Annotated in this window: 50 protein-coding genes, 1 tRNA gene and 1 pseudogene (1 of these 52 running past the window's edge); 28 read left to right on the top strand and 24 right to left on the bottom strand. The window is 64.8% G+C overall.

Annotated elements, in window-relative coordinates; genetic code table 11:
- From IB257_RS25325 to IB257_RS25350, 6 genes are all read right to left on the bottom strand, one after another.
- On the bottom strand, window positions 1-2,821 hold a 2,821-nt coding region (locus IB257_RS25325), incomplete at its 3' end, for a retention module-containing protein (protein ID WP_192493006.1).
- Between the two features lie 84 nt (window positions 2,822-2,905).
- Window positions 2,906-3,562, bottom strand: coding sequence for a response regulator transcription factor (locus IB257_RS25330; protein ID WP_054458286.1), 657 nt, complete (start codon window positions 3,560-3,562; stop codon window positions 2,906-2,908).
- Between the two features lie 19 nt (window positions 3,563-3,581).
- Window positions 3,582-5,003, bottom strand: coding sequence for an HlyD family type I secretion periplasmic adaptor subunit (locus tag IB257_RS25335; protein WP_054458285.1), 1,422 nt, complete (start codon window positions 5,001-5,003; stop codon window positions 3,582-3,584).
- A 7-nt stretch (window positions 5,004-5,010) separates the two neighbouring features.
- Window positions 5,011-7,176, bottom strand: coding sequence for a type I secretion system permease/ATPase (locus IB257_RS25340; RefSeq protein WP_370540126.1), 2,166 nt, complete (start codon window positions 7,174-7,176; stop codon window positions 5,011-5,013).
- Window positions 7,160-7,372: a hypothetical protein gene (locus IB257_RS25345; RefSeq protein ID WP_042792889.1), complete on the bottom strand. Its 213-nt coding sequence runs from the start codon at window positions 7,370-7,372 to the stop codon at window positions 7,160-7,162. Before IB257_RS25345 ends, IB257_RS25340 begins: the two co-directional genes overlap by 17 nt.
- 24 nt (window positions 7,373-7,396) lie before the next feature.
- Window positions 7,397-8,890: a TolC family outer membrane protein gene (locus IB257_RS25350; RefSeq protein ID WP_054458283.1), complete on the bottom strand. Its 1,494-nt coding sequence runs from the start codon at window positions 8,888-8,890 to the stop codon at window positions 7,397-7,399.
- A 527-nt stretch (window positions 8,891-9,417) separates the two neighbouring features.
- Here IB257_RS25350 and leuC point away from each other — a divergent pair.
- The 11 genes and pseudogenes from leuC to IB257_RS25405 all read left to right on the top strand — a co-directional run bounded on the left by leuC (window position 9,418) and on the right by IB257_RS25405 (window position 21,567).
- Window positions 9,418-10,821: a 3-isopropylmalate dehydratase large subunit gene (gene leuC / locus IB257_RS25355; RefSeq protein WP_054458282.1), complete on the top strand. Its 1,404-nt coding sequence runs from the start codon at window positions 9,418-9,420 to the stop codon at window positions 10,819-10,821.
- A 25-nt stretch (window positions 10,822-10,846) separates the two neighbouring features.
- Window positions 10,847-11,497, top strand: coding sequence for a 3-isopropylmalate dehydratase small subunit (gene leuD / locus IB257_RS25360; RefSeq protein WP_054458281.1), 651 nt, complete (start codon window positions 10,847-10,849; stop codon window positions 11,495-11,497).
- A gap of 35 nt (window positions 11,498-11,532) precedes the next feature.
- Window positions 11,533-12,609, top strand: a complete 1,077-nt coding sequence (leuB, locus tag IB257_RS25365) for a 3-isopropylmalate dehydrogenase (RefSeq protein WP_042792892.1) — start codon at window positions 11,533-11,535, stop codon at window positions 12,607-12,609.
- A gap of 248 nt (window positions 12,610-12,857) precedes the next feature.
- Window positions 12,858-13,988 carry an aspartate-semialdehyde dehydrogenase gene (gene asd, locus IB257_RS25370; protein ID WP_125471394.1) on the top strand — a complete coding sequence of 377 codons (1,131 nt, stop codon included), beginning with the start codon at window positions 12,858-12,860 and terminating at the stop codon, window positions 13,986-13,988.
- 257 nt (window positions 13,989-14,245) lie between these two features.
- Window positions 14,246-16,129: a FimV family protein gene (locus IB257_RS25375; protein ID WP_192493008.1), complete on the top strand. Its 1,884-nt coding sequence runs from the start codon at window positions 14,246-14,248 to the stop codon at window positions 16,127-16,129.
- A gap of 3 nt (window positions 16,130-16,132) precedes the next feature.
- The gene (gene truA, locus IB257_RS25380; RefSeq protein WP_119451610.1) at window positions 16,133-16,942 is read left to right on the top strand and encodes a tRNA pseudouridine(38-40) synthase TruA; all 810 of its coding nucleotides are present in this window, start codon (window positions 16,133-16,135) and stop codon (window positions 16,940-16,942) included.
- A gap of 52 nt (window positions 16,943-16,994) precedes the next feature.
- Window positions 16,995-18,206, top strand: a complete 1,212-nt coding sequence (locus IB257_RS25385) for a TRAP transporter substrate-binding protein (RefSeq protein WP_192493009.1) — start codon at window positions 16,995-16,997, stop codon at window positions 18,204-18,206.
- A 63-nt stretch (window positions 18,207-18,269) separates the two neighbouring features.
- Window positions 18,270-18,938, top strand: a pseudogene (locus IB257_RS25390) (phosphoribosylanthranilate isomerase); the annotation flags it as partial.
- A gap of 222 nt (window positions 18,939-19,160) precedes the next feature.
- Window positions 19,161-19,237 (top strand) — tRNA-Val (locus IB257_RS25395).
- 395 nt (window positions 19,238-19,632) lie between these two features.
- Window positions 19,633-21,213 (top strand): sensor domain-containing diguanylate cyclase, encoded by a 1,581-nt coding sequence (locus tag IB257_RS25400; protein ID WP_217472169.1) that lies wholly within the window; start codon window positions 19,633-19,635, stop codon window positions 21,211-21,213.
- A 159-nt stretch (window positions 21,214-21,372) separates the two neighbouring features.
- The gene (locus IB257_RS25405) at window positions 21,373-21,567 is read left to right on the top strand and encodes a hypothetical protein (protein ID WP_054458275.1); all 195 of its coding nucleotides are present in this window, start codon (window positions 21,373-21,375) and stop codon (window positions 21,565-21,567) included.
- A gap of 90 nt (window positions 21,568-21,657) precedes the next feature.
- Here the strand turns inward: IB257_RS25405 and IB257_RS25410 are convergent, their stop codons facing one another.
- Window positions 21,658-22,296, bottom strand: coding sequence for a LysE family translocator (locus tag IB257_RS25410; protein WP_125471399.1), 639 nt, complete (start codon window positions 22,294-22,296; stop codon window positions 21,658-21,660).
- Window positions 22,297-22,407: 111 nt separating this feature from the next.
- Window positions 22,408-23,904, bottom strand: a complete 1,497-nt coding sequence (locus IB257_RS25415; RefSeq protein ID WP_175182145.1) for a methyl-accepting chemotaxis protein — start codon at window positions 23,902-23,904, stop codon at window positions 22,408-22,410.
- Window positions 23,905-24,112: 208 nt separating this feature from the next.
- On the opposite strand from IB257_RS25415, the gene IB257_RS25420 reads away from it, so the two are divergent.
- Window positions 24,113-24,505 carry a YbaN family protein gene (locus IB257_RS25420; RefSeq protein ID WP_175161104.1) on the top strand — a complete coding sequence of 131 codons (393 nt, stop codon included), beginning with the start codon at window positions 24,113-24,115 and terminating at the stop codon, window positions 24,503-24,505.
- 9 nt (window positions 24,506-24,514) lie between these two features.
- Here IB257_RS25420 and IB257_RS25425 read toward each other — a convergent pair whose 3' ends face one another.
- Genes IB257_RS25425 through IB257_RS25440 form a run of 4 tightly spaced genes read right to left on the bottom strand, consistent with a single transcriptional unit; the run spans window position 24,515 to window position 29,259 of the window.
- Window positions 24,515-26,296, bottom strand: coding sequence for an IlvD/Edd family dehydratase (locus IB257_RS25425; RefSeq protein WP_175214316.1), 1,782 nt, complete (start codon window positions 26,294-26,296; stop codon window positions 24,515-24,517).
- Between the two features lie 58 nt (window positions 26,297-26,354).
- Window positions 26,355-27,371, bottom strand: coding sequence for a TRAP transporter substrate-binding protein (locus IB257_RS25430; protein WP_054458271.1), 1,017 nt, complete (start codon window positions 27,369-27,371; stop codon window positions 26,355-26,357).
- A 22-nt stretch (window positions 27,372-27,393) separates the two neighbouring features.
- Window positions 27,394-28,674, bottom strand: coding sequence for a TRAP transporter large permease (locus IB257_RS25435; protein WP_054458270.1), 1,281 nt, complete (start codon window positions 28,672-28,674; stop codon window positions 27,394-27,396).
- Between the two features lie 42 nt (window positions 28,675-28,716).
- Window positions 28,717-29,259, bottom strand: a complete 543-nt coding sequence (locus tag IB257_RS25440) for a TRAP transporter small permease (RefSeq protein ID WP_054458269.1) — start codon at window positions 29,257-29,259, stop codon at window positions 28,717-28,719.
- Window positions 29,260-29,391: 132 nt separating this feature from the next.
- Here IB257_RS25440 and IB257_RS25445 point away from each other — a divergent pair, with 132 nt between their 5' ends.
- Window positions 29,392-30,417, top strand: coding sequence for a LacI family DNA-binding transcriptional regulator (locus IB257_RS25445; protein WP_125471405.1), 1,026 nt, complete (start codon window positions 29,392-29,394; stop codon window positions 30,415-30,417).
- A 10-nt stretch (window positions 30,418-30,427) separates the two neighbouring features.
- On the opposite strand, the gene IB257_RS25450 is transcribed toward IB257_RS25445, so the two are convergent.
- From IB257_RS25450 to IB257_RS25485, 8 genes are all read right to left on the bottom strand, one after another.
- Window positions 30,428-31,315, bottom strand: a complete 888-nt coding sequence (locus IB257_RS25450) for a DMT family transporter (RefSeq protein WP_119451615.1) — start codon at window positions 31,313-31,315, stop codon at window positions 30,428-30,430.
- Between the two features lie 14 nt (window positions 31,316-31,329).
- Window positions 31,330-32,394 (bottom strand): histone deacetylase family protein, encoded by a 1,065-nt coding sequence (locus IB257_RS25455; RefSeq protein WP_175214315.1) that lies wholly within the window; start codon window positions 32,392-32,394, stop codon window positions 31,330-31,332.
- A 17-nt stretch (window positions 32,395-32,411) separates the two neighbouring features.
- Entirely contained in the window at window positions 32,412-32,702 is a 291-nt protein-coding gene (locus IB257_RS25460) for a cupin domain-containing protein (protein WP_054458265.1), read from the bottom strand.
- 39 nt (window positions 32,703-32,741) lie between these two features.
- On the bottom strand, window positions 32,742-34,373 hold the full coding sequence (locus tag IB257_RS25465) for an ABC transporter ATP-binding protein (protein ID WP_192493011.1): 1,632 nt from the start codon (window positions 34,371-34,373) through the stop codon (window positions 32,742-32,744).
- Window positions 34,374-34,382: 9 nt separating this feature from the next.
- On the bottom strand, window positions 34,383-35,222 hold the full coding sequence (locus tag IB257_RS25470; protein WP_059380519.1) for an ABC transporter permease: 840 nt from the start codon (window positions 35,220-35,222) through the stop codon (window positions 34,383-34,385).
- Window positions 35,219-36,226, bottom strand: coding sequence for an ABC transporter permease (locus IB257_RS25475; RefSeq protein WP_054458263.1), 1,008 nt, complete (start codon window positions 36,224-36,226; stop codon window positions 35,219-35,221). Before IB257_RS25475 ends, IB257_RS25470 begins: the two co-directional genes overlap by 4 nt.
- 102 nt (window positions 36,227-36,328) lie before the next feature.
- A complete protein-coding gene (locus IB257_RS25480) occupies window positions 36,329-37,903 on the bottom strand; it encodes an ABC transporter substrate-binding protein (protein ID WP_054458262.1) in 1,575 nt (524 codons plus the stop codon).
- Window positions 37,904-38,043: 140 nt separating this feature from the next.
- Window positions 38,044-38,775, bottom strand: a complete 732-nt coding sequence (locus tag IB257_RS25485; protein ID WP_054458261.1) for a FadR/GntR family transcriptional regulator — start codon at window positions 38,773-38,775, stop codon at window positions 38,044-38,046.
- Window positions 38,776-39,066: 291 nt separating this feature from the next.
- Between IB257_RS25485 and IB257_RS25490 the strand changes: the two genes are divergently transcribed.
- Window positions 39,067-40,560, top strand: coding sequence for a glycosyltransferase family 39 protein (locus IB257_RS25490; protein ID WP_370540127.1), 1,494 nt, complete (start codon window positions 39,067-39,069; stop codon window positions 40,558-40,560).
- A gap of 7 nt (window positions 40,561-40,567) precedes the next feature.
- On the opposite strand, the gene IB257_RS25495 is transcribed toward IB257_RS25490, so the two are convergent.
- Complete coding sequence (locus tag IB257_RS25495; RefSeq protein ID WP_054458311.1) at window positions 40,568-40,834, bottom strand: hypothetical protein; 267 nt, start codon at window positions 40,832-40,834, stop codon at window positions 40,568-40,570.
- Between the two features lie 167 nt (window positions 40,835-41,001).
- Between IB257_RS25495 and hemN the strand changes: the two genes are divergently transcribed.
- Window positions 41,002-42,432, top strand: coding sequence for an oxygen-independent coproporphyrinogen III oxidase (gene hemN, locus IB257_RS25500; RefSeq protein ID WP_192327058.1), 1,431 nt, complete (start codon window positions 41,002-41,004; stop codon window positions 42,430-42,432).
- 30 nt (window positions 42,433-42,462) lie between these two features.
- Here the strand turns inward: hemN and IB257_RS25505 are convergent, their stop codons facing one another.
- Window positions 42,463-43,203, bottom strand: a complete 741-nt coding sequence (locus tag IB257_RS25505; RefSeq protein WP_054458258.1) for a response regulator transcription factor — start codon at window positions 43,201-43,203, stop codon at window positions 42,463-42,465.
- 589 nt (window positions 43,204-43,792) lie between these two features.
- Here IB257_RS25505 and thrS point away from each other — a divergent pair.
- From thrS to ptsP, 6 genes are all read left to right on the top strand, one after another.
- Window positions 43,793-45,745 carry a threonine--tRNA ligase gene (gene thrS, locus IB257_RS25510; protein ID WP_054458257.1) on the top strand — a complete coding sequence of 651 codons (1,953 nt, stop codon included), beginning with the start codon at window positions 43,793-43,795 and terminating at the stop codon, window positions 45,743-45,745.
- A gap of 20 nt (window positions 45,746-45,765) precedes the next feature.
- Window positions 45,766-46,317, top strand: coding sequence for a translation initiation factor IF-3 (gene infC / locus IB257_RS25515; protein ID WP_080551054.1), 552 nt, complete (start codon window positions 45,766-45,768; stop codon window positions 46,315-46,317).
- Between the two features lie 154 nt (window positions 46,318-46,471).
- On the top strand, window positions 46,472-47,443 hold the full coding sequence (gene gshB, locus IB257_RS25520; protein ID WP_192493012.1) for a glutathione synthase: 972 nt from the start codon (window positions 46,472-46,474) through the stop codon (window positions 47,441-47,443).
- Between the two features lie 18 nt (window positions 47,444-47,461).
- Entirely contained in the window at window positions 47,462-47,863 is a 402-nt protein-coding gene (locus IB257_RS25525) for a PTS sugar transporter subunit IIA (RefSeq protein ID WP_054458255.1), read from the top strand.
- Window positions 47,864-47,972: 109 nt separating this feature from the next.
- Complete coding sequence (locus tag IB257_RS25530) at window positions 47,973-48,242, top strand: HPr family phosphocarrier protein (protein WP_013392913.1); 270 nt, start codon at window positions 47,973-47,975, stop codon at window positions 48,240-48,242.
- A 106-nt stretch (window positions 48,243-48,348) separates the two neighbouring features.
- On the top strand, window positions 48,349-50,058 hold the full coding sequence (gene ptsP, locus IB257_RS25535; RefSeq protein ID WP_054458308.1) for a phosphoenolpyruvate--protein phosphotransferase: 1,710 nt from the start codon (window positions 48,349-48,351) through the stop codon (window positions 50,056-50,058).
- A gap of 101 nt (window positions 50,059-50,159) precedes the next feature.
- Here ptsP and amt read toward each other — a convergent pair whose 3' ends face one another.
- Window positions 50,160-51,398 carry an ammonium transporter gene (amt, locus tag IB257_RS25540; RefSeq protein WP_013392915.1) on the bottom strand — a complete coding sequence of 413 codons (1,239 nt, stop codon included), beginning with the start codon at window positions 51,396-51,398 and terminating at the stop codon, window positions 50,160-50,162.
- 28 nt (window positions 51,399-51,426) lie between these two features.
- Window positions 51,427-51,765 (bottom strand): P-II family nitrogen regulator, encoded by a 339-nt coding sequence (locus tag IB257_RS25545; protein WP_054458254.1) that lies wholly within the window; start codon window positions 51,763-51,765, stop codon window positions 51,427-51,429.
- 540 nt (window positions 51,766-52,305) lie between these two features.
- Between IB257_RS25545 and IB257_RS25550 the strand changes: the two genes are divergently transcribed.
- From IB257_RS25550 to pheT, 7 genes are all read left to right on the top strand, one after another.
- Entirely contained in the window at window positions 52,306-52,707 is a 402-nt protein-coding gene (locus IB257_RS25550) for a DUF5339 family protein (RefSeq protein ID WP_175182140.1), read from the top strand.
- A gap of 182 nt (window positions 52,708-52,889) precedes the next feature.
- Window positions 52,890-53,141 (top strand): accessory factor UbiK family protein, encoded by a 252-nt coding sequence (locus tag IB257_RS25555; RefSeq protein WP_054458252.1) that lies wholly within the window; start codon window positions 52,890-52,892, stop codon window positions 53,139-53,141.
- A 185-nt stretch (window positions 53,142-53,326) separates the two neighbouring features.
- Window positions 53,327-54,856: a YifB family Mg chelatase-like AAA ATPase gene (locus IB257_RS25560; RefSeq protein ID WP_192493013.1), complete on the top strand. Its 1,530-nt coding sequence runs from the start codon at window positions 53,327-53,329 to the stop codon at window positions 54,854-54,856.
- A 329-nt stretch (window positions 54,857-55,185) separates the two neighbouring features.
- Window positions 55,186-55,383: a 50S ribosomal protein L35 gene (gene rpmI / locus IB257_RS25565; protein ID WP_008159912.1), complete on the top strand. Its 198-nt coding sequence runs from the start codon at window positions 55,186-55,188 to the stop codon at window positions 55,381-55,383.
- 17 nt (window positions 55,384-55,400) lie between these two features.
- On the top strand, window positions 55,401-55,760 hold the full coding sequence (gene rplT / locus IB257_RS25570; protein ID WP_006218741.1) for a 50S ribosomal protein L20: 360 nt from the start codon (window positions 55,401-55,403) through the stop codon (window positions 55,758-55,760).
- A 75-nt stretch (window positions 55,761-55,835) separates the two neighbouring features.
- The gene (gene pheS, locus IB257_RS25575) at window positions 55,836-56,858 is read left to right on the top strand and encodes a phenylalanine--tRNA ligase subunit alpha (protein WP_054458250.1); all 1,023 of its coding nucleotides are present in this window, start codon (window positions 55,836-55,838) and stop codon (window positions 56,856-56,858) included.
- Window positions 56,859-56,871: 13 nt separating this feature from the next.
- Window positions 56,872-57,671 carry the 5' portion of a phenylalanine--tRNA ligase subunit beta gene (pheT, locus tag IB257_RS25580; protein WP_192493014.1) on the top strand. It continues 1,618 nt past the right edge of the window, so only the first 800 of its 2,418 coding nucleotides appear in the window; it begins with the start codon at window positions 56,872-56,874; its stop codon lies beyond the right edge, outside the window.

Genomic DNA, 57,671 nt, shown 5'->3' on the forward strand with positions numbered 1-57,671 from the left:
TGAGCTGCTGTCCATCGAGCAGCGCGTTCACGCGCGGATCGTTGTTGTTCAGCTCGTAGGTGTAGGTGCCGTCGGCCTTGAGGACGATCTTGCCGTACTCGCCGTTGACGGCGGTGTTGACGTTGCCGGTGACGTTCTGGCCGGCGGGGACCGTGCCCTTGGCTACGCCGACGACGTTGGTGACGTCCGCGCCGAGGGTGTCGGCACCGGTGCCGCTGATGACGTTGCCGGAGGCGGTCAGTGCGGTGTCTTCCGTGACGGAAGCGGTGTCGGGCTTGGCTTCGGGCGCCGTGTCGGTGATCTGGATGACCAGGTCATTGCTGCGGGTCTCGCCGGCAAAGTCCGTAACGGAAACCTGGAAGAGGTCGCGGACCGAATCGTCGCCATTGGAGTGATCGGCGGCTCCGCCAGTTTCCTGGTAGGAGTAGGTGATCTTGCCAGTGGCGGCGTCGTAATTGGTGACGGTCAGCACCCCCTTGTCGGTGGCGATGACTACCGGGTTGGCGGCGCTGGCGTTGCTGACGTCCTTGCCGCCCACCGTGACCTTGTCGACGCCGGCCTCGGCGGAGACGGTCACGGAACCGGTGACCGTGGCGCCAGACGCTTCGGCCACATTGTTATGACCCGCCGTCACATCGCCGTCGCTGTCTTCAGGCGTGATCACCGGAGGAGCGTCGGTCTGGCCGGTGACCGTAATGGTCAGGGTGGCAGTGCTGGTCGCGCCTTGCGCGTCGGACACGGTGTACGTGATCGACGTCGTTGCGGTCTGGCCGTCATTCAAATACTGGAATGCCGTGCCGGGGTTGAACGTGTACGTGCCGTCGGCGTTGAGCGTGAACGTGCCGCCATTCGAACCGACGACAGGCTTGCCGACGTCGGCGTCGGCGCCATTGACTTGCGAAACACGGATGGTATCGCCGTCCGGATCGCGGTCGTTGCCCAGCACGCCTTCGGTAACGTGGTCAACGACCAGGGGCTTGTCTTCACCGGTGGTGCCTTCGTCATTGGTGGCGACCGGGACGGGGTTGCCCACGGTCCAGACGAAGGTCTGGGAGACGGTTGCGCCCGACTTGTCGGTGGCGGTGACGGTGATGAGGTACTCGCCCTTGACGCCCGTGTTGGTGTGATCGGACGCCCAGTTGGCGAACTGGCCGGTGAAGGTGCCGGTGGTGGGGTCGAACTTCAGGCCGCCGGGGATGTGGTCGACCGAGTAGACCAGGGAGTCGCCGTCGTCGAGGTCGCTGAAGAAGCCGGACAGGTTGTAGTTGACGACATCGCCGTCCATGTTGTCCTGGTTCTGCAGGGCAACTGCGGTCGGCGCGTCGTTGGTGCCGGTGATTTCGACCGTCAGCGTGGCGGAGCTGGTGCCGCCTTGGCCGTCCGTGACGGTATAGGTGATCGAGCTGGTCGCCGTCTGGCCCGCGGCCAGGTGCTGGAAGGCATTGCCGGGATTGAACGAGTACGAGCCGTCGGGATTCAGGGTGAACGTGCCGCCGTTGGAGCCGGCCGTCGGCGTGCCCACGTTGCCAGTGGCGCCGTTGACTTGCGACACGGTCAGGGTGTCGCCGTCCGGGTCCACGTCGTTGGACAGGACGCCGTTCTGGGCGCTGACGTTGAGCGTGGTGTCTTCGTCGGTGGTGCCGTTATCATCGGCCGCCGTCGGCGCAGGGTTGGTGACGTCCCAGTTGAAGTCCTGGGAAGTCGTGGCGCCGGACGGGTCGGTGGCGGTCACCGTCACCGTGTAGACGCCATTGTTGCCGCCTTGCGAGGCGGAATGGTCGATGGTGCCGGTGATGATGCCGGTGTTCGGGTCGATGGTCAGGCCTGGCGGCAGGCCGGTGGCGGTAAAGGTGAGCTTGTCGCTGGTGTCCGGGTCCGAGAAATGGCTGGAGACGTTGTAGCTCACGCCGGTCTGGGCGTCGATGCCCGAGGTGTCGGCGATGGAGGTGGACACCGGGCCGTCGTTGGTGCCGGTGATCGTCACGACGACGTTCGCCGTGGAGGTGGCGCCGCTGGGATCCGTGATGGTGTACGAAACGGTACTGGTGGCCGTTTCGCCCACGGCCAGGTGGCCGTATTCGTTACCCGGGTTGAAGACGTAGCTGCCGTCGGGCAGGACCGTGAAGGTGCCGCCGTTGCTGCCGTTGACCGTGATGCCGGCCGGGGTCATGGGGCGGCCGCTGACCGAGACGATCGCCAGCGGGTCGCCATCGGGATCCGAGTCGTTCAGCAGCAGGTTGCCGCGCACCAGGCTGTTCTGTTCGCCGCTGCCGGTATCGTTCAGCGCGTTGGGCGGGGTGTTGACGGTGGCCGGAGTGGCTTCATCGTCGCCGCCGGCGCCGGTGCCGGACAGGCGGGGCAGGATCTCCTGGCCACGGCTGGGGTTCGGGTAGGCCAGGTCGAGCGGGGTGGTGGTTTCCAGGATGCGGGCCAGGCGCACGAAGCTGCTGCCGCCGGCATCGCCGCCGCCGGCCACGACGGCAGCGGTGGGATCCAGTTCATCGAACGGGTCGCGGCCGTCGCGCAGGGCGGCCAGCAAGCGGTCGGAGTCGGTGCCGGAGGGCGGAGCCACAGCCGCTTCGGACGGGTCGGCCAAGGGGCCGGTCATGTCGCCGGTCACGGCAACCTCGCGGCCTTCGCCGATGACGATCGGCATGCCGTTCTCGACCTGAAGCGAAACCGTGGCGCCCGAGGCAGTGACCACGTCGCTGCCTGCGGGGACCTTGCTGCCTTGATGCAGTTCAGTCAGGGAACCGTCGCTATTGCGTATCCACGCGCGACCGGAGATTTCGTTGACGACTGCGGGAGAGGTGTTGGCCATGTTGGTTCCGTTTCAGGGAGTTATCCAAGATGGCCAGATACTAGATTGCGCCGCCGGCGCGGGATATTGTCCTCAAGGACAGTATCAGGAAGTAATTTTGATTTTGGCGTCGGCGGGGGCAGATATGCCGTGGACGAGCAGGGCGAGCTGCAGGCGGTCGGTTACGCCCAGCTTTTCGAAAACGGCTGACAGGTGGGCCTTGACCGTGCGTTCGGTGATGCCCAGGGCTTCGGCGATCTGCGCATTGGCCTGGCCGCTGGAGGCATAGCGGGCCACGGTGATTTCACGCTCGGTCAGCACGCCGCCATCCCAGGCGTGCTCGTCCTGGGCGCGCTCGGCGACCAGCTTGAGCAGCCGCGACACCAGCGAACGGCCCATCCAGATGCCGCCGGAGGCGACGACTTCCAGCGCCTGCGACAGCGAGGCGGCCGAGGCATAGCCGTGGCAATAGCCATGTGCGCCGGCGCCCAGCACCCGGGTGCCTTGCTCGTCGTTAGGACTGGGGCTGGCGACCACCACGTGCAGGTCCGCCAGGGTCGCGGCCCAGATGGGATCCTGCCAGGACGGCAGCCGGGGCAGGTCCGCATCCAATACCGCCAGAGTGCGGCCCTGTTCGCGCCAGCGTTGCAGGTCGGCCAGGCCGCGCCCGCGGGCCGCCAGCCAGCGGGCCGGATTCAGGCCGCGCCAATGCTGCCACAACAGGTCGTCGTGCGTAATCAACAGGACAGGAACGGGTTTCATAAGGCCTTGCAGCCCTCCTTTAACGTTCGGTAAAGGCATTCGCCTTGGCGCGCAGTATGGGCTTGAGCAGGTACTGCAGCACCGTGCGCTTGCCAGTCAGGATATGAACCTCCGCCACCATCCCGGGGATGATGGGCAACAGTTTGTCGCCTACCGTGCTGCGATCCGTGCGGACCCGCACCACATAGTAGGAATTGCCTTTCTCGTCGGTCACGGTGTCCGCGCCGATCTGTTCCACCTTGCCTTCGAGGCCGCCGTAAATGGCGAAGTCGTAGGCCGTGAATTTCACTTCTGCCTTCTGGTCGGCATGCAGGAAGCCGATGTCGCGCGGCTGGATGCGGACCTCGAGCAGCAGCGTGTCGTCCTTGGGCACGATCTCGATGATGTCCTTGCCGGGCTGGACCACGCCACCGACCGTGTTGTTGAACAGCGTCTTGACCGTGCCGCGCACCGGGGCGCGGACCTCGGCCAGCTTCACGCGGTCGGCCAGCGCCAGCTTGCCTTGGCGCAGGGTCGCCAGCTTGGTGTTGGTTTCCGACAGCTCGTTGCGGGCCTGGTTGCGGATGTTCAGCTCAGCTTCCTGAAGCTTGCTTTCGGCTTCCTTGATGGAGGCCTGGAAGCGGTCGATCTGGGCTTCGGCGCCTTTTTGTTCGCCGCAGTAGCGGGCCACGTCGCGTTGCAGGCGCAACAGGTCGACTTCGGACACGGCACCGCTCTTGAGCAGGGGACGGGTCACCTGCAGCTCGCGCGAGGTCAGGCCGCAGCTGGCCGCGGCCTGGTCGCGCTTGGCGATCGTTTCGCGCAGATCTTCCTGGCGTTGCTTGAGTTGTTCGCGCGCGACGTTGACCGTGGCGTTCAATTCAGTGGTGCGCGCTTGCCAGGCATTGCGCTCCATTTCCACCAGCCCGGGCGCCTGCGTCAGCACTTCCTCGGGAGCCACGAAGGGTTCGCCCGTGGCCAGGGCCTGCAGGCGGGCGGCCTTGGCGAGCAGGGAAAGGTATTCGGCGTTGTTCTCGCCCAGCGACGAGGCGAACCGGGTGGAGTCGATCTTCAGCAGGATCTCGCCCGCCTCGACTTCCTGGCCCGGGCGCACCAGGATTTCTTCGACGATGCCGCCGTCCAGACTCTGGATGATCTGGACCTGGCGCGAGGGCACGACCTTGCCTTCGCCGCGGACGACTTCGTCAATGCTGCCGGTGCCGGCCCACAGCAGCAGGCCGCCGGTGGCCAGCAGGCTGACCCACAACAGGATGCGCGAACCGCGCGCCTGCGATTCATGGATGACCCATTCGGCGTTGCCGACGTAGTCGGAGCGTTGCTGGGGCTTGCCTTTTTCGGCGCCGTCCAGCAAGCGGTCGAAGAAGAACACGAAGACGCCGCGCAGCATGCGCCACAGGCTTCCAAACAGGCCGTGCCGGGTTTCGCCAGGATTGTTCAGCATGGTTTCCTCAGCTTCCGCGTCCGACGCGTCCTTGACGCAGTGCCTCGACCACTTGCTCCTTGGGACCGTCAGCCACGATATGGCCGTTGTCGATCACGATCAGGCGGTCGACCAGGTCCAGCAGGGCGGTGCGGTGCGTGACCAGCAGGATCGTCTTCGTGGCGCTGGCTTCACCCAGCCGCTTGCGCAGCTGCGCTTCACTCTGGTGATCCATGTTGCTGCTGGGTTCGTCCAGCAGCAGGATGGGCGGATCGTTGATCAGGGCGCGGGCCACTGCCACCGACTGGCGCTGGCCGCCGGAGAGGGACTCGCCGCGTTCGCCGATGACCATGTCGAAGCCGTCGGGGTGCAGGTTGGCGAAATCGGTGACGCCCGCCATGTTGGCGGCTGCCAGGATGCTGGCGTCGTCAGCGTAGGGCGCGCCCATCGCCAGGTTGTGCTTCAGGCTGCCATAGAACAGCAGCGGGTCCTGCGGCACGTGGCCGATAGCGCGGCGCACGTCGGCCGGATCGATCTGCCGCACGTCCACGCCGTCCAGCAGGACTGCGCCCTCGGTGGGCTGGTACAGCGCGAGGGCCAGCTTCTCCAGCGTGGTCTTGCCGGAGCCGATGCGGCCAATGATGCCGACCTTTTCGCCCGGCTTCAGCTTGAAGGACACTTTCTTCAGCACCGGCTGCTTACTGCCGGGATAGCTGAAGGTCACGTCGCGGAATTCAATGCCGCCATGGAAGACGGGACGATGCAGGAATTCGGCTTCTGCCGGACGTTCGATCGGCAGCTTCATATAGTTGTCGATCGAGCCCAGCGAGGTGCGAGCGTTCTGGTACTGCATGAGCAACCCGGCGACCTGGCCGAGCGGGGCCAGGCAGCGCCCGGCGATCATGGAGGCGGCGATGATGCCGCCCATGGAAATGGCGGATTCCTGGGCCTGGTAGACGCCGATGATGACGACGGAGATCGACACCAGTTGCTGGACGGCCTGCACGAAGCCGACCGTCGAGGACGAAATCAGCTTCAGTTTGCCGCCGGTCAGGGCGATGTACTCGGTGGCGCGTTCCCAGTTGCGCTGGATGGATCCCTGCGCGTTGAGCGTCTTGACGGACTCCAGGCCGGTCAGGGCCTCGACCAGGGTCGCGTTGCGCTGCGACGACGCTTGGTAGGAGGCCATGGTGAGGGATTCCATGCGGGCTTGCGCGGCCAGCGATACCAGCAGGATCAACACGATCGCGACCAGCGGCGGCAGCACCATCCAGGGCGAAATCCAGACCAGCGCCAGCAGGAACAGCAGAATGAAGGGCAGGTCCACCAGGGTGGTAATGGTGGCTGACGCGATGAAATCGCGAATGGATTCGAACGAACGCAGGTTGGCGGCGAAGGATCCCACCGATACCGGCCGGCCCTCCATGCGCAGGTCCAGCACGCGTTCCATGATCTGCGCGGACAGGCGCACGTCGACCCGTTTGCTGGCGCTGTCCACGACGTGGGAGCGGGCGGTGCTCAGGATCATGTTGAAGATCACGACCAACGTGATGCCGATGGCCAGCACCCAGAGCGTTTCGACGGCGTTGTTCGGCACGACGCGGTCATACACGTTCATGGTGAACAGCGGCATCGCCATTGCGAAGACGTTGATCAGCAGGGCGGCGATCAGCGCGTCGCGGTACAGGCGCCGGTTTTCCATGATGGCGGCCCAGAACCAATGGCGCTCGCGCACCTTGGCGACTTCGGGCGCGCGCGCGTCGAAGCGGAACTGCGGGCGCACGAAGCACACCAGCCCGGTGTATTGCGCCGACAGTTCCGCGGCGCTCATTTCCATCGAGCTGCCGCCCAATTCGGGGTGGCTGACGACGTAGTTTTCGCCGTCTTTCTTCAGCAGCAGGCAGGCGCGTTCGCCGTTGAGCAGCAGGATCGCGGGCAGCAGGTCCTGCGAAATGCTGTCCAGCGTGCGCTTGACCACGCGGGCGGAGAGCTGCGCGCGCGCGGCGGCGCGCGGCAGCAATGCCGGCGTCAGTTTGTGTTCTTCCAGCGGCAGGCCGGCCGACAGCGCCTGGGCCGTCGCCGTCACGCCATGGAGCCGGGTGATTTCAACCAGGCAATCGAGCAGCGGGTCGTCATGCGCCGCGCGCGCGTCCGCGCGCCACTCCCGGGCCGCCATTTCAGATAACTTGTCCATCTTCGTCATCCAGCAGGTCGAGGTGTTCGGAGAGGCGCGCGCGCTGTTGCTTGCGCTGGGTCAGCTTTTGTTGAGCCTGGATAGGCAGGTCGGTCATACGCAAGGTGCCATTGGCTATCAGCGCGTCGATCAGGTCTTCCAGGACGCGGACGAAGTCCGCATCCAGTTGTGAGAAGTCGTTGCCCTGTTTCTGCATATGGTCTCCTTGCGCTTGCGTCACCTAGGGTTTGGCCTTGGGCGAGTTTACCGGGATGAACGTGGGCGGCAGATTGCCCTCGTTGTATTGCACGCGCACGGGCGCCAGGCGGGCCGAGTCGGGGATCGTCGAATTGCAGAGCTTGATGACTTCGTCGGAGACTTCCAGCTTGCCGTTTTCCTCGGGCATTTCGTTGCGCGCGGGCTGCAGCGACAGCGCCGGCAGCAGTGCGTGCGACAGCGCCAGCCAGCGGTATTGCGCGATCTGCAGGTCATACAGCGCGTTGGTCAGGGCCCGGCGCGATTCGAACAATTCGTTTTCGGTGTCCAGCAAGTCCAGCAGCGAACGCTGGCCGATCTGGAATTGTTGGCGGTAGGCTTCGCGCACCTTGGTGGTGGCCACTTCGTGGTCGCGCAGGAAGGGCAGCTTCTGGTTCAGGCTGGCGACGTTGTTCCAAGCCACGGCCAGGTCCTGTTGCACATTGCGGCAGGTGTAGTCGCGGATGTCGCGCGCAGCATAGGACTGCGCGGAGGTCTGGCGCACGCGGGCGGAGTCGGAGCCACCGCGATACAGGTTGTAGCTCATGACAACCTGGACGCTGGAGTTCTGGATGTCGCGGTTTTGCGGCGTGGGATCGTTCTGGTCGCGGCCGGTGGCGGCCACGAATTCGAACTTCGGCGAGAAGGCGCCCTTGGACGAGGCGACGCCCGCCTGCGCGGCCTGCAGCCCGGCCTGCTTGGACAGGAAGCTGGGGTTGCGGCGCAGCGACTCGTTGAAGTCGGCGGGCTTGACCGGCAGCTTGCCGCTGATATCGGGCGTAGGCTGCATCGCTTCAGGGGGCAGGGCGCCGGTGACGCGCTGGAAACGCTGCTGCACGTCCAGCAGGTTGGCGGTCTCGGTCATCAGATTGGTCTGGGCCAGCGCCAGGCGCCCGCCGGCCTGTTCCAGGTCGACGCGGCGGCCCACGCCCGATTCGGCGCGCTCGTTGATCTGCTTGAGCGTTTCTTCGTGCAGGGTGTAGTTCTGGCGGGCCAGCAGTTCCATGTCGCGGTAGCGCTGCAGGTCGATATAGGCCTGCACTGCGCTGAACGCGGTGTTGTCGCTGGTGGCCAACAGGTCATAGAAGCGCGCCAGCTTGTCGAAGCCGGCTTGCTTGACGTCGTTGCTCGTACGGAAGCCGTCGAAAATCAGCTGACGCAATTCCACGCTGTAGCCGGGACGGCTCCAGCTTTGCGACCCGACTCCGGGCACGTTGTTGCGGTACTCGCGACCCACATAGCCTTGCGCATTGATCTGCGGGAAGAACGCGCCGCGAGCAACGGCCTGGCCTTCCAGCGAAGCCTGGAAATCATGGTACTTGGCCTGGATTTCCGGGTTGCTGAGCAGGGTCTGCTCAACGACCTGGTTCAGTGTGACCCCAGCTGCCCCGGAGGCGGGAGCTGCTGACTGTGCAAATGCCGCAGGAACGAATGCCAGGGCAAGGACCGAAGTCGTGCTTTTGAGCAAAAACGAAGCCATAGTGATTATTCGCGAGTCGAGTTAGGAATTAATGGCCGCCATATTGTGTGGAAATGTCAGATTTGACGAGTCAATATTTGTTAATTCTTGACGAAGTTTTCCGGTCGGCAGTTTGAGTTTCTTCGCGCATCATCTCTTAATTAGCTTGAATTTGCACTAATTTCGCCATATCCCGGATTTTTGATCCGGTTTAATGCAGGATAAATGCGGTTTATTGCGCTTTATTTCGTCGTTTGGGTGAATCCAGCGCACAACGATTATATCGGTTTGATAATTTTGTATCTGTTTTAAATACCCGAATTTGTATCTGTAACTGTTTGATTGCAGTTCGATTGAAGTATGGAAATAGGACGAAGTGACCCTCGCCATGTCCTAGCATGGTAGTGTTAGTACTGGTATATAAGGTGTAGTTGTACTAGGTTGAGACCCTGTGCATAATTCGCTCATGCCGCAGTGGCTGGCGCCCGGGGATCACTGTTTGAACCGCGCGCGGCACGAGCCGGATTGTCTATTTGCAGAGCGCATCCATGGCCCAAACTCTTTACGACAAACTCTGGGACGCCCACGTCGTCCACCAGGAATCAGACGGCACCTGTCTGCTCTATATCGACCGCCACCTGGTGCACGAAGTCACCAGCCCCCAGGCGTTCGAAGGCCTGGCGATGGCCGGCCGCAAGCCGTGGCGCACGGGCGCCAACCTGGCGGTGGCGGACCACAACGTGCCGACGCTGAACCGCGCCCAGGGCATCGACGATCCGATTTCGCGCCTGCAGGTGGACACGCTGGACGCCAACTGCGAAAAGTACGGCATTACCGAATTCCGCATGAATGACCTGCGCCAGGGCATCGTGCACGTGATCGGCCCGGAGCAGGGCGCGACCCTGCCCGGCATGACCGTGGTCTGCGGCGACTCGCACACCAGCACGCACGGCGCGCTGGGCGCGCTGGCCTTCGGCATCGGCACCTCCGAAGTGGAGCACGTGCTGGCGACCCAGACGCTGCTCATGAAGAAAGCCAAGAGCATGCTGATCAAGGTCGACGGCGAATTGCCCTTCGGCTGTACGGCCAAGGATGTGGTCCTGCACATCATCGGCATCATTGGCACGGCCGGCGGCACGGGCTACGCCATCGAGTTCGCCGGCAGCACGATCCGCTCGCTGTCCGTGGAAGGCCGCATGACCGTCTGCAACATGGCCATCGAAGCCGGCGCCCGTTCGGGCATGGTGGCGGTGGACGACAAGACCGTCGAGTACTTCCGCGGCCGTCCCTTCGCGCCCACGGGCGTGCTTTGGGATCAGGCGGTGGGCTACTGGCGTACCCTGCATACCGATGAGGGCGCCAAGTTCGACGCCGTGGTGGAAGTCAACGCCCGCGACATCAAGCCGCAGGTCACCTGGGGCACGTCCCCGGAAATGGTGCTGCCGGTGGATTCCCGCGTGCCGGACCCAGATCGCGAAAAAGACGACGTGCGCCGCAGCGGCATGGAACGGGCCTTGCAGTACATGGGCCTGAAGCCCAACACGCCGCTTACCGATATCCGTGTGGATCGCGTGTTCATCGGTTCTTGCACGAATTCGCGCATCGAAGACCTGCGCGCGGCTGCGGCGGTCGCGCGCGGCAAGCATGTGGCCTCCAATGTGCGCCAGGCCATGGTGGTGCCGGGCTCGGGCCTGGTCAAGCAGCAGGCCGAGCGCGAAGGCCTGGACAAGATCTTCATCGAGGCGGGCTTTGAGTGGCGCGAGCCGGGCTGCTCCATGTGCCTGGCCATGAACGCCGACCGCCTGGAACCGGGCGAACGCTGCGCCTCCACCTCGAACCGCAACTTCGAGGGCCGGCAAGGACAGGGCGGGCGCACCCATCTGGTCAGCCCGGCCATGGCCGCCGCCGCCGCCGTCGCCGGCCATTTTGTCGACGTCCGCACTTTCCGTTAAGCGTCACGCACCGAGTACCGACATCATGCAAGCATTTACCACTCACGAAGGCCTGGTGGCTCCGCTCGACCGCGAAAACGTCGATACGGACCTCATCATTCCCAAGCAGTTCCTCAAATCCATCCAGCGCACCGGCTTCGGTCCGAACCTGTTCGATGAACTGCGCTACCTGGACCATGGCGAACCCGGCATGGACAACAGCAAGCGTCCGCTGAATCCGGATTTCGTGCTGAACCAGCCGCGTTACCAGGGCGCTTCGGTGCTGCTGGCGCGCAAGAACTTCGGCTGCGGCTCCAGCCGCGAGCATGCGCCCTGGGCGCTGACGCAGTTCGGTTTCCGCGCCATCATCGCGCCGTCCTATGCCGACATTTTCTTCAACAACAGCTTCAAGAACGGCCTCTTGCCCATCGTTCTGTCGGAACTGGAAGTCGCGCGCCTGTTCGACGAAGTGAAGGCTTTCCCCGGCTACAAGCTGCGCGTCGACCTCGACCGCCAGGTCGTGGTGGCGGCGGATGGGCGCGAGATGGGTTTCGACATCGAACCGTTCCGCAAATACTGTCTGCTCAACGGCTTTGACGATATCGGGCTGACCCTGCGCCAGTCGGACAAGATTCGCGCCTTCGAGGCCGAGCGTCTGGCCCGCCATCCGTGGCTGGAAAGCCGTCCCATCGCCTGACGCCACCATTCTTCTGATTACAGGATCGTTTTCGTATGACTCACAACATCGCAGTCCTGCCGGGTGACGGCATCGGCCCGGAAATCGTCGAACAGGCCGTGCGCGTCCTGAAGGCGCTGGACGTGTCCTTCGATATCAAGCAAGCGCCCGTGGGCGGCGCCGCCTTCGATGCGTTCGAACATCCGCTGCCGCCGGCCACGTTGAATCTGGCCAAGGAATCGGACGCCGTGCTGTTCGGCGCCGTGGGCGACTGGAAGTACGACAGCCTGCCGCGCGAGTTCCGCCCCGAGCAGGCCATTCTGGGCCTGCGCAAGGCGCTGGGCCTGTTTGCCAACCTGCGTCCTGCCATCCTGTATCCGGAACTGGCCAGCGCCTCGTCGCTGAAGCCCGAGATCGTGTCCGGCCTGGACATCCTGATCATCCGCGAGCTGACTGGCGACATCTATTTCGGCACGCCGCGCGGCGTACGTTCTTCACCCGACGGCGCCTTCGCCGGCGAACGCGAAGGCTACGACACCATGCGCTATGCGGAATCAGAAGTGCGCCGCATTGCGCGCATCGGTTTCGAATCGGCCCGCAAGCGCAACAAGAAGCTGTGCAGCGTGGACAAGGCCAACGTGCTGGAGACCTCGCAGTTCTGGCGCGACATCGTCATCGAAGTCGCGCGGGAGTATCCCGACGTGGAGCTGTCGCACATGTATGTCGACAACGCCGCGATGCAGCTGGTGCGCAACCCGCGCCAGTTCGACGTGATCGTGACCGGCAACCTGTTCGGCGACATCCTGTCCGACGAAGCCGCCATGCTGACCGGTTCGATCGGCATGCTGCCTTCTGCTTCGCTGAACGCAGGCGGCCAAGGCTTGTATGAACCCAGCCATGGCTCCGCGCCCGATATCGCCGGCCAAGGCATCGCCAATCCGCTGGCGACCATCCTGTCCGCGGCCATGCTGCTGCGCTATTCGCTGAATCTGGCGCCGCAGGCCGACCGCATCGAGGCCGCCGTGCGCCGCGTGCTGGCCGACGGCCTGCGCACCGCCGACATCTTCGAACCGGGCACGACCAAGGTCGGCACGGCGCAGATGGGCGACGCGGTGCTGAAGGCGCTGGCCTGATCTTCTCGGGATCGAGCCGCCGGGCGCTAGCGCGCGTGGCGGTTGAAGCACCGTAAACAAGGGGTGGCCCGGCTGGGCCGCCCCTTGTTTTGCTGTTGTGGCGTCGCCTCGAAAGCGCCCCGTATCCATTGCGGCCCCTATTATTTCTAGCTGCGCCGCAACATCCGGCCGTGCATTCTGATAAATTGTTGAATTGCACGGCTTTTTCCCCTGGACCCTAGTCTCCACACCTTTAAAGAGCGATTGAAATGAATCAAGCAGTAGGCCTTGTCGGCTGGCGCGGTATGGTCGGCTCGGTGCTCATGCAACGCATGCGCGACGAGAACGACTTCGCACTGATCGAACCGGTGTTTTTCTCCACCAGCAACGCTGGCGGCGCCGCGCCCACTTGGGCCACTGGCGCAGGCCCGCTGCAAGACGCCTACAACATTGACGCTCTGAAAAAACTGCCGATCATCGTGACGGCGCAAGGCGGCGATTACACCTCCGAGGTCTATCCCAAGCTGCGCGGCGCAGGCTGGAACGGCATCTGGATCGATGCCGCCAGCACCCTGCGCATGGCCGATGACGCCATCATCGTGCTGGATCCGGTCAACCGTCCGGTCATCGACGCGGCGCTCAAGCGCGGCGTGCGCAACTTCATCGGCGGCAACTGCACGGTCAGCTGCATGCTGATGGGCCTGGCCGGCCTGTTCAACAACGACCTGGTCGAATGGATGACTTCCATGACCTACCAGGCGGCTTCCGGCGGCGGCGCGCAACACATGCGCGAACTGCTGACCCAGTTCGGCGAGATCAATCAATCGGTCAAGTCGCTGCTGGACGATCCCGCGTCGGCCATCCTGGAAATCGACCGCGGCGTGCTGGCCAAGCAAAAGGACCCGGCGCTTCCCCACGAGCACTTCGGCGTGCCGCTGGGCGGCAACCTGATTCCCTGGATCGACAAGGATCTGGGCAACGGCATGTCCAAGGAAGAGTGGAAGGGCGAGGTCGAGACCAACAAGATCCTGGGCCGCGGCGCAGCCTTCGGCACGCCCGCCACGCCGATCGACGGCCTGTGCGTGCGCATCGGCGCGATGCGCTGCCACAGCCAGGCGCTGACCATCAAGCTCAAGCGCGATGTGCCGCTGGACGAGATCGAAGCGCTGATCGCCGAAGGCACGCAGTGGGCGAAGGTCGTGCCCAACACCAAGGATGCCACGGTTTCCGCGCTGACTCCGGTCGCCGTTACCGGCACGCTGGACATTCCGGTGGGTCGCCTGCGCAAGCTGTCGATGGGCTCGCAATACCTGGGCGCTTTCACCGTGGGCGACCAGTTGCTGTGGGGCGCCGCCGAGCCGCTGCGCCGCATGCTGCGCATTGCGCTGGCCGAAGCCTGATGCCGTCGCAGGCGGCGTTCGGCGCCGCCTGACCAGGCGCGCAAGGCAAGCAAGGGCACCTCAGGGTGCCCTTGCCGTTTGCGCAGAGTCTGTGCTGTATCGGCGGACAGGCCCGCCAGCAAACGCGGCCGGGCCTTTCAGGTTTGTGAAATGCGCATGATCCATTACACTTTTCCCGTGAATTGATGCCTGTTCTCACCGATATGGCGTGAGCCGGCTCCAGCCCGCAAGTCGACTACAAGACGGAATTCCAGCTTATGACCCAGCGTTCGCGCCAAGTGAAGCATGCCCGCCGTTTAAAAGCCCTGCAGTGGGCGATTGCGCTGGCGATTGGCTCAAGCGTGTGCAGTACCGCCATGGCCATGCGCGTGGGGCATTCGCGGGTGGTTTCCGTGCCGGGCGCGCCGCTGCAGGCGGTGGTGGGATTGCAGGAGCTCACGCCCGAGGAAATCGCATCGCTCAAGGTGTCGGTGGCTGACGAGGCCTCCTGGCAACGCGCAGGTCTGAAGCCGCCGGTTCCGCTGGCAAGCATGGTGGTCCGGGTCGAGGACGGCCTGGACGCCACGCGCAAGAATCTGCGCGTGCGGGCCTCGCAGCCGCCGGCCAGCGGCGCGGTTGATCTGCTGCTGAATATCAACTCCAGTTCCGGGCAGCGCCAGGTGCAGGTCAGCATTCTGGTGCCGCTGCGCGGCACGACGGCTGACGTGACGCCGGCTGCGGTCGGCACGCCGGGGCGCGCGGCGGGATCGCGTTCGGTCAACGTGAAGTCCGGCGACAATCTGTTCGCTATCGCGCAACGCAATGCGGTGCCCAACGCATCGGTCTATCAGATGCTGGTGGCCTTGTGGCGCGCCAATCCCGAGGCCTTCATCCAGAACAATATGAATCTGGTGAAAGCCGGCCAGAGGCTGACGATTCCCGATGCGGCTACCGTGCGCGCGGTGGATCCGGCCGAGGCGCGGCGCATCTTCAATGAACATGCCGAGGCGTTCGCGAAGTACCGCGCCCGCATCGGCGCGGCGGCCGGCGCGAATCCGTCCGTGGTCCAGGGGCAGGGCGCGGCTTCGGGCAGCGTCGCGCCTCCTGCTGATGCCGGGGCGGCCAGCGCATCGCCGCCGCAGGATCGCGTACGGCTGTCCTCTGGGCAGGCGCAAGACAGCGCATCGGCGCAAGCAGAGGCCCAGGCCGATGCCAAGACGTCGACTGAGCGCGCCATGGCCGATGTCCAGGGGCGCGTGAGCCAGTTGCAAAGCAACGTCGACGATTTGAACAAGGCGGTGGCACAGCAAGGCGCCGCTGGTGGCGCTTCTGGTACTGCGGCGTCGCCGGGCGCGGCAGGCACTTCGGGTGCAACTGGCGCTGCGGGTGCAACTGGCGCTTCGGGTGCAACAGGCGCTTCGGGTGCAACAGGCGCTTCGGGTGCAACAGGCGCTTCGGGTGCAACTGGCGCTTCGGGTGCAACTGGCGCTTCGGGTGCAACAGGCGCTCCGGGTGCAACAGGCGCTTCGGGTGCAGCAGGCGCTTCGGGTGCAGCAGGCGCTTCGGGAGCGGCAGGCGCTTCGGGAGCGGCAGGCGCTCCGGGTGCAACAGGCGCTTCGGGTGCAACAGGCGCTTCGGGAGCAGCAGGCGCTTCGGGTGCAACAGGCGCTTCGGGTGCAACAGGCGCGTCTGGCGCGGCGGGCACTTCGGGTGCGGCAGGCGCTTCTGGTGCAACAGGCGCTTCGGGCGCGACAGGCGCGTCGGGTACGCCGGGCGCACCGGGCGCAGCGGGTACGCCCGGTGCAACAGGGTCGGCAGGACCTGCGAACACCTCGAACGCCCCAGGCGCTTCTGGGGCATCTACGCCAGATCAGGCCGCTGGCACGCCGGCAGGCAAGGATTCCGCTTCGGACATGCCCGGGTGGCTGGCCGACAATCTGCTCGTTATCGTCACTGCAGTGCTGGCGCTGATCGCATTCGCGATTGCCTGGCTCTTGCGCCGGGCCGGTGCGCGGCGCGGGGACGATGACGAGGAAACCTACGAATTCAACGAGCCAGCGCTGGATACGGCGGCGCTGAACCGCAAGCTCGGAAGCATCAATCTCGACCTGGACGAACCGCCCACTGACGAACCGCACCGTGTCGGCGGGCCACGGGTTTGATACATGTCTAGAGTTGCATTGGGGCTGGCGTACGACGGCTCCGCTTGGCAGGGTTGGCAGACACAGCCGCATCGGCAAACGGTGCAGGACACGTTGGAGGCCGCCCTGGGCAGTTTTTGTGGTGTGGAAGGGCCGGTGGCGACGATCTGCGCCGGCCGCACCGATACCGGGGTGCACGGCGCGATGCAGGTGATTCATCTGGACACTGAACTCGACCGCCGGATGGAGTCCTGGGTCCGGGGGGTGAATGCTTTCCTGCCTCCCAGCATTTCAGTCCAGTGGGCGCAGCCGGTATCGGACGAATTCCACGCGCGGTTTTCCGCGCGCGCCCGTACCTACGTATATTTGTTATGGCGCGGCCGGGTGCGGCCGGCATTATGGGCGGGCCGGGCGGGCTGGTGCTTTCAACCGCTGGACGTCGATGCCATGCGGGCCGCAGCGAATGCCTTGCTGGGCGAGCACGATTTTTCCAGCTTCCGTTCCTCGCAGTGCCAGGCCAAGCATCCTGTGCGCCATCTCTACCGGCTGGATATCGATGAGCGCGGGCCGTTCCTGGTGTTCACGCTGAAGGCCAATGCCTTCCTGCATCATATGGTGCGCAACATCATGGGCGCGCTGTTGCAGATCGGGCAAGGGCGCGAATCGGTGGACTGGATGGCGCAGTTGCTGTCCTGGCGCGACCGCAAGCGGGGCGCGCCGACCTTCGCACCCGATGGGCTGTACCTGTCCGCCATCGATTATCCGGAAGAGTTCGGCCTGGATGAGCTCGACGGGGGATCGCAGTTGCTGTCGCCGTTTACTCAAACCTATTAGGGATGCCGCCGGCAACGGCGATGCCTGCCCGTATCCGATGGAGGCTTTTGCCATGCAACGCCGCGCGTTTTTGAAGCAGACCGCCCTGGGCGGCGCCGCTCTGGTCGCTCCGGCGTTCGCGCAGGAAGTTCCGTTGGCCGAGGAAAACGCCATCCCGGCCCCGTCGGCGCCGCCAGCGGGACCGCAAGAGGCTCCGCCCAGCCCGCCGCCCGCTCCGGCCGCCGCGCCCGAAGCGCCGGCGGTGGTGGCAGCCCCAGCCAAGGTCGCTTGGCGGCTGGCCTCCAGTTTTCCCAACGAGTCTCCCACCTTGTTCGCCGGCGCCGAAGACGTGGCGCGTTACGTGAACGAGGTGACGGACGGGCGCTTCAGCATCGAAATCTTTCCCGCCGGCGACCTGGTGCAGCCGGGGCAGGTGCTGGAAGCCGTGCAGCATCGCGTCGTCGATTGTGGCCATACGGCGTCGACCCGCTACTTCGATGTCGACCCCGCGCTGTGCTTTGACGCCGGCGTGCCGTTCGGCCTGAACACGCGGCAGATGAACGCCTGGATGACGCAGGGGGAAGGCCTGGCGCTCACGCGCGTGCTGTTCGACAAGTACAACATCCTGAACTTTCCCTGCGGTTATACCGGCGCGCAGATGGGCGGCTGGTTTCGCGGGGAAATCAAGACCGTGGACGACCTGCGCGGGCTCAAGGTGAAGGCGGGCGGGTTTGCCCGCCATGTGCTGGCGCGGATGGGCGCCACGCCCGTGGACGTGCCGGTGGCCGAAGCCTATGCCGCGCTGGAGCAGGGCGTCGTGGACGCCGTGGCTTGGATCGGCCCTTACGACGATGAAAACCTGGCGCTCTATAAAGTTGCCAGGAATTACTACTTTCCGGGCTGGTGGGCGGGCACGCTGCAGCTATCCTTGTATGTGAACCAGGACGCCTACGACGAACTGCCCAAGCCGTATCAGTCCGCTTTGACGCTGGCATGCCGTATGGCGACTGCCAACATGATCGCCAAGTACGACGCGGGCAATCCGGACGCGCTGCGCCGACTGGTGTCGCGCGGCGCGCAGTTGAAAGCGTTTCCCAAGCCGGTCCTGCAGGCGAGCTACGAAGCCTCGCTGGCCGCCTACCAGGAAATGAGCGCCAAGGATCCCATGTTCAAGAAGCTCTACGACAGCATGGCGGCGTTTCGCGACAAGGAAACGCCCTGGTTCCGTCTGGCCGAGGGCAGCTTCGACAATCTCGTGGCCACCGTGGGTCAGCCCGGCGCGTAGGTGCTGCCTGCACGCCGGATATACTGATTCGACCGGCCGCGCAGGGCGGCCAAGCCAGCGAAGAGTTTCATGCGCACACGCATCAAGATCTGTGGATTGACCCGGGAACAGGATATCGACGCCGCCGTCGCGGCGGGCGTCGATGCGATCGGCTTTGTGTTTTACCCCAAGAGCAAGCGTTGCCTGACGCCGACGCGCGCAGCCCAGTTGCGGCGCATGGTGCCCGCCTTTGTCGACGTGGTGGCCTTGTTCGTGAATGCGCAAGAGGCCGAGGTGCAGGCCGTGCTGGACCAGGTCAAGCCGGAGCTGCTGCAGTTCCATGGCGATGAAACGCCGCAGGACTGCGCGCACTACGGTCATCGTTTTTTGCGGGCATTCCGTGCCGGCGCGCCCGGCCTGGACACCGCGGAAAACCTGGCCTCCACATGCCGCGCCTATGGCGAAGCCGCAGGCTGGCTGTTCGACAGCTACAGCGCGGGCTACGGTGGCAGCGGTCATGGTTTCGACTACGAGTTGCTCGACGAAGTGAGGGCCGATCCGGTGTCTCGGCCCCTGATCCTGTCGGGCGGCTTGAACGCGGAAAACGTCGGGCAGGCCGTGGAATTGGTCAGGCCTTGGGCGGTCGATGTAAGTAGCGGCGTGGAGCTTGAGCAAGGAATTAAAAGTTCTGATAGAATCTCGTTCTTCGTTGCTGCGGCGCAAGCGGCAGACGCGAAGCTGAAGGGAAATTAGTAGTGCGGTGCAGGCGGTTTGAAGTAGTGGGGCAAGGCTGAAAAGCGGCGTCCAAGGTTCCCAGGAACTGGTACTTCAAACGCGTTGCGCAGACAAGCTTGAAGGCATGCGAAAGTAAACCTCGCAAACGCCGCAAACTTCGAAGCGCAATAAATAATGCAAAAAATCTTGCCAGACGATTTGCATAGTTTAAAAAAGCACTATATAATTCTTCTTCTTTGCAGGCGGTTAGCTCAGCTGGTTAGAGCGCCACGTTGACATCGTGGAGGTCGTTGGTTCGATTCCAATACCGCCTACCAAATTCCTGCAAAGTGCTGTCAAGCACGGCAAAGAGAAAGCCGCTAGATCAATGATCTGGCGGCTTTTTTGTTTGGGTTTCGTCCGTTGCATGCCGCGCGCCATGCCACCAAGCATGGTTTTCGCGGGGCAATGGCAAAGGCGCGAAAACTCTTCAGCTATCGACGCCAGCCGTTAGCCCTGCATTTACTCAAGCCTGTGCGTTCTGCGCAGTTCGCGGTAAATCGCCGAATCATATTGAAGTAAGCCACGCATAATGGAAATATGGCGATTCATTAGCGTGTGGCCGAACATTTTGGCCACGTTCCGTTGACCGGCCGCCAGACATTTCCTTTCAGTACAACTGGCGGATTGGCCGATGATTGCCTGAGGCCGTTGGTTTGAATCAGGGGACCCTGTGAGCGAAGAATTGTCGCGACAAGGTAGACGTGAACGGCAGGGCCATTCCCTCGTGCGTCGCGTGACGCTCGGTCTGGCCCTGGCATGGTTTGCGTTGGTGATAGCTATTGCACGCTGGATGTCGCAGGGAATGGAGGCATCGCGGCTGGACAGCCTAGCCGCCAGCGCCGAATACGAGGCAAGAATTACTGCGCGCGTCATGGATCGGTTATTCACCGAGATGGTGAGCGTAGCGAACATGGTGGCCCGCCAGGGCCAAGTGATCCAGCTTGCCGTCCGTTACCGTACGGATCCACCCGGCGCAGCCGACTTGTCTCGAGAGCAGCGAGCGGCCCTGTTCACGCGGGATCCATTGGTGCGCAGGGTAGGCGACTTCATGAATGAGCTGGCCAGCGATCTGCGATACGCCCGCATTTATATGAACAATATGTCGGACGATACGGTGACGGCCAGTAACTGGGCGGAACCCGACAGCATCGTCGGCATGATCTACTCGGGTCGGGCTTATCTCGAAGACGCATTGCGTGATGGCTATGGCAGTTACTTCGGCATTGCCCGGTTGAACAAGAGTCCATCGTATTTCGTCGCCAGCCGCATCGAAGACTCGAATGACATGCCGCAGGGCTCAGTGACGGTAAAGTTCGATGCGCCGGATGTGGCGCTTTACCTGGCCGGGCGACATATCGCGTTGGTTGTGAATCGCCAGGGAAGGGTAACCACGGCTTCTTCCGAGCCGTTCATGCTGCGTAATGTCGCAGCGCTTTTGCCTGCCGATTCGGTACTGCCTTCCGATGGCGATGAAGACCTCGGCGAACCCCTGGATATTCGCGCCATACCCGGCTCGATCCAATCCGGCCGTTGGCTCATCGATGGCAGGCCCTATCTGGCGAGGCGGCAGGCGCTGGCTAATGGGCAATACCACTTGATCACGCTGGCCTCGCTGGAATCTTTGGCGCCCATGCGCAAGCGGCATATGTGGGCGACGGGATTGGTGGCGATGGTCGGTCTGGTCCTGATCCTTCTCTCCAGCCATGTGGTCGCGCAAATGGTGAGACGCCGCCAGGATGAACGGCATGCCGCCAACCATGATGCGCTTACCGGCTTGCCGAATCGGCGAGCGATCATGGCGGAGTTGGAGCGGTATTTCTCGGAGGCGAATCGGACGCAGCGGTCTGTTCAAGTCGCGTTTATAGATCTGGATGGGTTCAAGACGATTAACGATACCTACGGCCACGACATCGGCGACAAATTCTTGATCGAGGTTGGCCGACGTCTGTCGGCAGGCCTGCGTTCTGGAGAGGTGCTGGGTCGATGGGGGGGCGACGAATTCGTCGTCGTTGGCTTGGGCGCAAGGTCAGGGCCGACGGCTGATGCTGTGGTTGAAACAATGCGCACGCGCCTGGCCCCGTTGCTCAGCGGCATCTACACCCTGGACGACTGCAGTTTTCACTATGCCGGCGCGAGCTTTGGCATTGTGAATGCCGATCCATCGGCCAGCGCGCTGCAGGCCGTCCTCAGGGAAGCAGATCAATTGATGTATGCAGACAAGCAGGCGCGGCGTGAGATGCAGATTGCGTAACCGCCTGCCGGGCTGAGCCCGGGAAGACCTGCATCCGCCAGCCTTCTCGATACCCCCTAGGCCGTCATGCTGCGGCCCAATATACTGTATAAAAATACAGTATATTTGAGGTCGGCAGCAGCGCAATTCGGCCCGGTTTCGGCCGAGAGGGGACGAAGCATGATCGATGAGGAATGGACGCAGCGGGACGACTATTACTGGCAAGGGCCAGCGGGCTGGACGATCTCCCGGGTCTTCGTGGACGGGATGTGGCAGTACGAACTATGGTTCAGCCGCGGCGGCGGAGGCACGATTTACGGAATGCGCGCCTCATTGGAAGGCGCGCAAGAGCTCTATCAGCAAAAGCTGCGGTAAGTTCTTGCCTGTCTACAGGGAAGCGCCACCCGCGGCGTGGCTTCTATCTGCTGCGGCTGCTCGTGTCGCGCATCGGAAACCCGACTTTTCCTAGATTCCGTTTTTGGGCGCATTAAGAATCAGCCGCAAGCCCAGCGCCGCAATAACGCCCGCCGCTGCCCGGTCTATCCATTGCTTCGCCCGTAGATAAACCTCGCGCGGGCCCTTGGTCGAAAAACAGAGCGCCACGATCGCATACCAGCCGAATTCGACCAGGAACACCAGGGGCGGCAGCGCGAAATAGGTCCATGCCGGCGGATGCTGAGGCAGCAGCGCGGCGAAGATGCTGCCATACCAGATGGCCGTCTTGGGGTTGCTCAACTGGGTCGTGAGACCGATCCAGAAGGAACGACGTCCATTGCGTGATGCTGGCGCGCTGCTGCCGGGCATGGCAAAAGGCTGCCTGGCGTTGCGCCAGATGCCGGCAGCCACGTAAAGCAGATAGGCGCCGCCCGCGATTTTCAGCGCGACGTACAGCCATTCCACGCTTTGCAACAGGGAATACAGCCCCGCCAGCGCCAGGCCGGCAAACAGCATGCCGCCTGCGCCCATGCCGAAGGCCGAGGCCAGGCCGTCCCAGCGGGACTGGCCGATGGCCTTGCGCGCGACGATGATGAAGCTTGGTCCCGGCAGCATGGCTCCGAGCCACAGCGCACCGAGGATAGCGAGTATGGAAGCAAAGGGAGTCATGGTCGTTGGGGGCTGGAGCCATGGGAGACAATGATTCTTCCATGAAAGTCCGGCCCTGCAAAGGACGGTGAAGCGCCTGCTGGCGGCAGGCGTTTCGCGCAAATCCGGGTCTCAGCCGCTCGCCAGCGCCAGCGGCGCGGTGCGCCCTGGAGCGGCCGCCCTCGGGGCGGACTGCGCTTGCGGCTGCCGTTCATCCTGCAGGCGGAATACGCCCACGGCTTGCAGCAGCTCGGTCGCCTGCGATTGGAGGGCCGCCGAGGCGTCGGCGGCCTGGGCTACCCGGGCCGCGTTCTGCCGGGTCAGTTCGTCCATCTGGGTCACGGCCTGGTTGACTTCGTCGATGTCCGTACCCTGGACCCGGCCCGCGTCGCCGATCTGACCGACGATGGCGGCCACGCGCTCGATGCTGGCCACGACTTCGCGGATCACGCCGGCGGCATGGTCGGCCTGGCGGAAACCGCTGCTGGTCTTCTCCAGCGAGCCGTCGATCAGGGTGCGGATCTCGCGCGCGGCGCTGGCGCTGCGTTGGGCCAGCGCGCGGACCTCGGTGGCGACGACCGCGAAGCCTCGCCCGCTTTCACCGGCGCGGGCTGCTTCCACCGCCGCGTTCAAGGCGAGGATGTTGGTCTGGAATGCGATGCTGTCGATCAAGCCGGTGATTTCGGAGATCTTGTTGGCTTCCTGCTGGATTTCTCCCATCACCGTCGCCACGCCCGCTACCGCGGCGCTGCCCGTGTCCGCGATGCGCCGCGCTTCGTCGCTCAGCTGCCGGGCCTGCAAGGCGTTGCCGGCGTTGTCATGGACATTGGCGGCCAGGTCGCGCATCGATGCAACGGTCCGCTCCAGGGAGTCGGCCTGGGTCCGGGTGCGTTCTTCGAGCTGCTGGTTGTCCTGCATGATGTCGCGCGAGGCGGCGGAAAGAGCGGTGGCGGTGTTCCTTACGCCGCTCAGGGTCCGGTGCACGGCGTCCATCGTGGCCTTGAAGCTGCGGCCCAGGCTGCTGTCCATGCTCATGCCGCCAAAGCGCAGGTCGAACACGCCAGCCTCACGGCCGATATGCGCACTGAGTCGGGCCAGTTCCTCGGCCGCCACCGCGGCCCGTTCCATTTTCCAGGCCAGCCAGCCTAGCGCGGCAGCCTGCACCACCACATAGGCTGCGTGCAACAGCACCATGGGCAGGCTCGGCTCGGTGAAGCAAATTGTTCCGTAGCCCCATTGCTGCAGGAAGTTGAAGGACAGGTGATGCAGCGCGATGACGACGGCCGCGCACAGGATGGTGCGCCAGTCGCGATAGGCCAGCAGCAGCGAGAGCAGCACGAAGATGCCGAAATGGATCTCGGCCATGCCGGACATCAGATGGATATGGAGCGCGGCCAGCACCATCAGGCTACAGGCCACGACCAGGCGGGTACTCAAGCGGCCGGGCCGCCAGAGTATCAACAGCGACGGTATGCCTGCGGCGGCCAAGCCGACGCCGATGGCGGCGCCCCAGCGTCCGTATTGAGGGGCCAAGCACAGTCCGACGGCAAACAGCAGCCAGAGCAGAGGCAGCATCGCCCGGTCGGTGCGGCGGTAAGAGTCTTCCAGCAAATCGCTTGCGTTGCGCATGGCAGTTCCTTGCTACGGGAAGCGCGGGGACCCGCGCACGTTCGATTTTTATTCAATAATTCCAATTTGTGAATATATATTCCAAATTATTCTCTACTGTTGCCGCGACGCGGCCAAGTGATCCGCCCCATACCGGCGGCCGGAAAACCGGCGCTTTGCGCGGCGCGTTTGAAGCGAGCGGAAAACCTGGGATATCCTGCTGCCCATCATGATGAGAGTACTGTGGCTCTGCCTGGGTTGCCTGATGCTGGCATTGGGTGTGATCGGCGCGTTTCTGCCCGTCATGCCTACGACCATTTTCCTGATCCTGGCGGTGGCCTGCTTTTCGCGCTCTTCGCCGCGTCTCGAGAAATGGCTGCTGGATAGCCCGACCTACGGTCCCGCCCTGCGCGCCTGGCGGGATCAGGGCGCCGTATCGCGCAAGGGCAAGACCTACGCCTGCCTGGGCATGGCGCTGGGCTATGTGCTGTTCTGGTGGGGCGCGCATCCGTCGTGGATGCTGGCCGCCGGCGTCGCCGTGTTCTTCCTGGCTAGCGCGGCCTACGTCGTCACGCGGCCGGCGCCGCAGGGGCCGCAGGCCGGCAGCGGACAAACGCGGTAGCCGCCGGCGTCAATGCGAATGCCGGGGATCGCCCCGTGTTTCCACGACCTTCAGATACAAGGTGGCGGGCTCCAGGCAGCCGCCGGTTGAAAGCTGGCCGACCAGTTGCCGGTATAGCTCTTGCCACGGCGTCTGAGATTCCGGCGCCTGGTAGGGCGGCTCCAGCTTGCGGCGTTCCATTTCTGTTTCATCCACCAGGGCGGTGACCGTGCGCTGGTTCAGGTCGACGCGGATGCGGTCGCCCGTGCGCAACAGCGCGAGGCCACCGCCCACCGCGGCTTCCGGCGACATGTTCAGGATCGAAGGGCTGGCCGAGGTGCCGCTCTGGCGGCCGTCGCCCAGGCAGGGCAGGGAGTCTATGCCGCGCTTGAGCAGATGCGAGGGCGGCGCCATGTTGACCACTTCCGCGCTGCCGGGGTAGCCGACGGTGCCGGCGCCGCGGATCACCAGGATGCAGTGCTCGTCGATGTTCAGGGCGGGGTCTTCGATGCGCGCGTGGTAGTCCTCGGGGCCTTCGAAGACGATGGCGCGCGCCTCGAAGGCGTTCTCTGAACCGGGCTCCGACAGATAGGCGTGGCGGAAGGCTTCGCCGACGACCGACATCTTGATGATGGCGCTGTCGAAGAAGTTGCCCGAGAGGACGATGAATCCCGCGCGATGCCTGAGCGGCGCGTCGCAGCTGCGGATGACGTCCGCATTGTTGGTCTTGGCCGCAGCCGCGATCTCGCCGATGGTCTTGCCGGACACGGTGCCGCAATCGGTATGCAGGCGGCCTGCTGCCGCCAGTTCGTGCAACACCGCCGGGACGCCGCCCGCGCGGTGAAAGCCTTCGCCCAGATGCTCACCCGCAGGTACACAGTTGACCAGCAGCGGCACGTCTTCGCCCAAGCGCTGCCAGTCGTCCAGGCTCAGGTCGATGCCGGCGTGGCGGGCCATGGCGATGAGGTGCGGCGGGCAGTTGCTGGAGGCGCCCAGCGCCGAGGCCACGACGATGGCGTTCTCGAAAGCCTGCCGCGTCAGGATATGGGACGGGCGCAAGTCCTCGCGCACCATGTCGCAGATACGCAGCCCGGTGGCGTAGGCCATCTGGCCGCGCTCGCGGTACGGCGCGGGAATGCTGGCGCAGGTGGGCAGCGACATGCCCAGCGCTTCGGCCAGCGAGTTCATCGACAGCGCCGTGCCCATGGTGTTGCAGTGGCCGACGGACGGCGACGACGCCGTGGCCAGCGTCATGAAGCCTTCGTAGTCCAGCTTGCCCGCGGCCATCAGATTGCGCGCATGCCAGATGACCGTGCCGGAGCCGACGCGCTGGCCGTCGTGCCAGCCGTCCAGCATCGGCCCGCCGGACAGCACGATGGCGGGAATATCCACGGTGGCCGCGGCCATGAGGCAGGCGGGCGTGGTCTTGTCGCAGCCGGTGGTCAGGACCACGCCGTCCAGCGGATAGCCGTGCAGGATCTCTACCAGGCCCAGATAGGCCAGGTTGCGGTCCAGCGCGGCGGTGGGGCGCCGGCCCTGTTCGGCCAGCGGGTGCACGGGAAACTCCATGGGGATGCCGCCCGCGTCCCGGATGCCGGCCTTGATGCGCTCGGCCAGCGCCAGGTGATGCCGGTTGCAGGGCGCCAGGTCGCTGCCGGTCTGAGCGATGCCGATGATCGGCCGCCCAGATTGCAGTTCCTGGCGCGTCAGGCCGTAGTTGAGGTAGCGCTCGACATAGATGGCCGTCATGTCGGCGTGGGCCGGATCGTCGAACCACTTCTGGCTGCGCAGCTTGCGGGGAGTCTGGGACATGGGATTCTCGTTTACAGCGGTTGCGTGGCGGCCCGGCGCGCGTGCGGGCCGCAAAGGCTTAGTTGCGCGCCTTCTGGATCTCGTCGTTGAGCTGCTTGACCAGCTCTGGGCCGAGGTCCTGCGTGTACTTGTCGACCACCGGCTGCACCTTCTGGCGCATGCGCGCGATCTCTTCGGGCGAGACCGTGTTGATCTTCATGCCGGCCTTTTCCAGCGTGGTCATGGCCTTTTGGGAGTCCGCACGGCTGTCCTGGCGCTCAAAGTCGCGCGAGGATGCGGCCGCCTGGCGGATCAGCTTCTGTTCTTCCGGCGACAGGGTGTCCCACCATTTCTTGGACGCCAGCACCACCCAGGGCGTGTAGACGTGGCGGGTGATGGTCAGATAGGGCTGAACCTCGTAGAACTTGCTGCTCTGGATGGTGGTGATGGGGTTTTCCTGGCCGTCCACGGTGCGGGTTTCCAGCGCGGTGAACAGTTCGGAGAACGGCATGGGCACGGCGTTGGCGCCCAGCGTATTGAAGACGCCCAATGCGATCTGGTTCTGCATCACGCGCAGCTTGATGCCTTGCAGGTCTTCCGCGCGCGCGATGGGGCGCTTGGAGTTGGTCATGTTGCGAAAGCCGTTTTCCCAATAGACCAGGCCGATGATGCCCTTGGCTTCCAGCTTTTTCAGCATGTCCTGGCCCAGAGGCCCGTCCAGCACGGCGTCCGCTTCCTTTTCGCTGTTGAAGAGGAAGGGCAGGTCGAACACGCCGAACTCCTTGACCATGCCGGCCAGGGGCGCGGTGGACCCCACCATCATTTCCTGCACGCCGCCCACCAGCGCGCTTTGCATCTGCTCGTCCGAGCCCAGGTTGGCCGAGCCGAAGGTCTTCATCTTGAGCTTGCCGCCGCTGATTTTTTCCAGCTCCTGCGCCAGGTGGCGCGCGGCGCGCCCCTGGACGCTTTCCTCGTTCAGGCCATAGCCGAAACGGATCAGGCGAGGTTTGACGTCGGCGGCGGACGCGACGCCGGCGACGGCGCAGGACAGCGCCGTCGCCAGGACAAGAATGCGGGTCTTGAAACGGGTGATCATGGTGCTCCTCCTTGGGGTTTTTCTAATGCATCCAGCGTGCGGGGACGGTGATCAGCTCGGGGAAGATCACCAGCAGGATCAGCAGCAGCGTGTAGGCGACGACATAGCGCCACACGCCCCTGCAGATGGTTTCCATATTGATGCGGGCGACGCCGCAAACCACGTTGAGCACGGTGCCCACCGGCGGCGTCAGCAGGCCCACGCAACCCACCATGACGAACATCACGCCGAAGTAGACGGGGTCGATCCCGGCCTTGGTGACCACCGGCATCAGCACCGGCGCCAGGATCAGGATGGTGGGCGTCAGGTCCATCACCGTGCCCACCAGCGTCAGCAGCACCAGCAGGGCGAACATCAGCAGCTTGGGTTGGTCCAGCACGGGTTCCAGCAGCGCGATCAGGTCCTGCGGCATGTCGGCCAGAGTGATCATGTAGGACGAGACCATGGCGGCGGCCACCAGGAACATGACGATGGCGGTGGTGCTGGCGGCGTTGATGAAGAGCGGCGCCAGGTCGCGCACGCCGATTTCGCGGTAGACGAACAGGCTGACCAGCAGCGCGTAGACCGCGGCGACGACGGCCGCCTCGGTCGGCGTGAAGATGCCGCCGCGCAAGCCGCCGATGATGATGACGGGCAGCATCAGGGCCCATAGCGATTCGCGCAGCGCCTTCCAGCGCTTGCTCCAGGGTTCGCGCGGCGAGGGCTTGATGCTGCCATGCTTGCGCGCCACCCAGGTCCATACGGCGACCAGGGTCAGGCCCATCATCAGTCCGGGCGCGATGCCGGCGAAGAACAGCTTGGTGATCGACACGTTGGTGGCGACGCCAAAGATGATGAACGAGATCGAGGGCGGAATGATGGGCGCGATGATGCCGCCGGCCGCGATCAACCCGGAGGCCTGGCCCGCGTCGTAGCCCCTTTCGCGCAGCATGGGGATGAGCAGCGAGCCCAGCGCAGCGGCGTCGGCCACGGCCGAGCCGGACAGCGCGGCCAGCAGCACGCTGGCGAAGATGGCCACGTAGCCCAGGCCGCCCTGGATGTGGCCCACGAAGGTGCTGGCCAGATTGACGATACGGCGCGAAATGCCGCCGGCGTTCATCAGTTCGCCGGCCAGCATGAACAGCGGCACCGCCATGAGGGTGAAGCTGTTGGCGCCAGACAGCATGTTCTGCGCCAGGATCTGGGTATCGAAAAAGTCCAGCTGGAACATCATGGCGATCGCGCTGAGCAGCAGCGCGAAGGCGATAGGCATGCCCAGGGCGATCAGCCCCAGCAGCACGAGCAGGAAAACGGTCAGGATCATTGCGGGCGTCCGGGCGGGGTAGGGGAGTTGGAGGCGGAGCCGTCAGACCAGCGGGTCTTCGGGGCTGGATTCCGCCGGCAAGGGCCCGCCCGCAAGGACGCGCACCAGATCGATCAAGGTCAGGATGCCCATGGCGGCGGCCGCATAGAGGGCCGCGGCGTTGAACACCGCCAGCGACATGCCGGTGACAGGCAGCACGGTGTCCAGGCCGATGACGGTCTGGGTCCAGCTGCCCTCGGCCATCAGCCACAGCACCCACAGCGTCAGCAACTGGCAGAACACGTGCGAGGCGCGACGGGCGGCGGGGCCGAAGCGTTCGACCAGCATGGTGACGCCGATGTGCTGATGCGAGCGCAACGCTATCACCGAGCCCAGGAAGATCATCCAGACGAAGGCCAGCCGCGAGATCTCATCAGAGACGTTGATGCCGGAGTTGAACAGGTAGCGCAGCGCGACGTTGCCGAACAGCAGCACCACCATGACGGCCAGACAGGTCACCATCAGCCAGGTCTGCAGCGCGAAGCACCAATTGGCGGCGCGGGCCAGCGGCGTGCCGCCAGGCCGCCCCGGTGGGGAAGCTTGCATGCTTGTCTCCTATCCGTTTCCCGGAATTTTTTAGGGTTATGCTGTGCGAAATGTTAGCGCTAACATTTTGCGTTTGGCAAGCCCCAGTTTTTTGCGTCAGACTACGCGCTCACCAACCCATGCCGAGGACCGATGTCCATCCGTAAACCCCGCAGTTCACGCGCCGGCCGCGTCACCATGCAGGATGTCGCGCGCCGCGTGGGCGTGAGCGCGATCACGGTATCGCGCGCCTTGCGCACGCCGGACAAGGTGGCGGAAGAACTGCGGCTGCGCATCGCGCGGGTGTGCCAGGAACTGGGCTACGTGCCCAACCATGCGGCCAGCGCGCTGGCGTCGGCGCGTTCGCAGACCATCGTGGCGCTGATTCCGTCGCTGAGCAACGTGGTGTTCGTCGACATCATCGCGGGGATCAAGGAAGAGCTGGACCGGCACGGCTACCACATGCTGATCGGCGTGACCGGCTATTCGCTGGACGAGGAGGAGGCTCTGCTGCGCAAGTACCTGCAGCACGCGCCCGACGGCCTGATCCTGACCGGCATCGACCACAACCCTGGCGTATGGGACCTGCTGGACACGCAGCGCATTCCCACCGTGCACACGATCGAGACGCTGGACGGCGGCGAGCACATGAGCGTGGGTTTTTCGCAATTCGATTCCGGCTATGCCGCGGGCCGCCATCTGGTGGAGCGGGGCTACCGCCGTATCGGCATCGTCGGCGCGCAACTGGATCCGAGGTCGCTGCGCCGCTGCGAAGGCTGCCGCCAGGCGCTGCGGGACGCGGGCCTGTATGACGCGGCGCTGGAAATCATGACGCCGGAGAAATCATCCATCGGCCTGGGAGCCTCGCTGCTGGAAGCGCTGCGCGAGCGTCATCCCGACTGCGATGCGCTGTTCTTTTGCAACGATGACCTGGCCCAGGGGGCGGTGTTCCAGTGCGGAAGGCTGGGCGTGCCGGTGCCGGAACGCATGGCCATCGTCGGCTTCCACGACGTAGCGGGCACGGCCTGGACCACGCCGCCGCTGTCGACCATCGCCACGCCGCGCTACCAGATCGGCGTATCGGCCGCGGGCCTGCTGATGCGCCATCTGGCCGGCGAGGCCGTCGCCGAGCGCCATGTGGACCTGGGCTTCAAGCTGGTGCAGCGCGAAACCAGCTGAGCGCCAAGCCTCAGCCCCGGCGCAGCGCCAGGAATACGCCGGAGGCGATGATCAACCCCATGCCGGCCAGGGCCAGCCCATCGGGCGGGCGCTGGAACCAGAAGGTGCTGAACAGCACCGCCAGCAGCAGCTGGAAGTAGTTCAGGGGCGCCAGGGTCGCCGCCGCCACGCGCTGGAAGGCGGATATCAGAAAGATCTGCGCCAATCCGCTGCAGGCGCCCAAGCCGACGATGAAAAGCATGTCGGCAAGATCCGGCCACGGATCCGGCAGGAAGAAGGGCGCGGGCAGCCCGGTGACGACGAGGCAGATGAAGGCCGTGTAGGCATACTGGATGGGCCCGGGCACCTTGCCCGAGAGCCTGCGCGTCAGCACCTGGAACACTGCGTAACTGACCGCGGACACCGCCATCAGCAGCGTGCCCAGCCACGGCAGGTTGGAGCCCGGCCGCACGATCAGCAGCATGCCGCCAAAGCCCGCCGCCACCGCTGTCCACTGGGCGGGTCGCACCCGCTCGCCCAGCAGCCAGGGCGACAGCGCCACCATGATCAGAGGCGAGGTGAAGTAGATGGCGGTGGCTTCCGACAGCGGCATCCAGATCAGCGCCGTCATGAAGCAGGTACCGACCGTGGCCAGCAGCAGGCCACGCAGGATCAACAGCGGCTTTTCGGGCGCATCGCGCAGACGCAGTCCGCCGCGGTGCCGCCACAACAGCGCCACCGCCAGCACGGCCACCGCCGAATAGCGCATGATGTTCAGGAAGGGCGCGGGATAGCGCGCCAGCATGTGCTTGGACCCCGCATCGAAGGTGGCAAAGGCCACCAACGCTGCGAAGAACAGCAGGATGCCCGTCTGGCGCGCGGCGGCGGGCGAGGGTAACGCGATGGGAACGGAGCTCATGTGGGCGGGAGGACTCAGGCTGCCGCCTGGCCCGCGCCCTGCAGGAACGCGTCCAGAGCCGGGCCGATGGCCTCGACCATGTAGCCGCCTTCCTGCACGATCACGGTGGGCAGTCCCAGGCTGGCGACGCGCGCGCCGATGTCGCGGTAGGCATCGATGTCGAGCTTGAGCACGCTGATGGGATCGTCCTTGTAGGTGTCAAAGCCCAGGGCCAGCACCAGCGCCTGCGGCGCGTAGCCGGTCAGGGCGGCGAGCGCCGTATCCAGCGCCCGCAGGAAGGAGTCGTTGCCCGAACCGTGCGGCAGCGGCAGGTTCAGGTTGCAGCCTTCACCCGCGCCGTAGCCGCGCTCATGCGCATAGCCGGTATAGAAGGGGTAGTAGCCGGCGGGGTCGGCGTGCAGGGATACCGTCATGACGTCGCCGCGCTGATAAAAAATGTTCTGCGTGCCATCGCCATGGTGGGCGTCGACGTCCAGCACCGCCACCTTGGACCAGGTCTGAAGCAACCGGTTGGCCGCGGCCGCGCTGCTGTTCAGATAACAGAAGCCGCCCGCGCGGTCGCGGTGGGCATGGTGGCCCGAGGGCCGGCACAAGGCATAGGCCATGCCCCCGGCGCTGGCGACGTGGTCGGCGGCGGCCACCGCGCTATGCGTGGAGCGCAGCGCCGAGCGCCAGGTCTGCGGCCCGATGGGACACGATAGATCGCTCAGGTAGTAGCCGGTCTGGGCCACGATGGAGGGCGACGGGCAGGGGCCGCGGCCAGCCAGCTCGATGCGGCCGTTGTAGTACGGCGAAAGATTGGGCAGCACTTCGGGGCCCGGATCCACGCCAGGCGAGCGCAGGGCCTGCCAGCGCGCATAGGCCGATTCCAGATAGTCCAGGTAGTCCGGGCTGTGGATGTCCTGCAGCGGCTTGCGGCCGTAGTCAGCCGGCGCTTGGACGCGGATGCCGCGCGCGGCCAGCGCGCCTTGCAGGCTTTCCGCCCGTGCCGGCAGATCGGTGGGCGCGCTGATGCGCCCAAGCCGCATGAACTGCCGCGGCGTATGCAGCAGTTGCTCTTCCGAGAAAAACGCCTTCATGGCTGCCCTCGCTGGCGTTATGCGTGCTTGAGTTCGATTTCGACGAACACGAACTCCGTGTCGCCGGGATTGATCACGTTGTGCTCTACGCCCACGGGCCGGTAGTAGGCCACGCCGGTGGTGAGCTGGCTGGTGATTTCGCCGTCGGGCGTGTCCAGCAAGAGCGGGCCGGTGGTCTGCGGGACCACCACGTAGTTCATTCCATGGCGGTGCCATCCCGTTTCGCCGCCGGGCGGGAAGCGCCATTCGGTGACGGTGACCATGTCATTGTCGATCTGCACGGTCGGTATGGCGGCGGGGCGTTGCATGGGGCGTTCTCCTTGGAAGTATGAATATTCTTGTGCGCTTCAGGCCGCTCGCGCCTTGGTCGGGTCCCAGTGCTGGCCGGGGACCGCGGCGATCAGCTGCCGCGTATAGGTGTGTTGCGGGTTGTCGAAGATCTGCGCGGGCGAGCCGTACTCGACCACCTTGCCGCGATGCATGACCAGCACGGAATTGCAGATCTGGGCCGCCACGCGCAAATCGTGGGTGATGAAGACCAGTGCGATCTTCAGGCGTTGCTGCAAATCGTGCAATAGCTGCAGTACTTGCGCCTGAACCGAGACGTCCAGCGCCGACACTGATTCGTCGGCCACCAGCACCTTGGGCTCCAGCGCCAGCGCGCGCGCGATGCCGATGCGCTGGCGCTGTCCGCCCGAAAACTGGTTGGGATAGCGATCGAAGGCCGACGGGTCCAGCCCGACCAGCGACAGCAGCTCGCGCACCCGCGCTTCGGCCTGGGCGCGCGGCACGCCGTTGGCGACGGGGCCGTCGCTGATGATGCGGCCTACGGTATGGCGCGGGTTGAGCGAGGCGAACGGATCCTGGAAGATCATCTGGATGTCGTGGCGCAGCGGCCGGAAGCGCGATTCCGGCATGGCGGCGATGTCCTGGCCGTTGAAGATCAACTGCCCGCCGTTGATGCCCACCAGCTTGAGCAGGCATTTGCCGATGGTGGACTTGCCCGAGCCCGATTCGCCCACGATGCCCAGCGTCTCGCCGCGCCGCACGCTGAAGCTGACGCCGTCGACCGCGTGAACCTCGCGTTTGCCGCCCAGCCAGCCGCGGCCCACCACGTAGGTCTTCTTCAAGTCGCGCACGTCCAGCACGGGCTGGTCGTGCGGGGCGGACTCGCGCTCGGCGCCACGGCGGTGCGGCACGGCCGCGATCAGGCGTTGCGTGTAGGGGTGGCGGGGCCGGTTCAGCACTTCGTCCGCCGGCCCCTGTTCGACCAGGACGCCTTTTTCCATCACGGCGACCCGGTGCGCGATTTCGGCCACCACGCCGAAGTCATGGGTGACGAACATCACGCCCATGCCTTTTTCCTTCTGGATGCGGGCGATCAGCGCCAGGATCTGCGCCTGGGTGGTGACGTCCAGCGCGGTGGTCGGTTCGTCGGCGATCAGGAGTGCAGGCTCCAGCGCCAGGGCCATGGCGATCATCACGCGCTGGCGCTGTCCGCCCGACAGGCGGAATGGGTAGACGTGGTAAAGCGTGGCGGGGTCGGGCAGCCCTACGAAGGCCAGCAGCTCCAGCGTGCGGGCCATGCGCTGCGCGCCCGGATACGCGTTGTGCACGCGCATGACTTCGCTGATCTGCTCGCCTACCGTCATCAGGGGGTTGAGCGCCGACAGGGGCTCCTGGAAGATCATCGCCATGTCCTTGCCGCGCATGGCTTGCAGCGTGGCTTCGTCCTGCCGCAGCAGGTCCTGGCCGCGGAACAGGATGCGGCCCTGCTGCGGCGTCAGGTAGTCGGGTAGCAGGCCCATGATGGCGTTGGCGCTCATGGACTTGCCCGAGCCCGATTCGCCGACGATGCAGAGGATCTCGCCGGCGCGGATGTCGTACGACACGTCCTGCACGGCATAGGGGCGGTCGCCGCCTTTGGGCAGGGCGATGCTCAGGTTCTGGATGGATAGCAAAGGAGTGGAAGCGTTCATGCCGTCCTCCTATTCGCCGCGCTTGCGCAGCTGCGGGTTGAGGGCATCGTTCAGGCCTTCGCCGATCAGGTTGATGGCCAGCACGGTCAGCAGGATCGCCACGCCGGGCCAGACGCTCATCCACCAGGCTTCGCGGATCATGGTGCGGGCCGCGCCGATCATGAAGCCCCAGCTCATCAGGTTGCGGTCGCCCAGTCCCAGGAAGGACAGCGACGATTCCGTCAGGATCGCGGTGGCGACCATGAACGACGCCGACACGATGATGGGCGACATGGCGTTGGGCAGGATCTGCGTGCCGACGATGCGGGCCGGCGTCTGCCCGATGACAATGGCGGCCTGCACGAACTCGCGCTGCTTGAGCGTCATGAACTCCGAGCGCACCAGCCGCGCGGCCGGCGGCCACGACACCACCGCGATGGCCCCCATGATGGAATAGACGGATGGACTCAGGATCGCCACCAGCACCACGGCCATGGCCAGCTGCGGGATGGTCTGGAAGAACTCGGTGAAGCGCATCAGCGCGTCGTCAACCCGGCCGCCGCAGTAACCCGCCACCGAGCCGACCACGATGCCGAAGACCAGCGCCACGGCGGTCGACAAGAGGCCCACCATCAGCGAGACCCGGGCGCCCCAGACCAGCCCGGCCGTGATGTCGCGGCCCAGCATGTCGGTGCCGAAGGGGTAGTCGGCATTGGTGAACGGCGGAATCAGCGGATCCGCCACCATCATCCAGGGGGATTCTTCATACAGCAGCGGCGCGGCCAGGGCCACGACGATCACGACCAGCATGATGGCCAGTCCGGCCACCGCTCCGTAATTGCGCATGTAGCGCCGGGCAAATGACTTCATGCGGCGGCTCCTTGCTGCGCGCCCGCGCCGATGCGCGGATCGATGAGTCGGTACAGCACGTCGGTCAGCAGGTTGAACACCACCACCATGATGGAGGTGACCAGGAAGATGCCCAGCAGCAGCTGGTAGTCGCGCTGCAGCAGCGCGTCGAACATCAGCCTGCCGATGCCGGGCCAGGCGAACACGGTTTCGGTCAGCACCGCGCCGCCCGCCATCTGCCCCAGCTGAATGCCGGCGAAGGTGATGACCGGCAGCAGCGCATTGCGCAGCACGTGGGCGCGGATCACGCGGCCGGGGCTTACGCCCTTGGCGCGCGCCGTCTTGACGAAATCCATGCCTATCACTTCCAGCATGGAGGCGCGGGTCAGCCGCACGTAGACCGCCATGAAGAAGCAGCCCAGCGTCACGGTGGGCAGGATCAGGTGCTGGGCGATGTCGCCCGCGCGCGCCCAGCCCTTCAGGTTGGCGCCCACGGTCTCCATGCCGAAGGCCGGCAGCCAGCCCAGCACCACCGAGAACAGCAGGATGCCCATCAGCGACAGCCAGAACAGCGGAGTGGCATACAGCACCAGGGCGCCCGTCATGACGGAGCTATCGATCCAGCGGCGCTTGTTGCGGTAGCGGGCCTTGGCCGCCACCACGCCCAGGAAGACGCCCAGCACGATGGAGAACACGAAGGCGCAGGACATCAGCAGGAAGGTGGCGGGCAGGCGTTCCAGGATCAGGTCCAGCACCGGCACATGGTTGCGGTACGAGAAACCCAGGTCCAGTTGCACCACGCCCTTCAGGTACAGCATCAGCTGGGTCAGGATGGGCTTGTCCAGGCCGAAGGCCACGCGCAATTGTTCGACGTAGGCAGCGTCGCCCGCGCCGGCCTGGCCCGCCAGCACGGCGGCGGGGTCGCCTGGGGCCAGGCGGATCAGGAAGAAATTGATGATCACCACGCCCAGCACGACCACCAGGGCCTTGCCGATGCGGGAAACGAGGAAAGACAGGAATTTCATGCTCGGGGTCCTCTCTGGTCGGGCGCGGCCTGCCTGGGGCAGCCGTTGTCCGGCCGGCATCCGCCGCCGCGGCAAGCCTGCCGCGGCGGCGTCCTGCGGCGCTTACTTTTCGATGTACACGTCGTCGAAGCTCTCGTTCAGGCCGATGGCGGTCTTGACCAGATTCTTGACGTTGCCGCGGTAGAGCGTGGGAAACTCCATGTCCACCAGGAAGCCGTTGGCGATCTCATTGACCAGCGTGGTCTGCAGCTTGGTGTAGAGCTCCTGGCGCTTGGCGGGATCCACCTCGGAAGCGGCCGCCTCCCATTGCTTGTCGGTCTCCGGATTGCTGTAGCCCTGCACGTTGGCGAAGGGCGAACCCTTGACGATGTTCGACGAGACATACAGCCGTTGCACGCCCAGCGCGGGATCGCCGTACTGGTAGGTGAAGGTGGTCGTCATGTCGAAGTCCCAGTTGCCCGTGCGGCTGGCCCAGCCGCCGGCGTCGGTGGCTTCCAGGTTGACCTTGAAGCCCAGCTGCTCCAACGCCTGCTTGGTGTATTCACCCAGGCGATCCCAGGTGGAGCCGTAGGGAAAGCTCAGCTGGCGGATCGTGTAGTCCTCGGGCTTGATGCCGGATTCCTTGATCAGCGCGCGCGCCTTCTTCATGTCGAACGCCAGCGGCGGCATGTTCTTGTCATAGAACATCTCGGTGGTGACGAAGGGGCTGGTGGACACCTTGCCCAGGCCGAAGAAGATGTTGTTGACCACCATGTTGCGGTTGATGGCCGCCATCACGGCCTGGCGCACCTTCAGGTTGTCGAAGGGCGGCTTGCGCATGTTGAAGATCAGGTAGGCCTGGGGCGAGAACATCTCCCAGCCGGCCGTGGTGTATTCGACCTTGGGCAGGGCGCGCAGGCGCTTGATGTCGACGTTGTCCACGTCGCCGCCGCGCAGCACGTCCACGCTGCCGCGCTCGAAAGCCACCGCGCGCGAGGCCGAGTCGGGGATGACGTTGAACACCAGTTCATCCAGATAGGGCTTGCCGGGCTTCCAGTAGTCGGGGTTGCGGGTCAGCTTGATGTATTCGCCGCGTTTCCATTCCTTGAACATGAACGGGCCCGTGCCGACCGGCTTCTGGTTGGCGGGATTGGTCATGTAGTCGGTGCCGGCATAGATGTGCTTGGGCATCATGGGCGCAAAGCCCGGTTCGAACATCAGCATGAAGGCCGGGAAGGGCGTCTTCAGTTTGACGACGACCGTCTTCGCGTCCGGCGCCTGCACCGATTCCACGAACTTGTTCAGGATCACGCGGGCGCGCGCATGGGTCTTGGGCAGCATGTCCGCCAGCGAGAACACCACGTCCTCGGACGTGAAGGGCTTGCCGTCATGCCACTTGACGTTGTCCTGCAGATGGAAGGTGTAGGACAGGCCGTCGGGCGAGGCGTCCCACGACTTGGCCAGGCCGGGCTGGGGCTTCAGATCGGTGGAGTAGGTCAGCAGGCTCTCGTAGATCTTGCCGGCGACGAACTGCGTGGGCCCCTGCTGATTGATGGCGGTGACAATCACCGGCGGTTCGGGCTGGACGATCATGTTCAGCGTGCCGCCCTTGGTCTGCGCCAGGGCTTGCGTGGCGGGCAGCGCGGCCGCGAGGACCAGTGCGCCGATGCTTAGGGAGAACCATTTCTTCGATTTCACTGCGAGCCTCCGGGCTGGAAAGGGTCTGACAGGTGTCCGCGTCGCGGATGCCGTGCACTGGCAAGCAAACCTCATGCCACCTGTGTTTTCAGGGGTACTACGGGTGGAGCCGCTACAACAATGCTTCGTACAGGTGCTCTTCAGCGTGCCGCGCACCATTGCGGAGCGCCGTTCTCGTCGCCAAAGTCTTCCCGCAGGCGGGCCAGGATGCCTAGCAGATGCGCATGCATGGCATGGCGCGCGCGGATCGGATCGCGCGCCTGTATGGCCGTCAGGATGCGCTGGTGTTCGGCATGGGCGATGGCCCAGACCTTGGTGTCGACGAAGTAATCCTCCATGCGGCTGTACACGGGGCTGGCCTGCGTCAATTCCCACAGATGGGCCACCGAGGCCGCTACTGCGGCGTTGCCGCAAGCCGCGGCAATGGCGTTGTGGAATTCGCGGTCGTGGCGGCCGGGCGAGTTGCCCAGCGACATGCCCTCGTGGGCGTCGCGGATGGCGGCAATCTGGGCGGGCGACCCATGCTGCGCGGCCATGCCCGCGCACTCGGGTTCGATCAGCATGCGCGCTTCCAGCAGGTCGAACGGGCCGATGCCGTCCTGTCCTGGCGCGGCGTACGCGGGAGCGGCGGCTTCCCGGATGGCAGTGACGAACACCCCGGTGCCCACGCGCACCTCGACATAGCCTTCTATTTCCAGCGCGATCAGTGCCTCGCGGATAGACGCGCGGCTGACCTGCAGCTGTTCGGCCAGCTCCCGCTCAGAAGGCAGGCGCCCGCCGCGGGGGAATTCCCCGGCCCGGATCCGGCCGGCGATCTGGTCGGCGATGACTCGGTACAGGCGGGTGACGGCGGCAGCTTGGAAGGTGTTCATCGACGATAGGGGCGGGAACGGAGAGCCAAGTGGTCAGGCCACCAAATATAGGCATCTCATCCTTGAATAAGAAGGGAAATTTTCTATTTCAAGGGAAAACGATCACAGGGATTCCACCTCTTTCTTTGAAGTGGTCAGGCCAGCTAGGAATGTCTCGGGCGCTTTACAGTTTCCAGACAAATCCCGCACAGAAGCCCCGCTGTTGCGGGCGGACGCCATCCCATACTCCGTTGCGCCCGATACCGGGCATGTGGCAAGGCAGCGCGCTGCGGCGGCAGGAAGGGGTAGGACGTGCAGGAAGTGACGAAGCGGGCGTTCCGGCCCGAGGGCTGGTGGATAGGCTTGGGCATGGCGGTCTTCGCCCTGGCGTGGTTGACGCTGCTGGACAAGGCGGCCCTCGCGCCGCCGACCGACAATATCGAGCAACTGACCTGGGTGCGCAGCCTGGAATGGGGCTATTACAAGCATCCGCCTCTGCCGACCTGGCTGCTGTGGCCAGCGGTGCAATTGCTGGGCTGGTCGGCGTGGACGAGCTACATCGTCGGTGCGCTCTGCACCCTGGGCGCCTTCGCGTTGTTGTGGCGCTGGCTGCGGGGCATGCGCGGCAGCGGCCATGCGCGGGCGGCGTTGCTGGCCGGCCTGTGCATCACCTTCTACAACGGCCGTCTGCATTTCTACAACCACGAGATCGTGCTGATTCCCCTGGCGGTGGGCTGCGCCGTCGCGTGCTGGAAAGCCTGGACCACGCGCCGGATCGGTTGGTGGATCGTGCTGGGCGCGTGCCTGGGCCTGGGGGCTCTGTCCAAGTACCAAAGCGCGGTGACGGGCGCCGCCGTGCTGGTCTTCTGGCTGAGCCAGCGCGGCTGGCGCGACTCCATGCACCGGTTCGGGCTGCAGGTTGCGGGGTTGACCGCGCTGGCGGTCTTCGCGCCGCATCTCTGGTGGCTGGCGTACAACGGCTTCGAACCCCTGAACTACGCGATGACTTCATCGCTGGCCGCCGGCCTGCCTTGGGTTCAGCGCGCGGCGGAAGTGGCGCGGTGGTGGGGCGATCAGATGCTGAACCGCGCGCTGCCTGCGTGGGTGTTCCTGGGTGTCTTGTGCTGGTTGGCGCGCCGCCGCGCCGCGGTGGCTGCTGTGACGGCAGAAGCGCCGCCGCGCGATGCGGGCCGCGCCATCCTGCTGTCGTTCGGTTTTACGCCCTTGGTGTTCGTCAGCATCATGACGCTTGCCAGCGGTTCCCATGTGCAACTGCACTGGGGCACGCCTTATCTGCTGTTCATGGCGCCGGCGATGATGGAACTGGTGCGTGGCGGCGTCTGGGAGCGCGTGCGGCCGCGCGATGCCGTGGCGGTATTCGCATTGGTCCAGGCGCTGTTGATGGTCCGGGTCGGGCTGACGTCGCCGGGCGGGGCGGGGCTTGCGCGCAAGGCGTCGGATTGGCGCTATTTCGATTCCCGGGCGCTGGCCCTGGCTGTGCACGAACCCGCCAAAGCAGCGCTTGGCGGGCCGGTCAGGGTGATATCGGGGCCGCCGGCCGAGGCCGGCGCGTTGGCCCTGAGGCTGCCGGAACAGCCGCTGGTGCTGATAGACGGACAGCTCCGTTTCAGTCCCTGGGTGCCGAAAGACGTGGCCGAGGCTTGCGGCGCATTGGAGCTGGAGCTGGAACCGAGAACGCCCGGAGCGGGGTTTGTCGCCGTCGGAAAGGACTTTCCTGGCCTGCACTGGCGTGTGACGCCGTCTTCCCGGCTTTGCGGCACGGCGTCTGGCGTGCCTCGCCCCTAGGGTCAGGCTATTGCGCCTCGTCGTCCGGTTCAGGCGTCTGCGTGAAGGCGCGCACCAGGCGCGCGATGCCGTCCAGTTCGTCGTGCGCGCCCGCTACCCATTCCGGCTTCTCGAACGGGCTGTCCGAAGGAGCGTTGTCCATGCTTGCCTTCAGGTCATTAAGCAGTTCCAGCGCCATGTCGGTGGCCTGGGGGCTGCTGCGGGTCGAGAGGGCGATGGCGATCGCCAGCGCCTGGCGCATGGCGAGCAGGCGGCCGTCCAGTTCAGTGCCCATGATGGTTTCCTTGTTGTGCATCTTTGTGACAGGCGCATTTTACGGGGGCGAGGCCGCTAGCGCCGCGGGGTGTTCTCTGGGTGGGCAGGTGGACTGGCGGGGGGCAACACGCTGGCGTTTGCGCAAGATCAACCCGGACTGGCCGGCACAGGCGAATAATTCCAGGTATGCAAGCCGCCCTACGCCCGTCACAGACAGAATCCCGCGAGCCCTCCGCCGCCAGCCCATTGTTCCCGCCGCAATTGCTGGCGCGGCTGGACAAGAACGGGCCCCGCTATACCTCGTATCCCACGGCTGACCGGTATCACGGCGGCTTCGGCGAGCAGGAGTACCGGCAGGCGCTGCAGCAGCGCCGCGCGACGGCGCCGGCCGAGCCTTTGTCGCTCTACGTGCACATCCCGTTCTGTGAATCGGTCTGTTATTACTGCGCCTGTAACAAGGTGGTGACTCGCCACCACGACCGCGCCGCCCGCTATCTGGATGCCCTGGCGGCCGAGATCGAGCTGCATGTGCGCGAACTGGGCGAGGGCGTACCCGTATCGCAGTTGCATTTCGGGGGCGGCACGCCGACCTTTTTGTCCGACGAGGAATTGTCGCGTCTGATGGAGAACCTGCGACGCGCCTTCCGCTTCGAACCCGACGCGGAAATCTCGATCGAGGTAGATCCGCGCACCGCCACGCCCGAGCGCCTGGCCCATATGCGCGAACTGGGCTTTAACCGCCTGAGTTTCGGCGTGCAGGATTTCGATCCCCGGGTGCAGGCCGCTGTGCACCGCATGCAGTCGTTCGAAGACGTGCGGGCGCTGATGCAGAGCTCCCGGGCGTTGGGCTATGCCTCGGTCAACGTGGATCTCATCTATGGCTTGCCGCTGCAGACTACGGAGTCCTTTGCCCGCACGATCGCTCAGGTCATCGCGCTGCGGCCCGACCGCATCGCACTGTATGCCTACGCCCACCTGCCCGCGCGCTTCAAGCCGCAGCGCCGCATCAACGAGGCCGACCTGCCCGACAGGGAGACGCGGGTGGGGCTGCTCAGCGCCGCCATCGATGGTTTTCTGAAGCAGGGCTACGCCTATATCGGCATGGACCATTTCGCGCTGGAAACCGATGCGCTGGCGATCGCCAAGCGCAAGGGGGAGCTGCACCGCAACTTCCAGGGCTACAGCACGCAGCCCGACCGCGACCTGGTCGCGCTGGGCGTGTCCGCGATCGGCCGCATCGGCAATACCTACAGCCAGAACGCCAAAGTCCTGGACGAGTATTACGCGGCAATCGAAGCAGGGCGCTTCGCCGTCGAAAGAGGGTTGGCGCTGAGCACGGATGATCTGGTTCGCCGCGAGATCATCATGGACATCATGTGCCAGGGCCGCGTGGACTACAGCCGGATAGAGGCGCGCCACGGATTGCGGTTCGCCGACAGCTTTGGCCCGGAACTGCTGCAGATGGCGAATCTGGCCGAGCTGGGCCTGGTCAACCTGCACCCCGGCGAACTGCAGGTGACCGGCCTGGGCTGGTACTTCGTGCGAGCCGTCGCCATGGCGTTCGACGGCTACCTGCGGGCGCCGGGCACCGCGGCCAGCTACTCGCGGATCATCTGAGCCGCGGCGTCGCGCAGAGCCCGGCGGCGCTCATTCGGCGAACTTCTCCCGCAGATAAAGCGCCAGCGACAAATCGTCGGACAACTGCAGCTTGCGCATGGCGCGGCGCTTGTGGGTGCTGATCGTTTTCTTGCTGCGCATCAGCCGCGCCGAGATCTGCGTGACGGACAGCCCTAGGCTGATGTGGCGCAGTATCTCCACTTCCGAAGTCGTCAATGCCGCGTGAGGATGCGTCGGCTGCTGCGGCCGGATCTTGCCGTCCTGCACCGTGAGGAACTCTTCCTTGCCCGCCAATACGCCGCGGATCATCTCCGGCAGCAGCACCATGCCGCATTCCTTGGCGAAATAGCCATTCGCGCCTGCGCGGAACGCCGCGTACTGGGTTTCCTGGCGGCTGCCCGCCGAGAAGGTGATGAGCGCCATCCCGGGGTGGTAGCGGCGCAGGCGCCGCAGATAGTTCACGCCGTCCCAGGGTTCCAGGGGCAGGTAGAAATCGACCAGGGCGACTTCGCAGGGTGAGTGGGTAAGTTTCTCCAGGAGGGACCGTGCCGAGGTCTCCCGGTGCACCACCCGGAAGCCTGGCCGGCTCTCCAGGTAGGCGCCCACGCCCACGGCAACCACGGGGTGGTCGTCCAGGATCGCCACCTTGATGAGAGGCGGCGGCCGGGACAGGAGCAGGTGCCGGCGCGTGCCCGGGCGGTCGCCGCTTTCGGCGGGCTCGGGGTTGATGTGCGGGGGCGCTTTGAGGGTGAGCGCTGAGACAGTTTTCATCGATGCTCCACATGCAGGATGGGGGAACGCCGGCGGTCGATTGCGCAGGTCGCGGGTGTCCTGAATTTGCGAAGGCAGATTACGTTTTCGCATGGCCCGCGGGAGATGAATCGCGCCAATATCAGACTGTTGCACCGTCGACCTGTCATATATGCGAGAAGCACGCGTGCAACAGCCGGGATTTAGGCCGCGACGGCAGATGAGTTTTTGAGTTATGGCGCCGCCGGGCGCACCTCGCACGCGCTCCAGGGAGCGCTGTGGCGCTTTAGCCACGGAAAAGGCGTAAATAGTGATACAATCGTCGACGATAAGCACAGCTTCTGTTGCGCAGTGCATTGTTTGCTGTTTTTGATCCCTGCCGCTGCGGCGAGCATCATTAGGTCCAGACACCATGTTTTTCCCGCTGGCACGAACTACGACCCGGAACTTTCGCCCTATGTCGCGTTAAGTTTTCGTGCGTCGGGTTTCACCGTGTCAGGTCAGCGGTAGGACTCAGCAAGACAATCCAAGGAACGCGGCTCTCAGGCCGCGTTTTTCGTTTCCGTAATTTGTTTGTTTAGTTCCCAGAACCCCCCAGGAAGCACTCCCGATGGTACAGATCACATTGCCCGATGGTTCGCAGCGCCAATATCCGGGGCCGGTAACGGTTGCCGAAGTGGCGCAATCGATCGGTACGGGCCTGGCGAAGGCCGCCTTGGGCGGCCGCGTGACGTTTGAGGGCTCGGACTCCAGGCTGGTCGACACCAGCTTCCGCATCGAGGGCGACGCGCGCCTGGCCATCGTCACCGCCAAGGACGCCGACGGCCTGGATCTGATCCGCCACTCGACGGCGCACTTGCTGGCCTATGCCGTCAAGGAGCTGTTTCCGGATGCGCAGGTCACCATCGGTCCGGTGATCGACAACGGCTTCTACTACGACTTCTCGTACAAGCGCCCGTTCACGCCCGAAGACCTGGCCGCCATCGAGAAAAAGATGGCCGAACTCGCCAAGAAGGACGAGGTCGTCACGCGCGAGGAATGGTCGCGCGACGACGCCGTCGAATTCTTCAAGAGCATCGGCGAAAAGTACAAGGCCGAGATCATCGCCTCGATTCCGTCGAACGAGCCGCTCAGCCTGTACCGCGAAGGCGACTTCATCGACCTGTGCCGCGGCCCCCACGTGCCGTCCACGGGCAAGCTGAAGGTCTTCAAGCTCATGAAGGTTGCCGGCGCCTACTGGCGCGGCGACAGCAAGAACGAGATGCTCCAGCGCATCTACGGCACGGCCTGGGCAACCAAGGAAGAACAGGAAGCCTACCTGCACATGCTGGAAGAGGCCGAGCGCCGCGACCACCGCAAGATCGGCCGCGAATTGGACCTGTTCCACTTCCAGGACGAGGCCCCTGGTCTGATTTTCTGGCACCCCAAGGGTTGGGCGCTGTGGCAGCAGGTGGAGCAATACATGCGCTCCGTCTACCGCGACAACGGCTACCAGGAAGTGAAGGCGCCGCAGATCCTCGATATTTCGCTCTGGAAGAAGACGGGCCACTGGGACAACTACCGTGAAAACATGTTCACGACGGAGTCCGAGAACCGCGTTTACGGCCTGAAGCCGATGAACTGCCCCGGTCACGTGCAGATCTTCAACGCCGGCCTGCATTCCTATCGCGAATTGCCCCTGCGCTACGGCGAATTCGGCCAGTGCCACCGCAACGAGCCCTCGGGCTCGCTGCACGGCATGATGCGCGTGCGCGGCTTCACGCAGGACGACGGCCACATCTTCTGTACCGAAGAACAGCTGCAGGACGAGTGCGCCGACTTCACCGCGCTGCTGCAGAAGGTCTACCGCGACTTCGGCTTCACGGAAGTGCTGTACAAGGTCGCCACGCGTCCTGAAAAGCGCATCGGCACGGACGAAGTCTGGGATACGGCCGAAGCCGCCCTGATGGAGAGCCTGCGCCGCACGGGTTGCGAATTCGAGATCTCGCCGGGAGAGGGCGCGTTCTATGGCCCCAAGGTGGAATACACCCTGAAGGACGCCATCGGCCGCCACTGGCAGTGCGGCACGATCCAGGTCGACTTCTCCATGCCCGTGCGCCTGGGCGCCGAGTACGTGGACCAGAACGACCAGCGCCGCCCGCCGGTCATGCTGCACCGTGCGATCCTCGGTTCGCTGGAGCGTTTCATCGGCATGCTGATCGAAAACCACGCCGGCGCCATGCCTCCCTGGCTGGCCCCGGTGCAGGCCGTCGTATGCTGCATTTCCGAACCTTCGGCCGATTATGCGGCTGAAATCACGCAAAGCCTGAAAAAACAAGGCTTTAGAGTAGAGTCCGATTTGCGCGGTGAAAAAATCACTCGTAAAATTCGGGAGCACAGCCTGCAAAAGGTGCCGTACATCCTCGTCGTCGGCGACAAGGAAAAGCAAAACGGCACTGTAGCCGTACGCGGACTGGGCGGATTGGACCTCGGAGCCATCGCATACGACGAATTCGTCGCGCGCTTGTCCGAGGACGTTTCCACCCGTCGCGACGTCGTTCATCCTGATAGCAGCGCTGCTTAACATTTCTAGGAGCTTTCAACATCGCCACTGAAAAAGCCAATCGCATCAACGGTGAAATCCGCGTCCCCGAGGTGCGCCTGATAGGTCTGGACGGAGAACAGCTCGGCATCGTCAAGATTGCCGACGCCTTCCGTCTTTCCGAGCAAAGCGACGTGGATCTGGTGGAAATCGCGCCGAACGCCGAACCGCCGGTCTGCCGTTTGATGGACTACGGCAAATTCAAGTACCAGGAGCAGAAGCGCCAAGCTGAAGCTCGTTCCAAGCAGAAGGTCATCCAGGTCAAGGAAGTCAAATTCCGTCCGGCCACCGACGAGGGCGACTACCAGGTCAAGCTGCGCAATCTGCGCCGCTTCCTCGAAGAAGGCGACAAGGCCAAGGTGACGCTGCGTTTCCGTGGCCGCGAAATGGCCCACCAGGAACTCGGTATGCGGGTGCTTGAACGTGTGCGCGACGATCTGCTGGAACTTGCCCAGGTCGAAGCCATGCCGAAGCTCGAAGGCCGTCAGATGGTCATGGTGCTGGCGCCGAAGAAAAAGGCCGTGCCTGCGGGCAAGCCTGAGTCGGCTGCCTGAGCTCCTGCCGTAGTCTCCCCAGGGAGGCTACGCCGCCTGTGCGATCTGCCGCCTGCCATGGCGCCGGCGGGTTCGCTAATTGGGCGGCTCTGCGCTACGATGTCATAAAGCCGCCTTCCCGCGAGGGAAGGCGGTGTCCGTTCAGGGTGTCGCGATGCATGTATTGTTCGTTTTGGATCCCTTGCCGCTGCTCAAGGCGTACAAGGACAGCTCTGTCGCCATGATGCGCGCCCTGGTGGCGCGCGGCCATACGCTAAGCGTGGCCATGCAGGGCGATCTCTATATCGAGGCGGGCACGGTCAAGACCGCGGCCACCCCCATCGAACTGGTCGCGGACGCCGATCTGCACGGCCACGACTGGTGGCGCGAGTCTACCGCCCGGGATCTGCCGCTGGCGGAATTCGGCGCAGTGGTCATGCGCAAGGATCCGCCGTTCGACATGGAATACGTCTATTCCACGCACCTGCTCGAATATGCCGAGGCGCAAGGCGCCCGCGTGTTCAACAGCGGCGCGGCGATCCGCAACCATCCCGAAAAGCTGGCCATCACCGAAATCAGCGAGTTCACCGCGCCCACGCTGGTGACCCGCAGCATGGCCCGTCTGAAGGCGTTCCACGACGAGCATCACGATGTCATCGTCAAACCGCTGGACGGCATGGGCGGCACGGGTGTGTTCCGGCTGCAGCCCAAGGATCCCAACCTCAACGCCATCCTGGAAACGCTGACGGACAATGGCGCGCGCACCATCATGGCGCAGCGCTACATTCCCGACATCGTCAAGGGCGACAAGCGCATCCTGCTGATCGGCGGGGTGCCGGTGCCGTACTCCCTGGCCCGTATTCCGCTGGCCGGTGAAACCCGCGGCAACCTGGCGGCCGGCGGCCGCGGCGTGGCCCAGGAACTTTCCCCGCGCGACCGCGAGATCGCCGAGGCCGTGGCTCCCAAGCTCGCCGCCCGCGGTCTGCTGCTGGTTGGCCTGGACGTCATTGGCGATTACGTCACTGAAGTCAACGTCACCAGCCCCACCTGTTTTGTGGAAATCGCGGAGCAAACCGGTTTCGACGTCGCCGGCATGTTCGTCCAGGCGCTGGAAAAGGCCGTGGCGACCCCTGCCGCTGCCGCTTGACCCGCCAGGACCCCTGTCATGACCACCGGTATAGTCATCGTCGTGCACGCGCCCCTGGGCGCCGCGATACGCGATTGCGCCAGCCACGTCATGGGCAACCTGGACGGCATGCTGGCCATACACGACATCCAGCCTGAAGACCGGCCGGACGACCTGGCGCCGCAAGTCCTGAAGGACATCCTGGAGCAGGAACATGGCGCGGGCGTGCTGGTGCTGACCGATCTGATCGGCGCCACGCCCGCCAATATCGCCAAGCGCGCCGTCTCCGATGCCCAGGCCCAGGGCATCCAGTGCTGCGTGCTGGCCGGATTGAATACCCCGATGCTGCTGCGGGCCCTGACCTATCGCAATCTGCCCTTGGCCGAAACCCGCGAGAAGGCGCTGGCCGGCGGGCTTCAGGGCGTCTTACGTGTAGACTGACGGGCGGAAGTTTGCCCTATTATGTCGGCTATCCATTCAGGCCGATTGACGGTTCGACGGTTTGCTGTGATCAACACTGCGGCCTCATGCCGCAGCCATAATATTTCCTATGCCTAATACAGACATCGTCATCAGCAATAAACTGGGCCTGCATGCCCGGGCGGCTGCCAAGCTGACGCAGCTGGCCAGCAAGTTTTCCAGCGAGATCTTCATCTCGCGCGGCGCGCAGCGCGTGAACGCCAAGAGCATCATGGGCGTCATGATGCTGGCGGCCGGGCTGGGCGTGACGGTTAAGCTGGAGGCCTCCGGCAATGACGCCGATCAGGCCCTTTCCGAAATTCAATCATTGTTCGACAGCAAATTCGGTGAGCAGGAATAGAATTTCTTCCGAATCGGCCGGCCTGGGCGTTGCCCAGGCCGGCTCGTCTACGACCCTCAATGACGCACCCAACAACGGGGCTGGTTCTGCCAGCCCCGTTGTGTGTCTGTATGGCAAAGGCGTGGCCAAGGGATACGCCATCGGCCGCGCGGTCGTCATGGGTGCGGCGGCGCTGGAGGTCGCGCACTACCGCATCTCGCCCGAGGACGTGCCTGCCGAAAGCAGCCGGCTCACCGATGCCCTGGCTTCGGCGCAGCAGGAACTGCTGCAGCTGGCCGATACCTTGCCGGCCGACGCGCCGCGCGAGCTCGGCGCCATGCTCAACGTGCACAGCCTGCTATTGGGCGACCCGCTGCTGGCCGAGCAGACCCTGGCGCTGATTGCCGAACGCCACTACAACGCCGAATGGGCGCTGACGACGCAGGGGCAGATCCTGGGCCAGCAGTTCGACGCCATGGAAGACGAGTACCTGCGCGAGCGCGGGGCCGACGTGCGCCAGGTCATCGAACGGGTATTGCATGTGCTGGCTGGCACCTCGGCCATCCTGCCCGACATGTCCCACATGGGCGGCGACGACGCGTTGGTGGTCGTGGCCCACGATATTTCGCCCGCCGACATGCTGCGCCTGCGGGGCGGCCGCTTTGCCGCCTTCGTGACGGACCTGGGCGGTCCCACTTCGCATACCGCCATCGTGGCGCGCAGCATGGCCGTGCCAGCGGTGGTCGCCATGGGCAACGTGCGGGAACTGGTCCGCGACGGCGACATGCTGATCATCGACGGCGCAGCCGGCGCGGTGATCGTCAATCCGTCCAGCCGCATTCTCGAGGAATACCGCCGCCGCCAATCGGCCTATGCCGACGAGCGCGCCGAACTGAGCCTCCTGCGCGACGAGCCCTCGGTCACGCTGGATGGCATTGATGTGGTGCTGCACGCCAACATCGAACTGCCGGACGAGGCGGCGCTGGCATTGGCTTCCGGCGCGCACGGCATCGGCTTGTTCCGTAGCGAATTCCTCTTCATGGGGCGTCCGGACCTGCCGGGCGAAGAAGAGCAGTACGAAGCTTACTCGTCGGTGGTCAAGGTGATGGCCGGCCGGCCCGTCACGATCCGCACGCTGGACATCGGCTCGGACAAGACGCTGGATGGCGAGGCCACGGTGGCCACCAATCCCGCGCTCGGCCAGCGCGCCATCCGCTATTGCCTGGCGCGCCCGGAGATGTTCGCAACACAGCTGCGCGCCATCCTGCGGGCCTCGGCGCACGGGCCCGTGCGCCTGCTGATACCGATGATTGCGCACATGCACGAGGTGGTGGCGACCAAGGCGGCCATCGAATCGGCGCGGCGCGAACTGGACGCGCGCGGCCAGGCCTATGCGCCCCACATGGAAGTGGGCGCCATGGTCGAGGTGCCCGCCATCGCCATCGCCATCGAACCCTTTGCGCAGGCGCTGGACTTCCTGTCCATCGGCACCAACGACCTGATCCAGTACACGTTGGCGATCGATCGCGGCGACCACGACGTCGCGTCCCTGTACGATCCGCTGCATCCCGCGGTGTTGCGCCTGGTCGCGCACACCATCAATGCGGGCGAGCGTGCCGGCAAGCCGGTTGCCGTGTGCGGCGAGATGGCGGGGGATTCGCGCATGACCCGGCTGCTGCTGGGCCTGGGCCTGACCGAGTTCTCCATGCACCCTCAGCAACTGCTGGACGTCAAGCGCGAGGTCCGGCGCGCGCACTCCAACGCTTTGCGCGTGAAGGTGGCCAGCGCCCTGAACCGCGCCTTGCCGGTGGATCTGGACACGCTGGACCTGGCCTGAGGCGGTTCGTCGCTGCATCAAAAAAGGCGCCGGGGCAGAATGCCCCGGCGCCTTTTTTATCCCCGCCCACCTATGCCATCCGGTGGGGAGGGGTTCCAGGTTTAGCTGTGGTACGCCGATTCGCCGTGGCTGGTGACGTCCAGGCCTTCGCGCTCCTGATCTTCCGGCACGCGCATGCCGCACAGGGCGTTGGCGATCTTGTAGGCGATCCATGCCACCACGCCGGACCAGACGATGGTCAGCAGTACGCCTTCCAGCTGGACCCACAGTTGATGGCCGATCATGCCGGGCTCGGCCAGGCCGGGGCCGCCGAGGATCTGCGCATTGAACACGCCAGTCAACAGGGCGCCAACGATGCCGCCCACGCCATGCACGCCGAACACGTCCAGCGCGTCGTCGGCGCGCAGCAGGCGCTTCAGGCCGTTCACGCCCCAGACGCAGACGATGCCGGCGATGACGCCGATGACCAGCGCGCCCACGGGGCCCACCAGGCCGGCGGCCGGGGTGATGCCGACCAGGCCTGCGACGGCGCCCGAGGCGGCGCCCAGCATCGAGGGCTTGCCCTTTACGGCCCATTCGGTGAACAGCCAGGACAGCACGGCGCCGGCGGTCGCGATCATGGTGTTGAAGAAGGCCAGCGTGGCGTTTTCATTGGCGGCCAAGGCGGAGCCTGCATTGAACCCGAACCAGCCCACCCACAGCAGCGCCGCACCCACGAAGGTCATCGGCAGGTTGTGCGGCTGCATGGCTTCGCGGCCGTAGCCTACGCGCTTGCCCACCACGTAGGCGCCCACCAGGCCAGCCACGCCAGCGTTGATGTGCACCACGGTGCCGCCGGCGAAGTCCAGCGCGCCCTTCGCATTCAGCAGGCCTGGCGCCGTTTCGGACGCGAACCAGACCATGTGGGCGATCGGCACATAGGCGAAGGTGAACCAGATCACCGTGAACACCAGCACCGCCGAGAAGCGGGCGCGTTCGGCGAAGCTGCCCACGATCAGCGCGCAGGTGATGCCGGCGAACGTGGCCTGGAATGAGGCGAACAGCAGTTCGGTCAGCGAGTTCGACATGGCGTACTTGCCGTCGGACGGGGTGAACATGCCGGAGAAGAAGGCGCGCGACAGGCCGCCGAAGAAGGCGTTGCCCTCGGTGAAGGCAAGGGAATATCCGTAGATGAACCAGAGCACCAGGCCCAGCACGAACGTGCACAGCACTTGCAGCAACACGGACAGCACGTTCTTGCTGCGTACCAGGCCGCCATAGAACATCGCCAGACCGGGTACGGCCATCATCAATACAAGCAGGGTAGAGACGAGCAACCAGGAGATATCTGCTTTATCCATTTTCAGGCTCCATTGAGTCTTTATTTATTTACAGCGCAGCTTCGCCGGATTCACCCGTTCTGATGCGGATCACTTGTTCGAGCGGGGCGGCGAAGATCTTGCCGTCGCCGATCTTGCCGGTGCGGGCAGCCTGTTCGATGGCTTCAATGACCTGATCCACCAGATGGTCGGGCACGGCGGCCTCGACACGCAGCTTGGGCAGGAAATCGACGGCGTACTCGGCGCCGCGATACAGCTCGGTATGGCCCTTCTGGCGGCCGAATCCCTTTACTTCAGTGACGGTCAGGCCCTGGACGCCGATCCCGGATAGAGCCACCCGCACTTCGTCGAGCTTGAAGGGCTTGATGATGGCGATGATGAGTTTCATGGCATTTCCTCTCATGGTTGCACGTTGGCTTCGTCTATCAAGCAAATTCCATGCCATGTCGGATATGGCCCAGCGAAGGAGGTTGGCGCGCTCAAAGCGTGCTTGATTGCACCGGTTTGGTGCTTCATGCACCGCAAGTCAGCTTCAAGTTGGTGCGCAGCGCCAGCCCTTGGGGCAAGCAACAAAATATGTTTGGCGTCCGATATTTGTAGCAAATTGATGCGCGTTTTATTGCGTTTTATGTTGGCATATCAGCTTTTTTATCGAGTCATCGATGACTCGCCTGCTGCCCGCTGAGCCATATGCGGCGCGCCTTTGGCCTAAATCGGCAGACCGTTGGCGAGACGCAGAGGAGCGCCGGAATCGGCGCGGCCGGCGCGGTCTCGTGATACGAGGGTTTACACCCGTCGGCTTGTTGCCGAAGAGCGGCTGCAGAAGAATCGATAACAGTTCAAGCCTGTCCCCGAACAGGCTGGGCCGCAGGCGGAGTCTCCGCGTCGACGGATCTCCAAAAGAAAGCAGGAACGGGAAAGGGTAGTCATGAAAATCCACCGCAAGGCTTTCTGCACTTTGGTCCTGGCCGCGTCGCTTGCCGCGCTGGCCGGCTGCAACAAGAGCGAAGAAAAGGCCGCCACCGCACCTGCGCCCGCACCTGCGGCTCCCGCGGCGCCGCCTCCACCCGCGACTTCGCCTTCCTCGGCTGCTCCGGCGGCAGGCACTGCAGCGTCCGTTCCCGCCGAGTGCGAGGCCTACGTCGCCAAGATCAATGCCTGCATGGACAAGCTCGGCAGCGGCAACCCGGCTGCCGCCGCGATCAAGGAGCAGCTAGACGCGGCCAGGGCGCAATGGGGCGCGGTCAGCGACAAGACGCAGTTGGCGGCGCAATGCAAGCAGTCGTCGGATACGTTCACGCAGTCGGCAAGCCAGATGGGTTGCCCGTAACGATGTTGGTAGGGGGTTGCCGCCATGGCAGCCCGGTTTTCTCCTGTGCTTTGAAGGGCGGTCACCGCATGCGGCCCGCCCTCTTTTTTTGGATCGAGGCGGCCCTTTTTTTTGCGCGGTCAGTCCGGAAACGGCGTTCCGACGCACTACACTTGAGGCATCAAGAACACAGTGAGGCCGTCATGAACAATCGCACCCAATGGATGGAAGACATCCAGAAGAACATCTCCGACCTGATCGCCCGCAGTCCGGCCGCGGATGTGGAGCGCAATGTGCGCGCGATGATGACGCAGGCATTCTCCAAGCTGGATCTCGTCACGCGCGAGGAATTCGACGTCCAGGCCGACCTGCTGGCGCGCACCCGCGCCCGGGTGGACCAATTGGCCGCGCAGGTGCAGCAGCTGGAGTCGCGCTTGTCCGCGCTGGACAAGTAAGCGCTGGAGGCCGCATCTCGCGGCCGGCAGGAAATGCTTTCCGGAAACGGCCGCGATCAGCGGCCGTTTTCCATTTCCGCGTGCGCATCTGTGGTTGACGGGAGTGATGCTTCTGTCACGGCCGCCGCCGCGCGGGCCTCGCGTTTGCGGATACTGGCGGACCCAACTCTTGCTCGGAGGCCGCCTTGACGCTAGCCGTACTTGCCAGCCGCGCCCTGTGCGGCCTGGATGCCCACGCGGTGCGCGTGGAAACGCATCTGGGCCCGGGCCTGCCCAGCTTCAATGTGGTCGGCCTGCCCGATACCGAAGTGCGCGAAAGCCGCGAGCGCGTGCGCGCCGCCATCTTGAACAGTGGCTTCGAGTTCCCGCCCGGCAGGATCACGGTCAATCTTTCGCCCGCCGACATTCCCAAGGAGTCGGGGCGTTTCGACCTGCCGATCGCCCTGGGCCTGCTGCTGGCCTCCGGCCAGTTGGCCGCGCCGGCGGACGTTCGCGATCCGGAATCGCCCGTTCGGGATCCGGCCTTGGCCGACCTGGTGCTGGCCGGGGAGTTGTCCCTGACCGGCGCGTTGGTGCCGGTCGCGGCGCCGCTGGTCATCGCGCTGAGCGTCGCCCGGGAGGCGCCCGGCGCCACGCTCATCCTGCCTGCGGGCAGCGCCGAGCAGGCCGCCTGGGTTCCCGGGCTGCGCGTGCTGTCGGCGCGCACGCTGGCTGACGTGGCAGCGCACGCCACCGGTGCCAGCCTGTTGTCCAACGCCGTGCCCCGGCCCTGGCCGGCGGCTGCGCCCGGACCCTGCCTGTCGGATGTGCGGGGGCAGCCGGGGGCGCGGCGGGCTTTGGAGGTTGCTGCAGCGGGCGGACATAGCCTGTTGATGATAGGGCCGCCGGGAGCGGGCAAGAGCATGCTGGCGGCGCGCCTGCCGGGCCTGCTGCCGCCGCTGGCGCGCGGCGAGGCGTTGGAAGTGGCCGCCGTCGCCACACTGGCTGGCTTGTCCGACGCGCCCGTGGGGCAGCCCCCGTTCCGCGCGCCACACCATTCCGCCACGGCGGCGGCGCTGGTAGGCGGGGGGAGTCGTCCGCGTCCGGGCGAGATCAGCCTCGCGCATCATGGGGTGTTGTTTCTGGATGAGTTGCCAGAGTTCAGCCGCCGTACGTTGGAGGCCTTGCGGGAACCCCTAGAGACGGGCAGGGTGGTCATCGCGCGGGCGCTGCGCGCGGCGCAGTTTCCCGCCCGTTTCCAGTTGGTGGCGGCCATGAACCCGTGCCCTTGCGGGTGGCGCGGGCATCCCGGGCGGCCCTGCGCCTGCACGCCGGATCAGGTGGCGCGCTATGCAGGCAAGATATCGGGCCCGTTGCTGGACCGCATCGACCTGCACGTAGCCTTGCCGCCATCCGACCCCGAATGGATGGGCAAACCGCCGGGGGAGGCGTCCGGCCCGGTCCGGGAGCGCGTGGCGCGTTGCCGCCAGCGTCAGCAGGCCCGCCAGGGCAAGCCCAACGCCGCGCTGGCGGGGGCGGAACTGGACGAGCATTGCCGCCTGGACGACGAAGGCCAGGCCTTGCTGCTACAGGCCATGCGCCGCCTGTCGGGGTCGGCCCGCGCCATGCACCGTGCGCTGCGGGTGGCGCGTACGATCGCCGATCTGGAAGGGGAGGATGCCCTGGGGGCCCGCCATATTGCCCAGGCGGTGCAGTACCGGCGGCCGGGCGTATGACGCCCCTCTGTGGCGTTCGCCGCCCCTGGGGTTGCGCTTTGCCGGCTGGCTGGCTCGACAAAATGCGGGAAATCACCATATAATCAAAGGCTTTCCCGGATCTGGATCAGATTTGATCTGTTTCTGGGGAGAATCCGCCTGGCAGCAATGCTGGCGGAACGTACCCCGGAAATGCTTCGGATGTAATCCAGAAGTACCCCGGAAGTACCCCCAAGAAGTGGCAACAGGTCTCCAAGTTTTGCCGCCATGGAAGGTTTCATCGGCCGTCCATGCGTCAAGCACCTGGCGTCATGCATATCAACAATGAGTGTTTAGTTTAGGGAATCAACATGCCCAAGATGAAAACCAAGAAAAGCGCCTCCAAGCGCTTTAAGGTTCGCGGCAGCGGCTCCATCAAGCGCGGTCAGGCGTTCAAGCGCCACATTCTGACCAAGAAGACCACCAAGGCCAAGCGTCAACTGCGCGGCTCGGCAGCGGTCCATGACTCCAACGTGGCCTCCGTCAAGGCCATGATGCCTTTCGCTTGATCTAAGGGAGATCTACTATGCCTCGCGTCAAACGCGGCGTAACCGCCCGCGCACGTCACAAAAAAGTCATTGCCGCCGCCAAGGGTTACCGTGGCCGCCGCGGTAATGTGTTCCGTATTGCCAAGCAAGCAGTCATGCGCGCTGGCCAATACGCCTACCGCGACCGTCGTAACAAGAAGCGCACGTTCCGTGCTCTGTGGATCACGCGTATCAACGCCGCCGTCCGCGAACATGGCGTCAGCTACAGCGTGTTCATCGCCGGCCTGAAGAAGGCTTCGATCGAACTCGACCGCAAGGTTCTGGCCGACTTGGCCGTGCGCGACAAGGCCGGCTTTGCCGCCATCGTGCAGCAAGCCAAGGCTGCCTTGGCTGCCTGATCGCGCTTTAACTCATCGCGCATCGCTGCAAACGGGGCTGTAATGGCCCCGTTTGCGTTTTGAAGGCTGGATTTCATGACTCAAACGGTTGACGACCTGGTCTCCCAGGCGCAAGAACGCTTCGCCGCGGCCTCCGATGCCGCCGCGCTGGAAAATGCAAAGGCTCGGTTCCTGGGCAAGGAAGGCGCGCTGACGGTGCTGCTCAAAGCCCTCGGCAAGCTCGACCCGGAGCAGAAGCGCGAGATGGGCGCCCGGATCAATCAGGCCAAGCAAAGGGTCGAAGAGCTGCTGAACCTGCGCCGCGCGGCGCTGGCACAGGCTGAACTGGACGCCCGCCTGGCATCCGAAACCATTGACGTCACCCTCCCGGGCCGCGGCCGCGCGCCGGGCGGCATCCATCCGGTGATCCGGACCTGGGAACGCGTGGAAGAGATCTTCCGTTCCATAGGCTTCGACGTGGCCGACGGCCCCGAAGTGGAAAACGACTGGACCAATTTCACTGCTTTGAACAGCCCGCTGGACCATCCTGCGCGCTCCATGCATGACACGTTCTACGTCGACATGCAGGACGCCGAAGGCCAGCCGCTGCTGCTGCGCACGCACACCAGCCCCATGCAGGTGCGTTACGCCCGCATGCATAAGCCGCCCATCAAGGTCATCGCACCGGGCCGCACCTACCGCGTCGATAGCGACGCTACGCACTCGCCCATGTTCCACCAGGTGGAAGGGCTCTGGATCGCCGAGGACATTTCGTTCGCCGACCTGAAGGGCGTGTACACCGATTTCCTGCGCTGCTTCTTTGAAACCGACGACCTGGCCGTGCGTTTCCGCCCGTCGTTCTTCCCGTTCACGGAGCCGTCCGCCGAAATCGACATGATGTTCACCTCGGGGCCGAACCGCGGCCGCTGGCTGGAGATTTCCGGCTCGGGCCAGGTGCATCCGCAAGTGGTGCGCAACTTCGGCCTCGATCCCGAACGCTACATCGGCTTTGCCTTCGGTTCCGGACTTGAGCGCCTGACCATGTTGCGCTACGGCGTCAACGATCTGCGCCAGTTCTACGAAGGCGATTTGCGCTTCCTGCGCCAGTTCAACGAATAACAGACGGCTGATCATGCAATTTCCCGAATCCTGGCTGCGTACGCTGGTCAACCCCGCCATCGCCACCGAAGAACTTGCGCACCGGCTCACCATGGCCGGCCTGGAAGTCGAAGACACCGTGCCCGCCGCGCCCGCCTTCAGCGGCGTGGTCGTGGGCCACATCGTCGAAATCGCGCCCCATCCCGACGCCGACAAGCTGCGCGTCTGCAAAGTGGACGACGGCGCCGGCGAACTGCTGCAGATCGTGTGCGGCGCGCCCAACGCCGCTGCCGGCCTGAAGGTGCCGCTCGCGCGCGTCGGCGCCGAGCTGCCTGGCGGCATGAAGATCGGCGTGGCCAAGATGCGCGGCGTGCAGTCCTCGGGCATGTTGTGCTCGGCCCGCGAACTGGGACTGTCGCAAGACCATGCAGGCCTTTTGGAACTGCCCGCCGACATGACGCCGGGCCAGTCGATCCGCGAGGCGCTGAATCTGGACGACACGCTCTTCACGCTGAAGATGACGCCCAACCGCGCCGACTGCCTGTCCATCCTGGGCGTGGCGCGCGAAGTGGCCGCCCTGACCGGTGCGCCGCTGTCGGTACCCACCGCTGTCGCTGTGCCGGTCACGCTGGACGAGCGCCTGCCGGTCAAGGTCGAGGCGCCTGATCTGTGCGGCCGTTTTGGCGGCCGCGTGATCCGCGGCGTCAACGCCCGCGCAGCGACTCCCGAATGGATGAAGACGCGCCTGGAGCGCGCCGGCCAACGCTCGGTATCGGCGCTGGTGGACATCTCCAACTACGTCATGCTCGAACTGGGCCGTCCGTCGCACGTGTT

Origin of the sequence: Achromobacter sp. ACM03, assembly GCF_014851665.1 — a bacterium.
GTDB lineage: Bacteria > Pseudomonadota > Gammaproteobacteria > Burkholderiales > Burkholderiaceae_B > Achromobacter > Achromobacter aegrifaciens.

Bases quoted from the DNA above. Each gene is read 5' to 3' on its own strand.
- IB257_RS25330 (WP_054458286.1), bottom strand. From the start codon at position 3,562: ATGAAACCCGTTCCTGTCCTGTTGATTACGCACGACGACCTGTTGTGG.
- IB257_RS25335 (WP_054458285.1), bottom strand. From the start codon at position 5,003: ATGCTGAACAATCCTGGCGAAACCCGGCACGGCCTGTTTGGAAGCCTG.
- IB257_RS25340 (WP_370540126.1), bottom strand. From the start codon at position 7,176: ATGGACAAGTTATCTGAAATGGCGGCCCGGGAGTGGCGCGCGGACGCG.
- IB257_RS25345 (WP_042792889.1), bottom strand. From the start codon at position 7,372: ATGCAGAAACAGGGCAACGACTTCTCACAACTGGATGCGGACTTCGTC.
- IB257_RS25350 (WP_054458283.1), bottom strand. From the start codon at position 8,890: ATGGCTTCGTTTTTGCTCAAAAGCACGACTTCGGTCCTTGCCCTGGCA.
- leuC (WP_054458282.1), top strand. From the start codon at position 9,418: ATGGCCCAAACTCTTTACGACAAACTCTGGGACGCCCACGTCGTCCAC.
- leuD (WP_054458281.1), top strand. From the start codon at position 10,847: ATGCAAGCATTTACCACTCACGAAGGCCTGGTGGCTCCGCTCGACCGC.
- leuB (WP_042792892.1), top strand. From the start codon at position 11,533: ATGACTCACAACATCGCAGTCCTGCCGGGTGACGGCATCGGCCCGGAA.
- asd (WP_125471394.1), top strand. From the start codon at position 12,858: ATGAATCAAGCAGTAGGCCTTGTCGGCTGGCGCGGTATGGTCGGCTCG.
- IB257_RS25375 (WP_192493008.1), top strand. From the start codon at position 14,246: ATGACCCAGCGTTCGCGCCAAGTGAAGCATGCCCGCCGTTTAAAAGCC.
- truA (WP_119451610.1), top strand. From the start codon at position 16,133: ATGTCTAGAGTTGCATTGGGGCTGGCGTACGACGGCTCCGCTTGGCAG.
- IB257_RS25385 (WP_192493009.1), top strand. From the start codon at position 16,995: ATGCAACGCCGCGCGTTTTTGAAGCAGACCGCCCTGGGCGGCGCCGCT.
- IB257_RS25405 (WP_054458275.1), top strand. From the start codon at position 21,373: ATGATCGATGAGGAATGGACGCAGCGGGACGACTATTACTGGCAAGGG.
- IB257_RS25410 (WP_125471399.1), bottom strand. From the start codon at position 22,296: ATGACTCCCTTTGCTTCCATACTCGCTATCCTCGGTGCGCTGTGGCTC.
- IB257_RS25415 (WP_175182145.1), bottom strand. From the start codon at position 23,904: ATGCGCAACGCAAGCGATTTGCTGGAAGACTCTTACCGCCGCACCGAC.
- IB257_RS25420 (WP_175161104.1), top strand. From the start codon at position 24,113: ATGATGAGAGTACTGTGGCTCTGCCTGGGTTGCCTGATGCTGGCATTG.
- IB257_RS25425 (WP_175214316.1), bottom strand. From the start codon at position 26,296: ATGTCCCAGACTCCCCGCAAGCTGCGCAGCCAGAAGTGGTTCGACGAT.
- IB257_RS25430 (WP_054458271.1), bottom strand. From the start codon at position 27,371: ATGATCACCCGTTTCAAGACCCGCATTCTTGTCCTGGCGACGGCGCTG.
- IB257_RS25435 (WP_054458270.1), bottom strand. From the start codon at position 28,674: ATGATCCTGACCGTTTTCCTGCTCGTGCTGCTGGGGCTGATCGCCCTG.
- IB257_RS25440 (WP_054458269.1), bottom strand. From the start codon at position 29,259: ATGCAAGCTTCCCCACCGGGGCGGCCTGGCGGCACGCCGCTGGCCCGC.
- IB257_RS25445 (WP_125471405.1), top strand. From the start codon at position 29,392: ATGTCCATCCGTAAACCCCGCAGTTCACGCGCCGGCCGCGTCACCATG.
- IB257_RS25450 (WP_119451615.1), bottom strand. From the start codon at position 31,315: ATGAGCTCCGTTCCCATCGCGTTACCCTCGCCCGCCGCCGCGCGCCAG.
- IB257_RS25455 (WP_175214315.1), bottom strand. From the start codon at position 32,394: ATGAAGGCGTTTTTCTCGGAAGAGCAACTGCTGCATACGCCGCGGCAG.
- IB257_RS25460 (WP_054458265.1), bottom strand. From the start codon at position 32,702: ATGCAACGCCCCGCCGCCATACCGACCGTGCAGATCGACAATGACATG.
- IB257_RS25465 (WP_192493011.1), bottom strand. From the start codon at position 34,373: ATGAACGCTTCCACTCCTTTGCTATCCATCCAGAACCTGAGCATCGCC.
- IB257_RS25470 (WP_059380519.1), bottom strand. From the start codon at position 35,222: ATGAAGTCATTTGCCCGGCGCTACATGCGCAATTACGGAGCGGTGGCC.
- IB257_RS25475 (WP_054458263.1), bottom strand. From the start codon at position 36,226: ATGAAATTCCTGTCTTTCCTCGTTTCCCGCATCGGCAAGGCCCTGGTG.
- IB257_RS25485 (WP_054458261.1), bottom strand. From the start codon at position 38,775: ATGAACACCTTCCAAGCTGCCGCCGTCACCCGCCTGTACCGAGTCATC.
- IB257_RS25495 (WP_054458311.1), bottom strand. From the start codon at position 40,834: ATGGGCACTGAACTGGACGGCCGCCTGCTCGCCATGCGCCAGGCGCTG.
- hemN (WP_192327058.1), top strand. From the start codon at position 41,002: ATGCAAGCCGCCCTACGCCCGTCACAGACAGAATCCCGCGAGCCCTCC.
- IB257_RS25505 (WP_054458258.1), bottom strand. From the start codon at position 43,203: ATGAAAACTGTCTCAGCGCTCACCCTCAAAGCGCCCCCGCACATCAAC.
- thrS (WP_054458257.1), top strand. From the start codon at position 43,793: ATGGTACAGATCACATTGCCCGATGGTTCGCAGCGCCAATATCCGGGG.
- gshB (WP_192493012.1), top strand. From the start codon at position 46,472: ATGCATGTATTGTTCGTTTTGGATCCCTTGCCGCTGCTCAAGGCGTAC.
- IB257_RS25525 (WP_054458255.1), top strand. From the start codon at position 47,462: ATGACCACCGGTATAGTCATCGTCGTGCACGCGCCCCTGGGCGCCGCG.
- IB257_RS25530 (WP_013392913.1), top strand. From the start codon at position 47,973: ATGCCTAATACAGACATCGTCATCAGCAATAAACTGGGCCTGCATGCC.
- amt (WP_013392915.1), bottom strand. From the start codon at position 51,398: ATGGATAAAGCAGATATCTCCTGGTTGCTCGTCTCTACCCTGCTTGTA.
- IB257_RS25545 (WP_054458254.1), bottom strand. From the start codon at position 51,765: ATGAAACTCATCATCGCCATCATCAAGCCCTTCAAGCTCGACGAAGTG.
- IB257_RS25550 (WP_175182140.1), top strand. From the start codon at position 52,306: ATGAAAATCCACCGCAAGGCTTTCTGCACTTTGGTCCTGGCCGCGTCG.
- IB257_RS25555 (WP_054458252.1), top strand. From the start codon at position 52,890: ATGAACAATCGCACCCAATGGATGGAAGACATCCAGAAGAACATCTCC.
- rpmI (WP_008159912.1), top strand. From the start codon at position 55,186: ATGCCCAAGATGAAAACCAAGAAAAGCGCCTCCAAGCGCTTTAAGGTT.
- rplT (WP_006218741.1), top strand. From the start codon at position 55,401: ATGCCTCGCGTCAAACGCGGCGTAACCGCCCGCGCACGTCACAAAAAA.
- pheS (WP_054458250.1), top strand. From the start codon at position 55,836: ATGACTCAAACGGTTGACGACCTGGTCTCCCAGGCGCAAGAACGCTTC.